Annotated in this window: 49 protein-coding genes and 2 tRNA genes (2 of these 51 only partly in view); 27 read left to right on the top strand and 24 right to left on the bottom strand. The window is 59.5% G+C overall.

Going from position 1 to position 57671, the window contains the following annotated elements:
* The 10 genes from AB5Y84_RS18785 to AB5Y84_RS18830 form a co-directional block, all read right to left on the bottom strand.
* Nucleotides 1-106, bottom strand: partial view of a methyl-accepting chemotaxis protein gene (locus AB5Y84_RS18785; protein WP_368177551.1) — the 5' end (the start) only. The gene continues 1448 nt to the left of window position 1, outside the view; only the first 106 of its 1554 coding nucleotides appear in the window; the start codon lies at nt 104-106; its stop codon lies off the left edge, out of view.
* Nucleotides 107-318: 212 nt separating this feature from the next.
* A complete protein-coding gene (locus AB5Y84_RS18790; RefSeq protein ID WP_368177552.1) occupies nt 319-2184 on the bottom strand; it encodes a beta-N-acetylhexosaminidase in 1866 nt (621 codons plus the stop codon).
* Entirely contained in the window at nt 2169-3041 is an 873-nt protein-coding gene (locus AB5Y84_RS18795; protein ID WP_368177553.1) for a BadF/BadG/BcrA/BcrD ATPase family protein, read from the bottom strand. Before AB5Y84_RS18795 ends, AB5Y84_RS18790 begins: the two co-directional genes overlap by 16 nt.
* Nucleotides 3034-4755 carry a glycoside hydrolase family 9 protein gene (locus AB5Y84_RS18800; protein WP_368177554.1) on the bottom strand — a complete coding sequence of 574 codons (1722 nt, stop codon included), beginning with the start codon at nt 4753-4755 and terminating at the stop codon, nt 3034-3036. The genes AB5Y84_RS18795 and AB5Y84_RS18800 overlap by 8 nt, the downstream gene beginning before the upstream one ends.
* Before the next feature lie 114 nt (nt 4756-4869).
* Entirely contained in the window at nt 4870-5862 is a 993-nt protein-coding gene (locus AB5Y84_RS18805; protein ID WP_005353824.1) for an ABC transporter ATP-binding protein, read from the bottom strand.
* A gap of 11 nt (nt 5863-5873) precedes the next feature.
* Nucleotides 5874-6893 (bottom strand): ABC transporter ATP-binding protein, encoded by a 1020-nt coding sequence (locus tag AB5Y84_RS18810; RefSeq protein ID WP_139429912.1) that lies wholly within the window; start codon nt 6891-6893, stop codon nt 5874-5876.
* Complete coding sequence (locus tag AB5Y84_RS18815) at nt 6890-7810, bottom strand: ABC transporter permease (protein ID WP_139429913.1); 921 nt, start codon at nt 7808-7810, stop codon at nt 6890-6892. The genes AB5Y84_RS18810 and AB5Y84_RS18815 overlap by 4 nt, the downstream gene beginning before the upstream one ends.
* Before the next feature lies 1 nt (nt 7811).
* Entirely contained in the window at nt 7812-8795 is a 984-nt protein-coding gene (locus tag AB5Y84_RS18820) for an ABC transporter permease (RefSeq protein WP_257725208.1), read from the bottom strand.
* Between the two features lie 118 nt (nt 8796-8913).
* Entirely contained in the window at nt 8914-10599 is a 1686-nt protein-coding gene (locus tag AB5Y84_RS18825) for an ABC transporter substrate-binding protein (protein WP_005353816.1), read from the bottom strand.
* A gap of 433 nt (nt 10600-11032) precedes the next feature.
* Nucleotides 11033-14470 (bottom strand): ATP-binding protein, encoded by a 3438-nt coding sequence (locus AB5Y84_RS18830; RefSeq protein ID WP_368177555.1) that lies wholly within the window; start codon nt 14468-14470, stop codon nt 11033-11035.
* A 249-nt stretch (nt 14471-14719) separates the two neighbouring features.
* On the opposite strand from AB5Y84_RS18830, the gene AB5Y84_RS18835 reads away from it, so the two are divergent.
* Nucleotides 14720-14795: transfer RNA gene (locus AB5Y84_RS18835), tRNA-Gly, on the top strand.
* Nucleotides 14796-14852: 57 nt separating this feature from the next.
* Nucleotides 14853-14926: transfer RNA gene (locus tag AB5Y84_RS18840), tRNA-Cys, on the top strand.
* Between the two features lie 48 nt (nt 14927-14974).
* On the opposite strand, the gene AB5Y84_RS18845 is transcribed toward AB5Y84_RS18840, so the two are convergent.
* Nucleotides 14975-15268, bottom strand: coding sequence for a hypothetical protein (locus tag AB5Y84_RS18845; RefSeq protein WP_005347702.1), 294 nt, complete (start codon nt 15266-15268; stop codon nt 14975-14977).
* Nucleotides 15269-15480: 212 nt separating this feature from the next.
* Here AB5Y84_RS18845 and AB5Y84_RS18850 point away from each other — a divergent pair, with 212 nt between their 5' ends.
* The 9 genes from AB5Y84_RS18850 to AB5Y84_RS18890 all read left to right on the top strand — a co-directional run bounded on the left by AB5Y84_RS18850 (nt 15481) and on the right by AB5Y84_RS18890 (nt 22653).
* A complete protein-coding gene (locus tag AB5Y84_RS18850; protein ID WP_005334863.1) occupies nt 15481-15681 on the top strand; it encodes a YbfA family protein in 201 nt (66 codons plus the stop codon).
* 436 nt (nt 15682-16117) lie between these two features.
* A complete protein-coding gene (locus AB5Y84_RS18855; RefSeq protein ID WP_005334862.1) occupies nt 16118-16381 on the top strand; it encodes a DUF2282 domain-containing protein in 264 nt (87 codons plus the stop codon).
* Nucleotides 16382-16453: 72 nt separating this feature from the next.
* Entirely contained in the window at nt 16454-17302 is an 849-nt protein-coding gene (locus tag AB5Y84_RS18860; RefSeq protein WP_257725206.1) for a DUF692 domain-containing protein, read from the top strand.
* On the top strand, nt 17295-18047 hold the full coding sequence (locus AB5Y84_RS18865; RefSeq protein WP_368177556.1) for a putative DNA-binding domain-containing protein: 753 nt from the start codon (nt 17295-17297) through the stop codon (nt 18045-18047). Before AB5Y84_RS18860 ends, AB5Y84_RS18865 begins: the two co-directional genes overlap by 8 nt.
* On the top strand, nt 18044-18487 hold the full coding sequence (locus AB5Y84_RS18870) for a DoxX family protein (RefSeq protein WP_064339660.1): 444 nt from the start codon (nt 18044-18046) through the stop codon (nt 18485-18487). Before AB5Y84_RS18865 ends, AB5Y84_RS18870 begins: the two co-directional genes overlap by 4 nt.
* Nucleotides 18488-18584: 97 nt before the next feature.
* Nucleotides 18585-19064, top strand: coding sequence for a GNAT family N-acetyltransferase (locus AB5Y84_RS18875; protein WP_236297017.1), 480 nt, complete (start codon nt 18585-18587; stop codon nt 19062-19064).
* Between the two features lie 91 nt (nt 19065-19155).
* Complete coding sequence (locus AB5Y84_RS18880) at nt 19156-20457, top strand: PAS domain-containing methyl-accepting chemotaxis protein (protein WP_270660335.1); 1302 nt, start codon at nt 19156-19158, stop codon at nt 20455-20457.
* Between the two features lie 180 nt (nt 20458-20637).
* Nucleotides 20638-21192 (top strand): DUF3332 domain-containing protein, encoded by a 555-nt coding sequence (locus AB5Y84_RS18885; protein ID WP_005334841.1) that lies wholly within the window; start codon nt 20638-20640, stop codon nt 21190-21192.
* An 87-nt stretch (nt 21193-21279) separates the two neighbouring features.
* A complete protein-coding gene (locus tag AB5Y84_RS18890; RefSeq protein WP_139463454.1) occupies nt 21280-22653 on the top strand; it encodes an HD-GYP domain-containing protein in 1374 nt (457 codons plus the stop codon).
* A 75-nt stretch (nt 22654-22728) separates the two neighbouring features.
* Here the strand turns inward: AB5Y84_RS18890 and AB5Y84_RS18895 are convergent, their stop codons facing one another.
* From AB5Y84_RS18895 to AB5Y84_RS18920, 6 genes are all read right to left on the bottom strand, one after another.
* Nucleotides 22729-23787: an FUSC family protein gene (locus tag AB5Y84_RS18895; protein ID WP_279498583.1), complete on the bottom strand. Its 1059-nt coding sequence runs from the start codon at nt 23785-23787 to the stop codon at nt 22729-22731.
* A gap of 62 nt (nt 23788-23849) precedes the next feature.
* Nucleotides 23850-25613, bottom strand: a complete 1764-nt coding sequence (locus AB5Y84_RS18900) for a bifunctional molybdopterin-guanine dinucleotide biosynthesis adaptor protein MobB/molybdopterin molybdotransferase MoeA (RefSeq protein ID WP_127006736.1) — start codon at nt 25611-25613, stop codon at nt 23850-23852.
* Nucleotides 25610-26254 carry a molybdenum cofactor guanylyltransferase MobA gene (gene mobA, locus AB5Y84_RS18905; protein WP_368177557.1) on the bottom strand — a complete coding sequence of 215 codons (645 nt, stop codon included), beginning with the start codon at nt 26252-26254 and terminating at the stop codon, nt 25610-25612. Before mobA ends, AB5Y84_RS18900 begins: the two co-directional genes overlap by 4 nt.
* A complete protein-coding gene (locus tag AB5Y84_RS18910; RefSeq protein ID WP_368177558.1) occupies nt 26226-26921 on the bottom strand; it encodes an energy-coupling factor ABC transporter ATP-binding protein in 696 nt (231 codons plus the stop codon). The genes mobA and AB5Y84_RS18910 overlap by 29 nt, the downstream gene beginning before the upstream one ends.
* A 34-nt stretch (nt 26922-26955) precedes the next feature.
* On the bottom strand, nt 26956-27657 hold the full coding sequence (locus AB5Y84_RS18915) for an ABC transporter permease (RefSeq protein ID WP_019446238.1): 702 nt from the start codon (nt 27655-27657) through the stop codon (nt 26956-26958).
* A 129-nt stretch (nt 27658-27786) separates the two neighbouring features.
* Nucleotides 27787-28629 carry a substrate-binding domain-containing protein gene (locus AB5Y84_RS18920; RefSeq protein ID WP_368177559.1) on the bottom strand — a complete coding sequence of 281 codons (843 nt, stop codon included), beginning with the start codon at nt 28627-28629 and terminating at the stop codon, nt 27787-27789.
* Between the two features lie 255 nt (nt 28630-28884).
* Here AB5Y84_RS18920 and AB5Y84_RS18925 point away from each other — a divergent pair, with 255 nt between their 5' ends.
* Both AB5Y84_RS18925 and AB5Y84_RS18930 read left to right on the top strand, forming a co-directional pair.
* A complete protein-coding gene (locus AB5Y84_RS18925) occupies nt 28885-30240 on the top strand; it encodes a sigma-54 dependent transcriptional regulator (RefSeq protein WP_019446240.1) in 1356 nt (451 codons plus the stop codon).
* Between the two features lie 25 nt (nt 30241-30265).
* A complete protein-coding gene (locus AB5Y84_RS18930; protein WP_368177560.1) occupies nt 30266-32368 on the top strand; it encodes a cache domain-containing protein in 2103 nt (700 codons plus the stop codon).
* A 79-nt stretch (nt 32369-32447) separates the two neighbouring features.
* Here AB5Y84_RS18930 and AB5Y84_RS18935 read toward each other — a convergent pair whose 3' ends face one another.
* The 4 genes from AB5Y84_RS18935 to AB5Y84_RS18950 form a co-directional block, all read right to left on the bottom strand.
* Nucleotides 32448-33314 (bottom strand): helix-turn-helix transcriptional regulator, encoded by an 867-nt coding sequence (locus AB5Y84_RS18935; protein WP_013723539.1) that lies wholly within the window; start codon nt 33312-33314, stop codon nt 32448-32450.
* Nucleotides 33315-33329: 15 nt separating this feature from the next.
* A complete protein-coding gene (locus tag AB5Y84_RS18940) occupies nt 33330-34187 on the bottom strand; it encodes a formate dehydrogenase accessory sulfurtransferase FdhD (protein ID WP_088868728.1) in 858 nt (285 codons plus the stop codon).
* Nucleotides 34188-34272: 85 nt separating this feature from the next.
* Complete coding sequence (locus AB5Y84_RS18945) at nt 34273-35694, bottom strand: hypothetical protein (protein WP_368177561.1); 1422 nt, start codon at nt 35692-35694, stop codon at nt 34273-34275.
* Nucleotides 35691-38621 carry an AAA family ATPase gene (locus AB5Y84_RS18950; protein WP_257725197.1) on the bottom strand — a complete coding sequence of 977 codons (2931 nt, stop codon included), beginning with the start codon at nt 38619-38621 and terminating at the stop codon, nt 35691-35693. The genes AB5Y84_RS18945 and AB5Y84_RS18950 overlap by 4 nt, the downstream gene beginning before the upstream one ends.
* A gap of 706 nt (nt 38622-39327) precedes the next feature.
* On the opposite strand from AB5Y84_RS18950, the gene AB5Y84_RS18955 reads away from it, so the two are divergent.
* The 9 genes from AB5Y84_RS18955 (at nt 39328) to AB5Y84_RS18995 (ending at nt 48386) form a co-directional block, all read left to right on the top strand.
* Nucleotides 39328-39906, top strand: coding sequence for a DUF3305 domain-containing protein (locus AB5Y84_RS18955; RefSeq protein ID WP_257725196.1), 579 nt, complete (start codon nt 39328-39330; stop codon nt 39904-39906).
* Nucleotides 39899-40492, top strand: coding sequence for a DUF3306 domain-containing protein (locus AB5Y84_RS18960; protein ID WP_257725195.1), 594 nt, complete (start codon nt 39899-39901; stop codon nt 40490-40492). Before AB5Y84_RS18955 ends, AB5Y84_RS18960 begins: the two co-directional genes overlap by 8 nt.
* 103 nt (nt 40493-40595) lie before the next feature.
* Nucleotides 40596-42368: a 4Fe-4S dicluster domain-containing protein gene (locus AB5Y84_RS18965; protein WP_368177562.1), complete on the top strand. Its 1773-nt coding sequence runs from the start codon at nt 40596-40598 to the stop codon at nt 42366-42368.
* A 10-nt stretch (nt 42369-42378) separates the two neighbouring features.
* Entirely contained in the window at nt 42379-42996 is a 618-nt protein-coding gene (locus tag AB5Y84_RS18970; protein ID WP_368177563.1) for a molecular chaperone, read from the top strand.
* A 117-nt stretch (nt 42997-43113) separates the two neighbouring features.
* Nucleotides 43114-43317: a transcriptional initiation protein Tat gene (locus tag AB5Y84_RS18975; protein WP_005303194.1), complete on the top strand. Its 204-nt coding sequence runs from the start codon at nt 43114-43116 to the stop codon at nt 43315-43317.
* A 23-nt stretch (nt 43318-43340) separates the two neighbouring features.
* The gene (locus AB5Y84_RS18980; protein WP_368177564.1) at nt 43341-46217 is read left to right on the top strand and encodes a formate dehydrogenase subunit alpha; all 2877 of its coding nucleotides are present in this window, start codon (nt 43341-43343) and stop codon (nt 46215-46217) included.
* A 4-nt stretch (nt 46218-46221) separates the two neighbouring features.
* Nucleotides 46222-46848: a formate dehydrogenase FDH3 subunit beta gene (fdh3B, locus tag AB5Y84_RS18985; protein WP_005334799.1), complete on the top strand. Its 627-nt coding sequence runs from the start codon at nt 46222-46224 to the stop codon at nt 46846-46848.
* Nucleotides 46845-47816, top strand: coding sequence for a formate dehydrogenase subunit gamma (locus AB5Y84_RS18990; RefSeq protein ID WP_005334792.1), 972 nt, complete (start codon nt 46845-46847; stop codon nt 47814-47816). The genes fdh3B and AB5Y84_RS18990 overlap by 4 nt, the downstream gene beginning before the upstream one ends.
* A gap of 159 nt (nt 47817-47975) precedes the next feature.
* A complete protein-coding gene (locus AB5Y84_RS18995; protein ID WP_257725191.1) occupies nt 47976-48386 on the top strand; it encodes a DNA breaking-rejoining protein in 411 nt (136 codons plus the stop codon).
* Nucleotides 48387-48473: 87 nt separating this feature from the next.
* On the opposite strand, the gene AB5Y84_RS19000 is transcribed toward AB5Y84_RS18995, so the two are convergent.
* Nucleotides 48474-49238, bottom strand: coding sequence for an ABC transporter substrate-binding protein (locus AB5Y84_RS19000; protein WP_257725190.1), 765 nt, complete (start codon nt 49236-49238; stop codon nt 48474-48476).
* Nucleotides 49239-49512: 274 nt separating this feature from the next.
* Between AB5Y84_RS19000 and AB5Y84_RS19005 the strand changes: the two genes are divergently transcribed.
* On the top strand, nt 49513-51228 hold the full coding sequence (locus AB5Y84_RS19005; protein ID WP_005334789.1) for an NAD-dependent malic enzyme: 1716 nt from the start codon (nt 49513-49515) through the stop codon (nt 51226-51228).
* Nucleotides 51229-51317: 89 nt separating this feature from the next.
* Here AB5Y84_RS19005 and AB5Y84_RS19010 read toward each other — a convergent pair whose 3' ends face one another.
* Both AB5Y84_RS19010 and AB5Y84_RS19015 read right to left on the bottom strand, forming a co-directional pair.
* The gene (locus AB5Y84_RS19010; protein ID WP_368177565.1) at nt 51318-51659 is read right to left on the bottom strand and encodes an RT0821/Lpp0805 family surface protein; all 342 of its coding nucleotides are present in this window, start codon (nt 51657-51659) and stop codon (nt 51318-51320) included.
* On the bottom strand, nt 51656-52810 hold the full coding sequence (locus tag AB5Y84_RS19015) for a hypothetical protein (protein ID WP_368177566.1): 1155 nt from the start codon (nt 52808-52810) through the stop codon (nt 51656-51658). Before AB5Y84_RS19015 ends, AB5Y84_RS19010 begins: the two co-directional genes overlap by 4 nt.
* A gap of 305 nt (nt 52811-53115) precedes the next feature.
* Here AB5Y84_RS19015 and AB5Y84_RS19020 point away from each other — a divergent pair, with 305 nt between their 5' ends.
* The 4 genes from AB5Y84_RS19020 to AB5Y84_RS19035 all read left to right on the top strand — a co-directional run.
* Nucleotides 53116-54354: a uracil-xanthine permease family protein gene (locus AB5Y84_RS19020; protein ID WP_005334784.1), complete on the top strand. Its 1239-nt coding sequence runs from the start codon at nt 53116-53118 to the stop codon at nt 54352-54354.
* 551 nt (nt 54355-54905) lie between these two features.
* A complete protein-coding gene (locus tag AB5Y84_RS19025) occupies nt 54906-55637 on the top strand; it encodes an ABC transporter substrate-binding protein (protein WP_026034978.1) in 732 nt (243 codons plus the stop codon).
* A gap of 64 nt (nt 55638-55701) precedes the next feature.
* Entirely contained in the window at nt 55702-57228 is a 1527-nt protein-coding gene (locus tag AB5Y84_RS19030) for a methyl-accepting chemotaxis protein (protein ID WP_236563517.1), read from the top strand.
* A gap of 377 nt (nt 57229-57605) precedes the next feature.
* On the top strand, nt 57606-57671 hold the 5' portion of the coding sequence (locus tag AB5Y84_RS19035; protein ID WP_368177567.1) for a transcriptional regulator. The gene runs 726 nt beyond the window's last position; only the first 66 of its 792 coding nucleotides appear in the window; the start codon lies at nt 57606-57608; the stop codon falls past the right edge of the window.

Genomic DNA, 57671 nt, shown 5'->3' on the forward strand with positions numbered 1-57671 from the left:
GGTTGGCGTAGGTGATCACCCCGCGCAGGTCAGTGGTGGAGACCAGTTGTACGTCGGCAGGAAACTCCACTTCGCTATCCAGAGTATGGACATCTCTGCGGGCCATAGGAATACGCTCCGATGTTCTTGTTGATAATGTTGTCGTTGTTATTCTGGCAGATCTGGAGGTGGCCGCAGGCTCGCGCCAGCAGGAGGCAGACCAGCTTCATTGGGGGCTGGATTTTGCCAATAATGGCGGATGAATGGTAGGGGGAAGTTGATGTTTTGTTGGCTAATCGTAAAAAAGGCGGCCGATTGGCCGCCAAAGTAGAGACAACATTACCTCTGTGGCATCCGGTAGCGCACCTGCAACTGATCGAGGATCTGCAGCTGACCCGGCAGGCGGGCGGCGAAGTGCTCCCACCCCTTGTGGGCGGGATCGCTCCAGGCCACCTCGGCCGTGGCCAGCATACGCGGGAACAACATGTAGTCGAGACGATCACGGCTGGTGATCAATTCTGACCACAAGGGGCTCAGCACCCCGAGGATGTTATCGTTGGCATGGAAATCGGCTGGGGCAGGATCGCAAGCATAAACCTGCTCCAGATTGAGGGTACCCGCCCAGTAGAGGCCGGGTTCGTGAATATCGGCGCTCCAGGCGAGATCCAGATAGAGGAACTGGGCGGGCGCCATCACCACAGGATAACCCGCTGCGGCAGCATCCAGCCCCGCCTGAAAGCTGGTCCAGGCGCAGATGGCTGCTTTGCGGCTCACCTTGTCACCATGCAGGATCTCCTCCCAGCCGATCATCTGTTTGCCTCTGGCGGCCAGATAGCGCTGACAGTGGCGCAGCAGATGGCCCTGCAGCTCGCGGCAGTCGGCGTAGCCCTGCTCGGTCATCAGCTGCTGGCAGGCGGGGCTGTCGGTCCAGACCCCGGTCGGCACCTCGTCACCCCCCATGTGGATCTGCGGGCCGGGGAAGAGTTCGCATACCTCGTCCAGCACCGCTTCCAGAAAGCGGTAGGTGCCGGGCAGGGCGGGGTTGAGCACGTTGTCATCGAAATGCTGAACCGAGCGGTAGCGGGAGTGATCCGCCGTTTCGATCAGCAGCTCGGGCAGCGCCTTGATGGCAGCGTGGCAGTGGCCCGGAATGTCGATCTCGGGAATGACGGTGATGCCGAGCTCACCGGCATAGCTCACCAGCTCCTTCACCTCGCTCTGGGTGTAGTAGCCGCCATAGGGTTCGGCGCCGCCGCTGAGCTGGGGGCCGATTGCCAGATCGTGGCCGCGCCAGGCACCCACGTCTGTCAGCTCCGGGAAGGTCTTTATCTCGAGTCGCCACCCCTCGTCATCGGTCAGATGCCAGTGGAAGCGGTTGAACTTGTAGAGGCTCATCAGCTTGAGCAGGCGCTTGATGGTGGCCGGGGCGTGGAAGTGGCGGGCGCAATCGAGAAAAATGCCGCGAAAGCCAAAGCGCGGGGCATCCTCCAGCGTGATGCAGGGCAGGCTCTCCCCATGTTGCAGATACCACTGGGCTAGCGTCACCAGCCCATGGCGCCAGCCCGCTTCGTCGGCGGCGGCAATTACCACCTCCTGCGGCGTGATGGTGAGTTGGTAGGCTTCGGGTGCCAGTTTGGTCTCGGTCAGCCGGATTTCTGCGTCGTGATCCTGCTCCAGTGCCAGCGACGTCAGCTCGTTAAAGTGGGCCAGCAATTTCGGCACATCGCGGGGGGCGCTGACATGAGCCCGCTCGGCCAGCCGGAAGTTCCCCTCCAGCAGTACCAGATAGGCCGGTTGCGGCACTATACCGGGCAGGGGCTCGACATCCGGCAGATCGGGGCGGGTTACCGGCGGGTTTTCCAGTCCGAGATCCTGAGCAGCCAGCGTCACCGGCAGCAGCTGGGCACCCGTGGTCGCCTCCGGCAGGCTGAGAAAGAAGCCCTGCGGCATGTCGGAGAGCTTCTTGATGGGGGTCTGGCGGCAGCAAAAGCGCAGCTCGCAGCTGCCAGTTTTTGGGACAATCACCTTGTAGCTGCCGCTCTGGCGCTCCAGCTCGCCCCCTTGCAAGGAGTCGGGGTCGATATGGCGAGCCAGACAGAAGTGCAGCTTCCACTTGGTATCAGGCATGCGGGAGAGGGTGAAAGTGAACCAGACATCCTCGCCGTCACGTCGGGCGACCTGGGTGTGGATCAGGGGTGTAGACATGGAAAATCCTCTGATTGGGCAAACAGGATGGCGCCATCGAGCGCATCTGCCTGGGGGGGGATCAGGTTGAGCTGGCCGAGACGGGGAGCGAGGCGGGTGCCAATCCCCCCCAGCAGGGCGATCTGTCTGGCACCGAGCTGGGTCATCCCCTCCAGCAGGATCTGCAGCTGTTCGCAGGTTTCGTCCAGCAGCTGATTGGCTAGCTCGTCGCCATCGCTGGCGGCATCGAATACCCAGGGGGCAAAGTGGCCATAGTCCGCCGGAATGGCGCGGGCGGCCCAGCGTACCACCTCGGCCTGATCCCGCTTGAAGCGGTCCATCAGGCGGATGGCGAGGGTGCTGGCGGGCAGGATGCCGTCGTGGCAGAGCAGGGATTGCTGGATGGCGCACAGCCCCAGCCAGGCGCCGCTACCTATGTCTGAAATGGGGAAGCCGCGGCCGGAGCAGGTGCGGATCTGCCCCTCCTGATAGACCAGCCCCACCGAGCCGGTACCTGCGATCAGAATGGCCCCCTCACGGCCGCCAAAGGCGCCGAGGCAGGCACCGAAGGCATCGGAGGTGAGCCTGACGCTGGCAAAGGGGAAGGGCATCTCGAGCAGGGCGTGATAGCAGTCGGCCAGCTCGGCGGAGGCGAGCGCCAGCCCGACCCCCATCTGCTGTTCACTCTCGATAGCGATCCCGGCGGCAAGGCGGGCGCTGGCGATGGCGGCCAGCACATTGGCGTGGGCATGGGGGATGCCCAGCTCCAGATTGGAGCCGGCCGCGCGCCCCTCTCCGAGCAGTTTGCCCGCCCGATCCCGAATGCGGGCGCGGGTGTGGGTGCCCCCGCCATCGACGCCGACCCAGAACTCAATCATGGTGACCTCCATTTCCCTGCGCATTCAGCCAGGTGATGGCAAGGGCAAACCAGGCAGCGTGGGGGATCCACTGCTCGCCCCAGCGCCAGTTCTGATCCAGCCGATCCCTGTACTCCTCCGGAATAAAGGCCACCTCATTTTCGTCATCGAATCCGGCGGTGATGCCGTTGCAGATACCCCCCTGCGCATTGGGATACCCGGCGGTATAGGCGGGGTTGTTGATGCCGTGGCCCGCCAGCATGCAGGCGTTGAAGGGGTTTTGCCCGAGGATCCAGTCGAGTTGGCGCTGACCGTAAGTGATGAGCGGCTGGCTCTGGCGGGGGAAGTGGCGGGCGCCAGCAAAGGCCATGGTCGCCAGCGAGGCTAGGCGGGCATTCTCCCCTTGCCACCAGTAACCGGACTCGTTGTTGTGGGGCATAAAGAAGCTGACGCGCGGCGCTTCATCCACCCCTTTCACATATTGGCGGGCGAGGGAGAAGGGGTTGCCCGCCCGTGCGCACAGTGCCAGTTCGGCGGTCAGTGCCTGCTCCACTACGGTTTGTACCCGGGCCTGGTGCCCCTGATCCGGCTCTACGCCCAGATATTCCAGCAGCGCCAGCACCGGCAGACCCGCCTCGGCGGCGTGGTAGTAGGGGCGCGAGCCATCCTCGTTGGCCGACCAGTAGTGACCCAGCTCAGGATGAGGGCGCTGGCGGGCACAGAGCTTGCTGGCACGGACTCTCGCCTCATTGAGCCACTCGTTGCCGAAGGTGCGGGTCAGCTCCACCGCTGCCAGCAGGGCGCAGTAATCGTCGATGATGTTTTCGACCCCGTCATCGAGGTAGGCGAGGTTGTGTTCGCACAGATGCAGGTAGCCGCGTTTGGCTGCCTCGGCGTAGCGGCTGGCATCGAAGTCGCCACTGACGCTCTCGCGGGCGGCGCGGGCCAGCGCGGCGATGGCCATGCCGCCCCCTTGGCGGAACCCCGCCTGCCAGTTGGCGGATTTGATCCCCTGCTGGGTGGCATAGGCGCACAGCTCGCGCTGGGCGGGATCCTTGCTCCACTTGTCGAATAGGGTCATAAAGAAGAAGCCTGACTCATCCTGCATCCGGCAGAGGAAATCGGCGCCGTGCAGCGCCTCGTCATTGAGCCGCTTGCAGAGGTTCACTCCGTCGATATCGCGGCGCAGGGCCAGCAGTTCCCGGCACTTGAGCAGGGCCCACACCACCATGGGGGTCTGCTGGGGGTTGAGGTAGTTGGCGTAGGAGAGGTGGCTCAGGTACTTGCTCATGTCGCCGCTGGCATCGAACCAGCCGCCGTGCACATCTTTGTGCTGGTCGGTGCCAAACAGGCGGGCGCTGCGGTCGGCCCGATCGAAGGTGCCGCTGGCGCGCTGCCCCTTGAAGTAGTGAATGACGTCGGAGAGGCAGCGGCTGGCCAGCAGATCCTGGCCGATGGCAAAGCGGGTCGAGCGGACAATGCCTTGGGCAGTGATCGCCTCCAGCCGATAGTGGCCGGGCTCCTTGAAGGCGGAGAAGTCGGCACGCCAGTAAGCGCGGCCTTGCCAGCCTGGGACGCTGCCAGCCGGTTGCAGCGGGGTTTCAAACAGGATCTGGCCATCGTCGAGGCGTTGCAGCCTGACATAGCCGCCGAGATCAGGGGCGGGGAAGGTTTGCAACAGGGCGACCTTGTGTCCGTCGCACTCGTAGCCCACCTGATTGATCAAGAGTTCCATCAAGGTATTACTCCTGTGGTTCACCGCCGGGCGGTGAGGCACATCACGGGGCTGTGGCCGCCCCGTATCGAGGCATGGCCGGACAGGGTTGTCCGGCCGGTCTAAGGCTCACCCTCACTCGTAGAGGTAGCAACGCACGAAGTGGTTGTCGGCAAGCTTGGTGATGGGGGGCAGCGCCTCCTTGCAGCGGGGCATTGCCTGATTGCAGCGCCCGGCAAAGGGGCAACCGCAGGACTCCGGCGTCCAGAGCGGGATCTCCCCCTTGCGGCCACCCTCCAACTCGGCGTGGATGCTCTTCTCGGGGTCGGGCACCGCCGAGATGAGCAGCTGGGTGTAGGGGTGCTGCGGGTGGTGCAGGATCTCGTCCACCTCGCCCCACTCCACCATGTGACCCACATACATGACTGCCAGATCTTCCGCCACATAGCGGGCGGTGGCGATGTCGTGGGTGATGTAGAGCATGGAGACGCCGAGCTCATTCTTCATCTGCTCCATCAGGTTGAGGATGCCGATGCGAATGGAGACGTCGAGCATGGAGGTGGGCTCGTCCGCCAGCACCACTTCCGCCTCCACCGCCAGATTGCGGGCGATGTTGACCCGCTGACGCTGGCCGCCGGAGAGCTGGTGCGGATACTTGGCCGCCGTCGCCTTGGCGGGGGTCAGGCCGACCTTCTCCAGCAGGGCGTAGACCATGTCTGGCAGCTCTTTCTTGTCGATCACCTTGCTGTGCAGCAGCAGGGGGCGGGCGATGTGGTGATAGATGGTGTGGGTCGGGTTGAGCGAACCGAACGGATCTTGCCACACCATCTGCACGCTCTGGCGATAGTCCAGCAGGGCGGTGCCCTTGTTGAACTCCTCCAGATCGTGGCCGCGATAGAGAATGCGCCCGGCACTGAGCTTGTACATCTTGGCGATGATCTTGGCGATGGTACTCTTGCCGGAGCCCGACTCCCCGACCACCGCCAGGGCGCGGCCCCGGTGCAGGTTGAAGGTGATGTCGGAGAGGGCCCGCATCTTGCCACTCTTGATGGCATTGGAGTTGATGGGGAAGTCCTTGTAGAGGTGCTGGACTTCGATGATGGGTGCATCGGTTTTGGCGATTTGCATGACAGACATCCTTAACAGCCAGCGGCCTTGTCCAGATAGATCACGGAATCTTGTTGCAGCCCCTGCTCCTCATAGAGGTGGCAGGCGGTCTGTTGCCCGGGGCGGATCTCGGCCAATTTGGTGTACTCCTGACGGCAGCGATCGTGCACCTTGCCGCAGCGGGCCTGAAAGCGGCAGCCGACCGGCACCTCCAGCAGGTTGAGCGGGGTGCCCGGGATCCCTTCCAGTACCTTCTTCGGCCCGTGCAGGGGCGGGAAGGAGTTGCCGAGCCCTCTGGTATAGGGGTGCAGCGGTGAGGTCAGGATCGCCTTGGAGGGGGCGACCTCCACCAGTTCACCGGCATACATGATGCCGATGCGATCGCAGAACTCCACCATCAGGGAGAGGTCGTGGGTGATGAACAGAATGGAGAAGTTGAACTTCTCTTTCAGGGCATAGACCTTCTGCAGGATCTCCCGCTGTACCACCACATCGAGCGCCGTGGTCGGCTCATCCATGATGAGCAGCTCGGGGTTGAGCGCCATGGCGATGGCAATCACCAGCCGCTGGCGCATGCCGCCGGAAAACTGGTGCGGGTAGTCCTTGAGCCGGCTCGGGTGGATATCGACGATGGTGAGCAGCTCCTGGGCGCGCTTGATCGCCTCGTAACGGGTCATGCCGGGGTTGTGGGCCAGCAGCACGTCGCAGAACTGCTCCTCCATCCGCAACACAGGGTTCAGGGCGTTCATGGCGGACTGGAACACCACCGACACCTGTTGCCAGCGGTAGGAGCGCAGCCGCTCGTCGTTGTAGTGGAGGATGTTCTCCCCCTTGAACAGGATCTCGCCACCGCTGATGTAGGCGGGCGGCTTGTGCAGCCGGGCCACCGAGAAGGCGACGGTGGATTTGCCGCAGCCCGACTCACCGGCGAGGCCGAAGATCTCGCCCTGTCTGATATCGAAGCTCACCGAGTTGACGGCGCGTACGTCGCCATTTTCGGTGATGTAGTCGACGCAAAGATTGCGTACTGACAGCAGGGGATGCTTGTTCATGCTGTCTTCTCCTGTGCTGTGGCAACCGGTGTGGTTACCGGTGTGGCCAGTTTCTTCCAGCGGCTCAACCCTTTGTGGGAGCGCAGCTGCGGGTTGGCAATCTCGTCGATGGCGAAGTTGAGCAGGGCCAGACCGGCACCCAGGGTGGCGATGGCAAAGCAGGGAGCCAGGATCTCCCACCAGGCGCCGACCAGAATGGCGCTGGAGGTCTGGGCGTTGTAGAGCATGATGCCCCAGCTCACCACGGTCGGGTCGCCGAGGCCGAGGAACTCCAGGGTCGCTTCGGTGACGATGGCGTAGATGATGGAGCCGATGAAGCTCACTCCGATGATGGAGATGAGGTTGGGCAGGATCTCCACCAGAATGATGCGCCAGGCCGGCTCGCCCAGCACTTCGGCGGCGATGACGAACTCCTTCTCGCGCAGGGCCAGGGTCTGGGCGCGGATCACCCGCGCGCCATAGGCCCACGAGGTCAACCCTATTATCACGGCAATCACCGCCGGTGACGCCTCCCCGATAAAGCTCGCCAGCACCAGTAGCAAGGGGAGGTTGGGGATCACCAGCACCACGTTCATCAGGAAGGTGAGGCACTCATCCACCAGACCGCCGAAGTAACCGGCGGTGATGCCGATGGCGACGGCCAGGGTGCAGACCAGCAGGCCAGCGCTGAAGCCCACCAGCAGCGAAATACGGGCGCCGTTGGTGAACTGGGCCCAGATATCGTGGCCCATGCGGGTTGAACCCATCACGAACTCGGCACTGGGCGGCTGGTGCGGGCGAGCCACCCGTTTGGTCGGCTCGTTGCTGGCCAGAATGGGGGCAAAGAGGGCCATCAGTACGAAGGCAACCACGATGGCGAGGCCACAGGCAGCCTTCTTGTTGCCCAGCAGGATTTTGAGAATGGTCGGCATACGCATCTTATTTGCCTCCTGTACGCAGACGGGGATCCAGGAAGACGTAGAGCACGTCGGCCAGGAAGTTGAAGCTGAGCATGGTGATGGTCATGATGAGCAGCTGCCCCTGAATGAGCGGGTAGTCGCGGGCCAGAATGCCCTGATAGAGGGTCAGGCCCAGGCCGGGATAGTTGAAGATAACTTCGGTGATGAGAGAGCCACCGATAACGAAGCCGAGCGCCATGGAGAGGGCGGTGACGCTGGGCAGAATGGCGTTGCGGGCGCCGTAGTTGAAGATCACCCGGTTGCTGGAGAGCCCCTTGGCCTTGGCCATGATGATGTAATCCTCGCCCAGCAGGTTGATCATGTTGTTGCGCATGGTGATGAGAAAGCCCCCCACCTGCACCACGGCCAGGGTCAGCACCGGCATGATGGCGTGGGCCATGATGCTCTTGATGTGCTCCCAGCCCCAGTCAGCCTTGATCTCCGGGCTGTAGGCGTAGCCGATGGGCAGCCACTCGAGGCTGACCCCGAACAGAAACAGGGCGAGCAGTGAGACCACTACCGGCGGAATGGCCTGCATCACCAGGGTGAGCGGGGAGAGAATGCTGTCCATCCGGCCGCCGCGATACCAGGCGGCAAAGATGCCGACGATGGAACCGAGGGAGAAGCTCAGAATGGTGGAGGTGCCGACCAGAAACAGGGTCCAGCCGATGGCACGGCCCAGCACATCAGAGACCTGCTGTGGGTAGAAGCGCACCGAGGTGCCGAGATCCCAGGTGAAGACACTCTTCACATAGGTGAGAAACTGGGTGCCGATGGGGCCGTCGACAAAGCCGAAGGTGGCTTTGAGGGCTTCCAGGGCGGCGGGTTCCATCATGGCGCCAGCGCGGGCAAACATCACGGAGACAGGATCCCCTGGCATGGCACGGGGTAACAGGAAGTTGATGGTGGCGGCTACCAGAAAGGCAACCAGATAGAAGGAAAAGCGTCTCAGTATGAATCCCATGATAGTACCTTTTACTGCAAGTCTGCCCCGCGTCGGGTATAGCTACCCCAACCCCGGCGGTGCCGGGCAAGAAGGGGATTAACGGGGAAGATGGCCCCCCGCAGGGGGCCGGGATTGTTTAGCTGTTTGGCTTGAGGGACAACACGTGCAGCAGACGCTCAGGGGTGTCCGGGTGAAGCTGAGGTTTGGCTACCGGGTTATCAGCACTGAACCAGCCGTTGAAGCGCTTGGTGCTGTACTCATACCAGGTCGGGTTGTTGAAGACCGGAATGATGGTCTGGTTGGCACCAACACGATCCTGGATGGCGAACATGATCTCCTTCTGCTTGGCCGCATCGGCGGTCTGGGTGAAGTCATCGATCAGCTTGTCGAGTTCGGGATCCTTGTAACGGGGCGCGGCGAAGCGGTTGCCACGGTCACCCATGTTGCGGGAGTGGAACGCAGTCTCGAAGTACTTGTGCGGGTTGGCACCGGCAAAGTAACCCTGCAGGGCGACATCGAAGTCACCGGTGATCAGGTTCTCGGTCCAGACGGTCGCTTCCGGGGTGGCGGTCTTGGCATTCAGGCCCAATGCCTGCAGCCCTTCTACACCGATCTGAACAGTGTTGACCCAGTCGGTCCAGCCATTCGGTACCAGTACCTTGAACTCGATCTTTTTGCAGCTCGGGGTGTCGAGGAACTTGTCGCCGTCACAATCCTTGTAGCCTGCCTCTTTCAGCAGGGCCTTGGCCCCTTCCAAGTCGAACTTGTTGTACTTGCCGTACTTCTTGTCCACTTCCGGGTTGTTCCAGGAGTCAAAGGCTTTGCCCAGACCTGACGGGTACTCGTTGACGGTGGGGTAGCCGTAGCCCGCGATATCCACCATGGACTGGCGGTCCATCGCCATGGAGAAGGCGCGGCGGAAGTTGATGTCGTTGAAGGCTTCGTTATTGCCCGGGTTCTTGGTCTGGAAGTTGACGTTGAACGCCACGGTACCGGAGGCCGGGAACCAGTATTTATTGTTCTTCGGATCGTTGCCGACGTAAAGGCGCTCGATATCCGGAACGAAGGAGCCGAACCAGTCGATGTCACCTTTCATGACAGCAGCCAGCACCTGGTCGTTGGTGGCCATCTGCGGCATGCGGATACAGTCGATGGCGAGGTTGGCGTTATCCCAGTAGTGCGGGTTGCGGCACTGGGTATAGAGCTGGGCGGAGAAGTTGTCCACTTCGGTGAAGGGGCCAGTACCAACCGGCTTGTCGTTGGTGAAGGCAACCGGATCTTTCACCGATTTCCACTGATGCTCCGGCACGATAGGTACCAGCACCAGATCGTTCACCACGTTGGTGTTGACCTCGGTCAGGTCGAATTTGACCTTGTTGGGGGCCAGCTTCTCGACGCTCTTGATCTGGGTCCAGATTGAGCGCTCATCCAGCGCCTTGTTGGCCTTGACCAGATTGAAGGAGAAGATGATGTCATCGGCATCAAAGGCTTCGCCGTCAGACCACTTCACGCCATCACGCAGATCGAAGGTGACGGATTTCAGGTCATCGCTGAACGCATAGTTGGTGGCCAGACGATAGACGGGTTTGCCCCCTTGCATATCGTTGAAGATCACCAGCGGTTCATAGATGAAGTGACGGGTGGTGTGCAGCAGGCCCGCTTGCAGGAAGGGGTTGAAGTTCTTGACCCAGGCGGTTTCCTGCTGTGCAACCATGGTCAGCACGGTTTTGTTTTCTGCGGCCATGGCGTTACCGGCGGCACCGGCAAGCATCATGGTTCCCAGCATTACAGCGGTAGAGATTTTGGATACTTTGGCAAGCATATGTTTTCCTTTCTTATTTTTTGGCATTCCCGAGCCCGAGCCCGAGCCCGAGGGTTCGCCTTGTTTTGTGTGAGCACCGGTTTCGCATGCTGATGAAATCGGCCCTCTGTGTTGGTCAGGTGTCTAACCTTTGTCGTTCTGTTTTCCAACGCCCTAAGCAAACCAGAATTAACAGGAAAACAACAACTATTGATTTCGTTGTTTTCGTAAAAATTGACGGTATTACGTCAATCTCGTCAAAATCGATTTTTATCTTTTTAAAATCATAACCTTGCGTTATTTGCTTTCGCGTAAAAAGTGGCTGTGGAAATGGCGTATATGACAAATTTGTGAATTGGATCTGCTCTCGGTTTCGGGGTTGTGCGGGGCTTTGTTTTGCATAAAAAGAAACCAGATTGCCAATTGTGATCCGGCGCCCGTTTAGGGCGCCGTGTCATGGCTTGCGGTTGGCGAGCTGACGCAGGGTCTGGGCGCTGTGCTGCAACTGCTGGCGCTGGTGGTCATTGAGCGGGCAGTGGCCCAGCACATACTCGGTGGTGGCCACTACCGTCTTCCAGCGTGGCGACTTGGGCAGGGTGTCCAGACTCAGATATTTGTCGAGGGTGCGGGTCTGCGGGCTGGATCTGTCCATATAGACCCGCCACAGCTTGCTCTTCTCTGCCAGCACGATTTTGCCCTTGCCGGTCCCCTGCTGCCAGGCATCCAGGGTGAGCTGCATGGTCTCTACCAGCGCACGGCGCAGCGGCTCGTCATCCTGCTGGCGAATAAGGTCGTCGGCCAGCGAACGGAACTCGCCACCCAGGCGGCTCAGCTCGCCCAGCAGCTGTTCATCTTCGATGATGGCTTGCCGCGAGAGGTTCTTGAGGGCGTTCTCCAGCGCCATTACCCGGTTCTCATCCTGACGCAGCTCGGTACTCAGAGTGAGGGCGAAAGCTGCCTGTCCTCCGAGCGTGATAGGCAGAGCGCGGGCGTTGAGCACATCTTTTTGCCCGGCCACCAAAAATTCCAGATTGTGTTCCCGTTCGCTGGCAAGGTCGGGCCACTGCTGTTGCAGCGGGGTGGCGAGCCACTCATTGAGGGGCTGCCCCTCCATGGCTTCCGGCTCCTGCCCCAGCAGGCGCGCCAGCACCCGGGAGGCAAATAGCACGGTGCCCTGCTCGTCGATAAAGATCATGGGGTCGGCCCCTTCGCCGAGCAGGGCCAGCAGGCGCTGCTGATCCTGATGCAGTCGATCCTGCAGGGTGAGGCGATGTTCGATCTCCTGCTTCAATAGCCGGTTCTCTACCAGCGAGGCGCGTCCGGCCTTGGCCTCCAGCAGTGCCTTGACCCGGGCAAACAGCTCTTCTTTGCAGAAGGGTTTGACCAGATAGTCGTTGGCACCGGCCCCGAAGCCCTCCTCGATATCCTTGGGCTGGTTGAGGGCGGTGAGCAGCAGCACCGGCAGCATATCTTTCGGGTGTTGCTGGCGCAGGCGACGGCAGACGTCAAAACCGGAAAGGGTCGGCATCATCACATCGAGCAGGATGAGGTCCACCTGCTCCTCGGCCAGCTTGGCCAGCGCATCGTGGCCGTCACTGCTGGGCAGGATGCGGTAGCCGCAGGGCTGCAGCAGATGGCGCAGGATGTGCAGGTTGATGGGCTCGTCATCCACCACCAGAATGAGCGGCGCACCCTCGGGGGGAGGGGGCAGATCGTCGCTCTCCCAGTCAGGCAGGATCAGCGGTTGCTGGCGCACCAGCTGATGCTCGATCTGGCGGCTGTCGAGAGTCAGATTGGCCGCTTTGCCGGTGGCAAGGGGCAGGGTAAAGGCGAAGGTAGAGCCAACGCTCGGCTCACTCTCGACGAACAGCTCGCCCCCCATCAGGTGCACCAGCTGGCGGGTGATGGAGAGGCCAAGGCCGGCCCCCTGCTTGCTTACCTCCGGGCTCATCTGCACCAGTGGCTCGAAGATATGTTCCAGATGATCGGGGGCGATGCCGATGCCGGTGTCGGTGACCTTGATGCGCAGGAAGTTGTTCTCGACGATGGCGCTGAGCACCACCTTGCCCTGCGGCGTGTACTTGATGGCGTTGCCCACCAGGTTGTAGAGCACCTGCTCGAGCCGCTGCTCGTCGGCCAGCACCGGCGGCAGTTCGGCCGGGCTGATATCCACCAGAGTGAGGGGTTTGGCCTGCACCAGATGCTGGCAGAGATCCAGCACCAGCCGGATAACCCCTTTTGATGAGACGGGTTGTGAGTGGATCTCCAGCTGGCCGTAGCGCATCTGGTGGTAGTCCAGCAGATCATCCACCAGACGGGCCAGGCCGTCGGCGCTCTTGATGATGAGGCCGAGCTGTTTTTGCTGCCCTTCGGTCAAATCCTGCTGGCTGGCGAGCATCGACTCGGCCATCCCCTTGATGCCGTGAATGGGGGTACGCAGCTCGTGGGAGGTGTTGGCCAGCAGTTCATCCTTGAGCTTGTCCGCCTGCTGCAGGCTGAGGTTCTGCTTGTGGGTCAGCTTGACCTGCTGTTGCAGCTCCTGGGTCTGCTGTTCGATCAGTTCGATCTTGTCCTTCACCGAGCGCTGCATATGGCGAAACGCCTCGGCCAGCCGGTCGATATCATCGCCGGTGCGCTCGATGGCGATGGGGTGATCCAGCGCACCGTCGGCCACCTGCTCGGCCGCTTCGGTGAGAGAGCGCAGCGGCGCCGTGATGGAGTGGGAGAGCCAGCGGGAGAAGAGGATCAGCAGCAGCACCGAGCCTGCACCCAGCACAATCACCAGAGTTTCCAGCTGGCGGATCGGGGCATAGGCTTCTCGGGTTGAGATCTCGGCGATAAAGGCCCACTCGGTATCGAACACCTTCACCTGGGTGTAGGCGGCCAGCACCTCGTCATCCTGATAGGAGTGGAACAGCCCGACCCCCTGCTCGCCGGAGAGCGTCTTGGTGATGAGGGGCGTTTGCAGCGGCCGGAAGTTGGGGCTGAAGCTGTTCTCGACGCTGAACTCCGGAGCCAGCCAGGCATCGGCGCGCATCCGCTTGTCGGGGCCGATCAGGATGGTTTCGCCGGTCTCGCCCAGCCCCTCCCGCTCCGCCATGATCTGGTTGAGCTTGTCCGGCAGCAGCTCGAAAATTACCACACCGCGCACATAGTCGTACTGCATCACGGGCGCCGCCATGTAGGCGACCACCTGCCCGGTCAGCTCGTTGCGGCCAAAATCGGTGAACTCGAAGATCTGCTGCGGCTTCTGGCCACCATCGAGGCGGCGTTTGATCTTGGCAAAGGTCTGGCCCAAGCCACTGCCCTGATAAGGTCCGGAGAGCAGATTGGTGGCAAAGTTAGGGTGCTTGGTGACCGAATAGACCACATCACCGTTGAGGTCCACCAGAAAGATGTCGCTGTAGTTGGACTTGCGCACCATGTCGGCATAGCCGCGATGAAAGCGCTGGTGCACCCGGCCATACATCTCGTCGGCGAGGATAAGCGCCGTGATGGAGGGTTCGATCTCCACCTGACTGTCCGGTTTGCGCAGTTGATCCCAGGAGCCGGGCAGATAGCGGGCCTGGGCACGGCTGCGGGCCTCCTGCGGCGTGGTGCCCAGCTTCTCGAAGGCGCCGGTAAAGCCATAGAAACGGCCGATACTGTTGCCGGCAAAATCCTGCTGGGAGAAGTTGATGATCTGCTCTTTGAGGTTGTTGAAGTAATCCTCGAGCTGACTCTTCTTGATATTACGAACGGAGACCAGATGGTTGGAGGTCTGGGTGGTGAGATCCTTGCCGTGGCTGTACAGGAAGAAGAGGGTGATGACCAAAAAGGGCACCATGCCCAACATGAAAAAAGCCAGCATTAACTGCGGCCTGAGCCCACGAAGCGTGAAGATCCATTTCATCTTGTGATTTTCAATTGAGAATCCGGTTATTAAGCCGCTCAAGTCTCGAACGAAAGCGTAATCATTTCAACGACTTTATCCCAAATTCGCTTGGTGGGTCACAGCTGGCTGGAGAAAAATGCAGCAAGGCGTTTAAACCCTGAGCAAACAGTCTGCATCAGGGTTTAAATTGCGAAAAAGGGGTTGTGCTGGCGCTCGTGGTACGTATAATGCGCCTCGTTGTCAGGCAACTGGCACGAAAGCAGTAACGCGGGAATAGCTCAGTTGGTAGAGCACGACCTTGCCAAGGTCGGGGTCGCGAGTTCGAGTCTCGTTTCCCGCTCCAATTTTCCATCGCACCAACGATGGAACTCACTTTCAAGACAATCAGTCTTGTCAGCATGGCGCGTTAGCAAAGCGGTTATGCAGCGGATTGCAAATCCGTTTAGTCCGGTTCGACTCCGGAACGTGCCTCCATATTCTCTCTGTTCATCTCAATCATCACTCTTCGAGTCTGAGCCTTGGTCAGTATCCTTGCTGTACCAGTAACTGCTCGCAGCCAGCCTGTTTCCACTCCCGCTCGAGATAGTGGCTCACATCCGCCATGTTTTGCCCCCGATATTGAAACTGCACCTCGGCACTGTGCTGGTTGAGATCCGCAATCCGTTGCTTCAGTGTGCCGCATTGCCACAGGCTGACGGTGGGCACGCCCCGTTCGGCCAGCACGATGGCATCTTCCCGATTCAGTTGCCACTCCTCCAGTTGTGCCCGTGTCAGGGCAACCATCAGCACCAGCAGTGCCACTTCCGGCAGTTTCATGCGTGTCTCCCTACTGCATGTTTTTCCCCTGATAACTGTGGCAAAGCGCACGATTTTCGCAAGTTTGTTAACTGTTGGTTAATGACGTAACCCGTTTTCAGTATTTCCCGTTTTTCACCATTTTTTTATAAAAAAATGCGCTGGTGATGTAGTAATCCTACATGGAGTGGGGTAATCTTTGCTCAGTGGTCTTACCAGTAAGGAGTTACATCATGTTTCATCCCTTTTCCCTGACTCAGATTATTCTTCGTCGCATTTATGTATTGCTGGTGGGCATTCTGGCTTTCCCCGTGATGCTGTTTCGCAGCGATCGTGCCCGCTTCTACAGCTATCTGCACCGGATCTGGAACAAAACCAGCACCAAACCGGTGTGGCTCAAAATGAGCGAGCGTGGCGAGCGGATCTTCTACTAAACCCCATTCGCACCATGTGCAAAAAGAGACAGCCAAAGCTGTCTCTTTTTTTATCTGTTTGCCGCAACTCCTGCCTCCCAACACTACTCAGATTGTTTATTTCTTGTTTCTTTAAAGTTGCATCCAGCCCTGCCTGTTGGCGGGGCTTTTTTATGTCTGACACATCTCTTTTGATGGAAGCAGTGAAGAAGATTAACGGGATGAAAGCACCATATGGCACTCTTTTTTTGTTCATAAAACGGTGGTCGGCAAGAAGTTTTTAATGAGAGAATAGTTGTTTTAAATCAATGTTTTGACTTCTGTCATTTGGATTATTTAATTCTTTTTGTGTTTTTTTTGAAAGGGAATATCCCGTTTGCCGGTTCTATTGCAGGTACCCGGTTGCGATAAATCGGGGATATCAGCAACATCCAACGACATCAAAAGGAACATGAACATGAATGTTAAAAAAAGCACTGCTATCGCCTCCGCCATGACCGGTCTGCTGGCGCTGGGCGCCCAATTTATCGCGGCACCAGCAATGGCTGCCGATGAAAAGGAGAAGTGCTACGGCGTGGTCAAGGCCAGCAAAAATGACTGTGCGACCAAGAGCAGCTCCTGCGCCGGTACTGCCAAGGAAGATGCTCAGGGTGATGCCTTTGTGGTGATGCCCAAAGGGCTGTGCGAGAAGCTGGTCGGCGGTTCGCTGCAACCCAAGTAAGAGACATCGGGCAGGGGATGGCCAATGGGTCGCCCCCTGCATCTTCTCTGATTGGTGAAAGCGAGTCTTGCGATGAACCCTTTGATTGGTATCGGATTACGCACTCCCCATTACGATGAGATCCGGCAAACCCTGCCGGCAGTCGGTTGGCTGGAGGTGCACAGTGAAAATTACTTCGAACGGCACAGTCACGGTTTTCAGGTGCTCGCCGAACTGGCGCAGCACTACCCCGTCAGTCTTCACGGCGTTGGCATGTCCCTCGGTTCTGCCGACCCGCTCGATCCGCACCATCTGCAGCAGTTGTCGACACTGGTAGCGGCGATCAAACCGGTACGGATCTCCGAACATCTCAGCTGGGGCAGCATTGGCGGGCGTTACTTCAACGATCTGCTGCCGGTGCCCTATACCCGAGCCTCCCTGCGCAACATGAGCGACAAGATCCAGCAGGTACAACAGACCCTGGGTTGCCGCATGCTGATTGAAAATCCCTCCTCCTATCTGCAACTGCCCGGGGAGATGAGCGAGTGGGAATTTCTGGCCGAGCTGCAGCAGCGCAGCGAGTGCGGCATCCTGCTCGACCTCAACAATCTCCATGTCAGTGCCTTCAATCACGGTTTCTCTTGCGATGAGTATCTGGCGGCGATCGATCTCGCCACCGTCGGGGAGATCCATCTGGCCGGTTATACCGAGAAGCAGCTGCCGGAAGGCTCCCTCTATATCGATACCCACAGCGCTCCTGTGGTGGAGCCGGTCTGGGAACTCTATCGCCAGATCTGCCGCAAGCAGGCCATTCCCACCCTGATTGAGTGGGACCTCGAGATCCCGCCGCTGCCGGTCTTGCTGGCAGAGGCGGCGCAGGCCGGCGCCATTCTGGATGAGGCGTGCGCCATGAGTGCGCCACGGGAGGTGGCCCATGGCTGAGCTGGCACAGCTGCAACAGCACTTTGCCGATGGTCTGCTGGGGGCGCATGACGCCATTGCCCCTCACATCAGCTCCCGACTCTTTTCTGCCGAATCTGTGCTGCAGGTCTATCGCAACCACTTCATCCTGAGCCTTGGCGAGGTGCTGGCGAGCAGTTATCCCGCCGTCAAGGCTATGGTCGGGGATGACTTTTTTGCAGCGGCGGCCCGTGGCTTCGTATTGGCCGAGCCGCTCAGGGAAGGGAGCGTCATGCACTATGGCGCCGGATTTGGCCAATGGTTGGCCCGCTTGCCAACTACAACCGGGCTGCCCTGGCTGGAGGCGCTGGCTCAGTTCGAATGGCAGCTTGAGCGTGCCAGTCTGCTGCCGCTGGAATCACGCTGCTGGCCAGCCGAGCGTCTGGCCGCATTATCGCCGCAACAATGGGAGCGGCTGCGACTCTTGCCAGCCACTGATCTGCTGCTGGTTGCCAGCGATTATCCGGTGCTGGCCCTGTGGCAGATGGCGCTGCACTGTGGTGAAGCGGTGGAGGTGCTTGATGCCCCCGTCTGGTTGGCATTGAAGAAACAGCCGGATTGCCGGGTTGCCCCCTTGCCCCTGACGGCTGGTGAGTGGGCGCTGCTACAGGGATGTCTCGCCGGTACGGCGCTGGTCGATCTGCTTGCGGCCGACCCTGCGGCCAGTGAACATCTCACTCGCCTGATAACCCTTGGTCTGCTGGTGGATATGGAGGTAATGCCATGATGGCAAACAAATGGCTGGCGCTGGCCAGCTCAAGTGGTGATTTGCCGCGCTGGAGCAGTGCCGGTGTGCTGTTGTTGGCGCGGCTGTGGGTCGCCTCGGTTTTTATCACTTCAGGCTGGCTCAAGCTGACGGCGTGGGATTCCACCCTCTATCTGTTTGAATCCGAGTATCAGGTGCCCCTGCTGCCCTGGTTGTGGGCTGCCTATCTGGGGACGGCGACCGAGCTGCTGTTGCCGCTCTTCCTGCTGGCGGGGCTTTTTACCCGCCCAGCCGCCTTGCTGCTGTTTGGCTTCAATATCATGGCGGTGATCTCCTATCCGACCCTCTGGGCGGGTGGCTTTTACGATCACCAGCTGTGGGGCTGGATGCTGCTGACCCTGATCATCTGGGGCGGCGGTGTGCTGAGCCTGGATTATTGGCTGACACGTCGCAACCATTGATTTATCAGTGATTTTCCCAATGACAAAGAGCGCCACAAGGCGCTCTTTGTCATAATGACGGCCGGCGAAATTTCCCATGAGAGAAAAGGAGCAGCCAATGATCATTCGTCAGGCAAGGGCCGCAGATATTCCCGCACTGGTGGCGCTGCGCATGGAGCTGTTTTGTGAGGTCGGTGAGCTGGTGACGCCGCAGGCAGACCCGGCCTTGTGGCAGGCCACCCTTGACTACTTTACCCGGGCGATGAGTGAAGAGAGCGCTTTATCATGGCTGGCTGAGGCCGATACGCAAGAGGGCGGCAAACAGATCGTGGCAGCAGGGACGCTGGCATTGTTTGTACGGCCCCCCTATCCCGGCAATTTGACGGGGGTGGAGGGGTACCTGCTCAACATGTATACGCGGTCACAATGGCGCCAGCAGGGGATCGCCACGGCGCTGCTCGATGCCATAACGGCCTTCGCCAGAGCGCGTCAGCTGGGCAAGGTGTGGCTCCATGCCAGCGAGCAGGGGCGCTCTCTCTATGAGCGGATCGGCTTTGTCGCCAATCCGGCCTATCTGGAGTGGAACCTGGCACCTTAATGGATGGGACCCCGTTATCCCTCTGCTTTCTCGTCTAAAGTTCATGCAGATGTGATGTAGTTGTAAACAGGTAACAGAGGGGCAGGGCAAGATGTTCAACTTCAAACTCAAAGCGGAATTACAAGCGTGTCAAATGCAGTTGGCCCAGGCCCAGGCATTTATTGATGCAGTAAAAGTCGGTGTCGCTACCATCAGTTTCACACCAAGTGGCGAGATCCTCGAGGCGAACCCGCTGTTTCTGAGTGTGGTGGGCTATAGCGAGCAGGAGGTGATTGGTAAACACCACCGGATCTTTTGTGATGCCCACTACGCCCAGTCATCCTCCTATGCCCAGTTTTGGGAACAGTTGCGTCAGGGGCATTCCCACAGTGGCATCTACCAGCGCATTGACAAACATGGCAGGGAGTTGTGGCTGGAGGCTACCTACTTCCCGGTCAAGGTTGAGGGCAAGGTGGTCAGGGTCGTCAAGATAGCCTCCGATATCACCGAGAGTTATCAGCAGTTGAGTCGTCAGAAAGCGATCATCTCGGCACTCGATCGGGCACTCGCCATTATCGAGTTCACCCCCAAGGGGGAGATTGTGACGGCCAATCAGAATTTCCTCTCCTGCGTCGGTTACTCCCTTTCGCAGCTCAAGGGGCAGCATCACAGGCTGTTTTGCGATGAGAGCTTCTATCGCGAGCAACCTCACTTCTGGGACGATCTGGCCCACGGCCAGCTCAAGTCGGGGCTGTTCAGTCGTCGTGACAGCCACGGCAACGAGATCTGGCTGGAGGCTACCTACAACCCCATCAAGGATGAGAGCGGCAAGGTGGTCAAGGTGATCAAGTTTGCCAGTGAGGTGACAGAGCGGATCAAGCGCGCCCAGGCAGTGAGCGAGGCGGCCAACATAGCCCAGACCATTTCGCAGGAGACCACCCGCTTTGCCGAAACCGGGTCTGAACTGCTGGCGGCATCGGTTGCCATCTCTAGCGCCATTTCCGAACAGGTGAGTCGCACTTCCGGCCTGATTGGCCAGCTCAATGAGCAGTCGAAAAGCATTGAAGCCATTGTCTCTACTATTAGTAGCATTGCCGAGCAGACCAATCTGCTGGCCCTTAACGCAGCCATCGAGGCTGCCCGGGCCGGCGATCAGGGGCGCGGCTTTGCGGTGGTGGCCGACGAAGTACGTCAGCTGGCTGCGCGCACCTCCCTCTCGACCGGCGAGATCGCCAGCGTGGTTCAGAAAAACCGCGAACTGACGGCCCAGATCACCGGCAACATCAATGAGGTGGCCACCAGTGCCCAGCGTGGCAAGGAGCAGATCGGCGAGGTGAGTGGCGTGATGTCACAGATCGAGCAGGGCGCCATCAATGTGACCGAGACAGTCTCCAATCTGGCCATCGGCTCCTGACGGTTATTGATTGTTGAATGAAGCACCGATCGGATGATAATCCCATCGGTGCTTATTTATTGCGCACTTGATATGCCAATCTGAACCCCTCCTGTATCGTCCTGCCATTGTGAATTGTCCTCTTCTGGCCCCTTGATTAGGCTTGCCGCCTCATTCATTTCAGAGCAGGAACAGAACACGATGGCATTACAACAGAAGGGGCGGGCAATGGCCCTGCTGGTTATGGTCGCGAGCATGGGGCTGGGCGGCTGTATGGGGCAGATGGGGCTTTCCGGCATGGTCACCAAGGGCAACCTGAGCGTGGTGGATAACCGCTACGCTCGTGCCGGGGTCTTTATGCTGCTCTCCCCTGTCTACGGTCTGGCCGCGACCGCTGACCTGTTTGTGTTCAATACCATCGAGTTCTGGTCTGGCAAGAACCCCATCACCGGCAAATCTCCGGCTGTGGTGGACATGAAAGCCAATCCGGTGATCAAGGTGAACCAGCATCTGGATCCGGCCCTCAAGAAGGTGCCGTTGGCCATGCTGCCACAAGGGGTGCGCGAGGTGGAGATCAGCTACCCGGACGAGCATACCGCCCAGATGGAGGTGCACTATCTGGATGGCCGCCGCAGCATGATGCGTGGCGAGAAGCGTGGCGAGTTGATGGATATCTACTTCGATGGCCGCTTTGTCTCTACCCTGAGCCGCGCAGAGCTGGAAGAGCGGGCTAATCAGGGCAAGGCTGCTGCCTAAATTCAACTGAATCCAGATCGATCTAGCTTCAGATGGGGTATACCTAATCTGCTGGCAAAATCGCCATGATGTCTAAGGGAGTAGACTATGACGGTGAATGGATTGCGATTAGCGGAGTTGATTGGTTCCCTCAGTCATGCGCTCGATATGACTGAGGGGCAACCAAGAGGACACTGCATTCGCTGCTGCTGGATAGGTTCCCGTCTGGGGGAGCGGCTGGGACTGGACGCCCGGCTGCGCCATGATCTCTACTACACGCTCCTACTTAAGGATCTTGGGTGCAGCAGCAATGCCGCCCGCATCTGCGAGCTCTATCTCACCGACGATCTTCACTTCAAACGCGATTTCAAACTGGTGGATGGCTCCCTCTCCGAGGTAGTCAACTTTGTGCTGGGCCACACCGGCTTGCAGGCGGACCTGCTGGGACGTTTTCGCAGCCTGTTTCATATCTTTCGCAACGGTGACCAGATTGCCAACGAACTGATCCAGACCCGCTGTCATCGGGGGGCGGATATCGCTCGCCAGTTGCGTTTCAGTGACGAGGTGGCCGATGGCATCCTCTCCCTCGATGAGCACTGGAATGGCAAAGGTCGGCCCCTGCAACTGGCTGGCGAGGCGATCCCGCTCTTCTCGCGCATTGCCCTGCTCTGTCAGGTGGTGGATGTGTTTCACGCGGCAGCAGGCCCGGATGCGGCGCTCAAGGAGCTGCGCGAGCGCAGCGGCAGCTGGTTTGATCCGGCACTGGTTCGGGAATTTGAAGCGCTGGCCGACGAGGAGTTCTGGCAAGGGCTGGCCGATCCCCGACTGACCGAATGGGTCCTGGTCCACCCGGCCGGACAGGGGGAGGTAGCGCTGGATGAGGATTATCTGGACGAAATCGCGGCGGCCTTCGGGCAGGTGGTGGACTCCAAAAGCCCCTACACCGCGGGTCACAGCGGCAGAGTGGCGCTCTATACCGACATTCTTGCCACCCAGATGGGGTTGTCCGAACCGCGTCGACGCTGGCTCAAGCGGGGAGCCCTGCTCCATGATGTGGGCAAGCTCGGGGTGAGCAACGCCATTCTCGACAAGCCGGGCAAACTCGATGCGCAGGAGTGGGCGGCGGTGCAGATGCATGCCGCCTACACCGAGGAGATCCTGAGCCGCATCGGCGCCTTCGAGGAGTTGGCACAAGTGGCGGGCGCCCACCATGAGCGGCTCGATGGCAAGGGCTACCCCAAGGGGCTGAAAGGGGACGAGATTACCCTTGAGACGCGCATCATCACCACAGCCGACATCTTCGATGCCATCACCGCCAAGCGCCCCTATCGCGGCGCCATCCCTGTGCCGCAGGCGCTGGAGATGATGGCGGAGAACCTGGGCACTGCGATAGACCCCGACTGTTTTGCCGCCCTGCAGGCGGGTATTCAGGATTTCTCCCTCTACCTCACCACCGAGCAGCCGCTGGCCAATGCCAGTTAGAGTTGCTGATCAACGGCCCAAACGGCCAGTCAGACAGCAAAACGCCCCGCAACAGCGGGGCGTTTTGCATTGGGTCTAGTCGGGCTGCTTGCGATGGGGCGGGGTGAGGATCAGCCCCAGCAGGCGGCGCAGGTGGGTGAGCTGCTCGGTCAGCTGGACGTTGAGCCAGAGGTAGCCATTGATGGCTGCCTCTGCGTTGGGCGGCAGCGATACCTGGGTCGCCACCTCGTGCAGGTGGGCGATGGCGGCATCGGCCCCGCGACCGTCGCCGGTTTGCATCATCAGGGCAAGCTGGTTGATCGCTTCCTCGGTGGCCAGATGGCAGGCTTGCAGCTCAGCCGTGCTCTGCATCAGGAAGTGGCTCTCCCGATCGTTCCAGTAGGTGTTGGCCAGCATCTCAAGAGTGCAGAGGGTGTTGCGCATGGTGACCTGCACCGCATCAAACAGGGCGACGCTGTGGCGTGTCTCCTTGGCCGCAGGGGCCAGCAGTGCCCGCAGTTTGCCGGTCTGTGCCAGCAGCTGGGAGAGATTGTGCTTGAGGCGCGGGCGCTCCAGCACATTGGGGGAGAGGTGAGTGTGATAGAGCCGCCCCGACTGCTGCAGGATCTGGTGCAACTGCAGCCGCCAGTGGCTGTAGGCACGCTGGGGATAGATGCTGCAAAAGAGCAGCGCCAGCAGGGAGCCCAGTATCACGTCGGCACTGCGCCACAGCGCCGTCTCGATATCCCCCGGCATGGCCCCCATGGTGACTCCCAGGGTGATGCCGATCAGCAGCCCCACATAGGGGCGCTTGCCGAGGGCCAGATAGCCGCAGAGGAACATGATGCACCCGCACCAGATCAGGGTCAGCGGTAGCGAGTAGATCTCGAGATAGAGCGCCACCACCCCGCAACTGGCGCCGAAGATGGTGCCCACCACCCGCTGCAGGGCGCGGGAGAGCACATTGCCCCAGAACGAGATGGGGCCCATCACCACCACCAAGGTTATCAGCGGCCAGGTGCTCTCCGGCAGTTTCAGCTCGCGGGTCAGCAGAAAGGTGAGCATGAAGGCGAGCGCAATGCGCAGGCCATGGACGATCCGGTAGCGGCCATAGACCAGCAGATCGAGTCGGGAGAGGGGGGCATCAAGACGCACGGTCTGCCTCCTGTCAGGTGGGTGACGGGGCGGCGTGCATCCGGCCGACGCCCCGTCGGGATTTAGGCCAGTCGTCCCTGCAGGGGGTGGATCCAGACCCGCTCGCCAACGGCGATCCCGGGTTGATCCGGTACGATTTCAATCAGACAGTTGGCATCGGCCATGGAGCTGAGAATGCCCGAGCCCTGTGGCCCTGTGGTGCGCACCCGCAGCTGGCCGTTACGGTCCTGATGGAAGATGCCGCGCAGAAACTCGGTGCGCCCCGGGCGGCTCTTCATCTTCTCGTCTGCCAGTGCCGAGAGGCGCAGCGGCTGCCACCGCTTGCCTTGCAAGCGGGCGATGGCTGGCTCGACAAACTGCAGCACGCAGATCATCGCCGCCACCGGATTGCCCGGCAGGCCGAAGAAGGGGGTCTGCCCCAGCTTGCCAAAGGCGAGCGGGCGGCCCGGCCGCATCTGGATGCGCCAGAAATCGATCTGGCCCAGCTCCGCCAGCACCAGCTTGATAAAGTCGGCATTGCCCACCGAGACTCCGCCCGAGCTCAGCACCAGATCGGCGCTGGCGGCGGCCTGCTCCAGCTGCTGGCGCAGAATGGTCTTGTCATCGGGAATGATGCCAAGGTCCATCACCTCGCAACCAGCGGCGCGGATAAGGGCCATCAGGGTGAAGCGGTTGCTGTCGAAGATATGGCCGGGGGCGAGCTGCTCGCCCGGGGCCTGCACCTCGTCGCCGGTACTGAACAGCGCCACTTTCAGCGGGGTGCGCACAGTGAGACTGGCTTGACCGAGTGATGCCGCCAGCCCCAGCTGGGGGGCACCAAGCCAGGTACCGGCCGGGATGGCGACCGCGCCCTTGGCGAGATCTTCGCCGGCGAGGCGCACATTCTGCCCCGCCCGGATCGGGGCGGTGACCGTGACCCACTCACCTTCAATCAGCGTCTCTTCCCGCATCACCACGGTATCCACACCGGGGGGCAGCGGAGCGCCGGTCATGATCTGCACCGCCTGACCGGCCAGTACAGGCTCGTGGCGCTGTTGGCCTGCCAGCACTTCCCCCACCAGTTGCCAGCGACCGGCGGCGAGATCATCGCTGCGAAGGCCAATGCCATCCATCGCCGAGTTGGCGTGGGGGGGCACATTGATGGGGCTTATCAGATCGGCGGCCAGCACGGCGCCGTGGCACTGGGCCAGCGGTTTGTCGCTGCAGGCCGTGCTCGGGGTGAGGGCCGCCAGAATGGCATTGCGGGCCGCCTCTACCGAGAGAAAGCCCTTGCCCGCCTCAGGCTCCTTGCTCTGGCAGCCGTCAAGCCAGCGGCAGACGAAGTCGGCGATAGCCGCCAGATCGTTGATATCTAGTCGGGGCAGGCTTGTCTGCTGTTGTTCGCCACTCTGTTGTGGCTGATCGCTTGCCAGCGCGATGATGTCGCTGTCTTCGGGGAAGAGCAGCGGCTTGCCAATCTCGGCGCGGTGCAGCTCGATTTTCGGGAAGTGCTCGTGCTTGAACCCCTCGACCAAGAGCAGGTCGAGCTCTGTCTGATCGAAGCTGGCCAGCAGCTGGCGAAAATCGGCTTCGGCCAGCTCGGTTTCAATGATGCGAGCATGACGGCGGCGGGAAGCCACCATCATCTGCTGGGCACCCGCCTTGCGCAGGCGGTAGCTGTCCTTGCCCGGCTGGTCGATATCAAAGTCGTGGTGGGCGTGCTTGAGCACCCCGATGCGCAGGCCGCGATCCACCAGCAGGGGGATCAACTGCTCCAGCAAGGTGGTCTTGCCGGTGCCGCTCCAGGCGGCGAAGCCGAGCAGGGGAAGAGTGGGGGCCGGGGTCATGAGGTGACTCCTTGTTGGGGGTCGATAGCCGGGGCAAGCAGACGGGCCTCGTAGGCGGCCAGCTCGTCCGGGCTATTGAGATTGATAAAGGCATCCGGCTGATCGGCAAAGCTCACCACCGCCATATTGTGGCGGGCAAACCAGATATCGATTTTGCGCTCCCCCTCTGCCAGTGCGGCGGTGAGGGAGGGGAGCAAGGATTTGTGCAGCAGGGCCACCACGGGTTGCAGCCAGTCGCCATCGTGGGCCACTACCAGCTCGGTATCCGGGGTCAGGGCGGCGCGAAAGCGGCTCATCAGATCCAGCGGCAGGGCGGGGCCATCGCAGGGAACGAACAGCACCCAGTCGTGACGGGCGGCAGCAAGACCTGCCTGCATGCCCGCCAGCGGGCCGAGATAGTCGTTGTTGTCATCGCTGATGACCGGAGCCAGCGTCTGATAGCGGGCCTGACTGCGGTTGGCGTTGATCAGCACCTCATCCACCTGGGGGCGCAGGCGCGCCAAAACATGGTCGATAAGAGGGCGTCCCGCCAGTGCTACCCATCCCTTGTCTTCGCCCCCCATCCGGGTGGCGCGGCCTCCTGCCAGGATCACTGCTGATACGGCAACGGGATCAGAGTGGCTGTCGCTTTTTGAAGTCATGTCGCTCGATGATTTTTAAAGGGGTCGTCTCTTGCAGCTGGCCACGGGCGAGGGTCCATTGCCGCTCGCACAGGGAGGTCAATGCGTTGCTCTGGTGGCTGATGACGACCAGGCCGCTGCCATGTTCCCGCAGATCTTGCGCCAATGCGGCCATCAGGGCAACCGAATGTGTGTCCAGATTGGCGGTGGGCTCATCCATCAGCAGAAAGGCCGGTTGCAGCGCCCAGGCGCGCGCCATCGCCAGTCGTTGCCGTTCGCCACCCGAGAGGATGCTGATGTGCTCCCGCGCCAGCCCTTCCAGCTCGACCCGGCGCAGCGCCTCGAATACCCGGATCTCGCTGCCGAGTTGTTTATCCAGCGCCCAGGCCACGTTGTCGTGCACCGTGCGATCGAACAGATAGGGGGTCTGGTGCAGATAGGTGACCCGGCCCGGCCCCAGATCCCGCTTGAGCAGCCGGTTGAGCCGCTGTTGCCAGCGCCCCGGCAGATTGGTGTGGCCGCGGGTAGGAGCCAGCAGCCCCGCCAGGATTTTGAGCAGAGTGGTCTTGCCCACCCCGTTGGCTCCATGCAGCCAGATGGCGTCTCCCGCCGCGATGGAGAGGCGCTCAATCTCGAACAGCTGGCGCTCGCCAAAGCGCATCGTCAGCTGGTGGGCGGTCAGGGCCATGGGGTACTCCTGTTGATACACAGTGGGGGCATGGTCAGTTCTTCAGATAGCTGTGGCCGCGACAGGCCGTCAGCAGCAGGTTGAGCAAGAGGGCGAGGGTGAGCAGCACTATGCCGAGCGCCACCCCCTGGGTGAAGGCCCCTTTCTGGGTTTCCAGCGCGATGGCGGTGGGGATGTTGCGGGTGAAGTGCAGGATATTGCCCCCCACCATCATGGAGCAGCCCACCTCGGTGACGATGCGGCTAAAGGCGCCGATGATGGCGGCCAGCAGGCCAAAGCGGCACTCGTGCATCAGGCCGATCAGCGCCTTGGGCCAGGAGACCCCCAGGGTCAGGGCGGTCTCCCAGGCACGCCGGTCGCTCTGGACAAACGCCGCGTGGGCCATAGTGGCGATCACCGGGAAGGCGATCAGCATCTGCCCCACCACCATCGCCTGCTGGGTAAAGAGCAGCTTCCAGTCGCCAAAGGGGCCGGCCCGCGACAGCAGCATGTAGAGCAAGAGGCCAATCACCACGGTCGGCACCGATTGCAGGGTATTGATGCAGGAGAGCCAGAGCCAGCGGCCGGGCAGCGGCAGATAGGCCAGGGCAAAGCCCAGCAGCAAGGCAGGCAGCAGCACCAGCAGCAGGGCGATACAGGAGACGGAGAAGGAGACCCCCACCACCTGCCACAGTTCGGTGTCACCACTGAACAGCAGGGCGAGGGCCGCCAATGTCGTGTCGATCAATGTCGGCATCAGACCTCTTTCTTATCGTGCAGGGCGAGGGCCGTCAATACGGTCATGTCAAGCAGGGTCGGCATCAGGCGCCTCCCTCAGCGAACCGGGGGAGGGCCATCAAGGTCATCGCAGGGGTCAGGGTTGCCATTATTTCCCGTTGGCATCCGCCACAAACAGCGCCTGACCCGCCACCTTGAAGTCGCCGATCAATTTCTGGCCATGCTCGGAGACCAGCCAGTTCTTCAGGGTGCGGGCCCCTTCGGTGTTGAGATCCGGGTAGCGCTTGGGGTTGACCAGGATCACCTGATAGGGGTTGAACAGGCGCTTGTCACCCTCCAGCAGTACGGCGAGATCCAGCTTGCTCTGGTAGGCGAGCCAGGTGCCGCGGTCGGTCAGGGTGTAGGCACCCAGCTCCGAGGCCATTGTCAGGGTCGGGCCCATCCCTTGGCCGATGGATTTGTAACCGGCAAACTCGGGTTTGACGTCAGCGGCTTGCCACAGGGTCTTCTCCTTGATGTGGGTACCGGACTCGTCACCGCGGGAGATAAAGGTCTGGCCCTTATCCTTGATGGCTTGTAGCCCCTTGGCCGCGTCGTGCAGTTTGCCGAGACCCGCCGGATCTTTCGCCGGGCCGACGATAACGAAGTCGTTGTACATCAGGTGTACCGGCTCGATGCCAAAGCCCGCATCGACGAACTTCTTCTCGGCAGAGGGGGCGTGGGTCATCACCAGATCCGCATCGCCATTCTCGCCCATCTTCAGGCTCTGGCCGGTACCGGCCGCCATTACCTGCACCGGATAACCGGTCTCCTTGGTGAACTGGGGCAGCAGCCAGCCCAGCAGACCGGACTGCTCGGTGCTGGTGGTGGTGGCGAGGCGGATCGGCGCTTTTGTGGCATTAGTATCCGCTTCGGCGTGGGCCGCACCGACGATCAGCAGGCTGGCGGCGAGGGAGAGGGCAAAACGTTTGAGATGGGTTTTGATCGTCATCGTGATGCAACTTTTTTCAGGGTGGATGAGGAGAGGGCAAGAGTAAGCAAGCAGGGTGCCAAACTGTTCCTTTGCCGCTGCATTCACGGTTTGCCGTTTAAAAACAGAAGCTTATTAGAATCAATTAGGTGAGCTTGTTATCGCTTTTAATAATTGGTGTTGGTGCTTTTGATACGGTAAGGACAAAATGTCCCACTAAGGTTCCGGTTATCGGGACATTCACCGACCGTACGTGCATCCGAGGTACTTTTTTCCATGACACTCCCTCCCAGCCGCTGGTCTGCCCTCTCCCTGCTTATCGTTGACGATGAGCCCGGCATGCGCAGCTTTCTGGCCAAGGCGCTGGCCAAGCGCTTCGCCCAGATTGAGACTGCCGCCAGCGTGGAGGAGGCGGAAGCCCTGCGCTGCCGCCTTCACTTTGACCTTATCATCGCCGACATCCGGCTGCCGGGGCGCTCCGGCATCGAGTGGCACGAAGCCATCGACCCGGCCACTCGCCGCAGCGACATCATCTTCATGACCGGTTTTGGCGATATGGAGACCGCCCTCAAGGCGCTGCGCCTCGGCGCCAGCGACTTTATCCTCAAGCCATTCAACCTCGATCAGATGGTGCAGGCGGTGGACAGAGTCATCGAGCGCCGCCAGATGGAGCGGGAGAACCTGCTGCTGCGCCGGGAGGTGAGCAAGCTCTTCCCGCCCACCCTGATTGGCGACAGTGCCAAGACCCGCGAGCTCAAGACGCTCATCGCCAGAGTAGCCCCCTCCAATGCCGCCGTATTGGTGGAGGGGGAGTCCGGCACAGGTAAGGAGTTGGTGGCCCGCGCCCTGCATCAACTTTCCGGCCGTATGGGGGCCTTTGTGCCCCTCAACTGCGCCTCTATCGCGCCGGAGCTTTTGGAAAGCGAGCTGTTCGGCCATGTGCAGGGGGCCTTTACCGGCGCCCGCAAGGGGCGCGACGGCCTGTTTCGGGTCGCCCATCAAGGCACCCTGTTTCTCGACGAGATCGGCGAAATGCCGCTCGCCATGCAGGCCTCCCTGCTGCGGGCACTGGAGCAGAAGGCCATCCGCCCGGTCGGTGCCGAGCGCGAATTGGCGGTGGATGTGCGCATCGTCGCCGCCACCAACCGCAACCTCAAGGCCGAGGTGGAGGCGGGCCGCTTTCGCGAAGATCTCTTCTATCGCCTCAACGTGGTGGCGCTGCCGGTCGCCCCGCTGCGGGAGCGGATCGACGATATCCCCGCGCTGGTACACCACTTTACCCGCCAGCTCACCGCCGAGATGGGGATGGGCTCCTTGAGCTGGACCCACGAGGATGTGGTAGCGATGCAGGCCTACCCCTGGCCCGGCAACGTGCGGGAGCTGCGCAACCTCATCGAGCGCTGCCTGCTGCTGGGCAAGCCCCCGGCGGATTACTGGCAGAGCAGCAAGCCCGCCGAACCGGGGGCGAGCGAGGAGGGTTATCCGCTGGCGTGGCCGCTGGCGGAGGTAGAAAAAGCCCACATCCTGCAGGTGGTGGCCAGCCATGATGGCAACAAGTCGGCCGCTTCCCGGGTGCTCGGGGTGGCGCGCAAGACGCTGGATCGCAAATTCAAGGAGTGGGCCATCGAATGAGGAAGGCTGACTGGATGGGGTGGCGATGAAACTGACCCTGCTCTCCCGCTGCATGCGCGCCCTGTTGCCCCGTTGCGTGCGCACCAAGGTGCGCTGGCGCCTGCTGCTGCTCACCTCGGTACCCATCATGCTCACCCTGGTGGGCATGATCGCGCTCACCCTCTACTGGACTCTCACCTACAGCTGGCAGAACCTGCTCACCACGGTGCGCAGCGATCTCGGGGTGGCCCACCACGCCATCACGGTGCAGCAGCAGCGCCAGACCGAGCATCTCGAGCATCTGCGCGATGCTTGGGCCTTTCAGCTGCGGCTGCGGGAATCGCCGGATCAGCTGCATGACTGGGTGATGCCGCTGGCGGCCAACTATGGTCTCGATTTTCTGCGCTTGCGCCGTGGCCCCGAGCTGGATCAGCTGACGGCGCAGGAGCGTGCCGCCCTCACGGCCGGGCGCAGCGTCAGCCACTTCGTGGTCTGGTCGCAGCAGGAGATGCTCGCCCTCTCTCCGCAACTGGCCAAACGGGCCGTGCTGTGGCAGCGGGATGGCACCAGGGTGGTGGAGGACAGGGGGCTGATCAGCCTGTCACTGACCCCTGTGATGGGCCGCGACGGCTCCCTTTGGGCGGTGCTGGAGGGGGGCGAGCTGATCAACGGCAGCACCCGGCTGGTGGATGAGCTCAAGGGGCAGGTGTTTGCCAAAAATACCCTGCCGGATGGCAGCGTTGGCACCGTCACCCTGTTTCTCGACGATCTGCGGGTGAGCACCAACGTACCGGTCAGCAGTAGCCGTCAGGTGGGCCGGGCGGTGGGCACCCGGGTCTCGCCGCCAGTGCGCGAACAGGTGCTGGGGCGAGGGGAGATGTGGGTTGACCGCGCCTTCGTTCACGACGCCTGGTATGTCTCGGGTTACGAGCCGCTGCTGGGAGCCAGGGGCGAGCGGCTCGGCATGCTCTATGTGGGCTTTCTCGAGTGGCCCATCATCCGCACCTACCTCACCAATCTGGTGGAGCTGGGCTCCGGCGTGGTGCTGCTGTTGCTGCTCTCCGGCCTGCTGGTCTATCGCGGCGCGCGGGATCTCTTCTCCCCCATCGAGCGGATGCACAAGGTGGTGCGGCAGGTGCAGGCCGGGGAGTCGGCTCGAATCGGCCCGCTGGCGCTCGATCCCGACCACGAGCTGGCCCAGCTCGGTCGCCAGTTCGACGCCATGCTGGACAGGCAGGAGGCGCACCAGCAGCAGATGGCCCGCAGCGCCGACGAGCTGGAGCATAAGGTGGCCGAGCGCACCCAAAGCCTCGAGCTCAAGACTGCCGAGCTGGAAGATCATATCCATATGCTGACCGAGGCGCGCCAGCAGCTGCTGATCAGCGAGAAGCTGGCGGCCCTTGGGGAGCTGTCGGCCGGGGTGGCCCACGAGATCAACAACCCGCTGGCGGTGATCCTCGGCAATGTGGAGCTGATGAAGCTGGAGCTGGGAGAGGCGGCCGAGCCGGTCAGCGAGGAGCTGGCGCTGGTGCTGGCCCAGATCGAGCGCATTCGCGCCATCACCCGCAGCCTGCTGCAATATTCGCGCCCCGGCGATTACGAGACCGCACCTGTGTGGCAGCACCTCAATCCCATCATCGAGGAGAGCCTGACCCTGGTGCGCTCCGCCCTGCGTCAGCAGCAGGTGGAGCTGGTGGCCGATCTCAGGGCCCAGCAGCCCATCGAGGCGGATCGCCAGCAGCTATTGCAGGTGCTGATCAACCTCCTGGTCAACGCCAGCCACGCGCTGGGGGAGCAGGGGGAGATCCGGGTCGAGAGCCGTGACTGGGTCGATGAACTGGGTCAGCTGCGCGGGGCCGAGGTGCGGGTGATCGACAACGGTAGCGGCATCGAGGCGGCCATTATCGACAAGATCTTCGATCCCTTCTTCACCACCCGCGCCACCGGCACCGGACTGGGGCTGGCCCTGAGTCACCGCATCATCAGCCGCTGGGGTGGGGAGCTCTTGGTGGACTCCACCCCGGGGCAGGGGAGCTGCTTTACCGTGCGGCTGCGCAGCCACGCCCTGCTGCCAAGCGGCAGCGAGCCCGCGAAACTGGAAGGGTGGCGCATCGCCCTCAATGCCGAGGGTCGTGAGACAAGCGATTGATGTTGTTATAAAAAGGCCGTTATAAAAACAGCCCGTCAACATGGTTGACGGGCTGTTTTGTCGGTGGGTGAGTGGTTATTTACTGCGGGCTCCACACCAGCTTGCCGCTTTGGGTCAGGTCATAGCCGCCGAGGCGGGCCGCCAGCTCGCGTCCCTCGGGGGATTGCAGCCAGCCGATCAGCTGTTGCAGCAGGGTGCGAAAGAAGACCCCCTGCGGCATCACTAGATCGAAGCACTCCTGCGACAGCGGCATAAAGCCGAGGCCAAACTCGGTGGCGGTGCTCTGGGCGCCGGGCCCGACATCCGCATCGCCGCGGCTGATGGCGGCAGCCAGCTCCCGCTCGCTGTTGACCTCGAGGGTGCGCTCCAGCCGGGTCAGCGACTCTCCCTGCGTTTGCAGCCACTCCTGCAGGGCGCGCTGGCTGCCGGCCCCCTCCTGGCGCATGGCCCAGCGCCAGTCGAGCGCCTCTTTCGCCTCTTTGGGTTGCAACCCCTGGCGCAGCACCAGCCCCTGCACCCGCCTGAATCCATGAACGATCACCCATTGCCGGTGGCCCTGATACTGCTGCACCAGCGCCGGGTGGCGCAGGTGCGCCTCCTCGGCCTGCCCCCAGTGGATGGCGCAGAGATCCACATGGCCGCGCGCCAGCATCGCCAGCCCCTGTCGGGTGCCGCACGGGGTGTAGCCCACCAGTGCCTGGGTGCCGAGCTGCTGTGCCAAGCGGCTGCTGGCGTAGTGCAGCAGCACATCGTCCGAGCCCGCCAGCAGCAGCCGGTCGTTCATCACCCCCTCGTGGCAGCTGCCGAGCAGCCAGCGGTCGAGCAGGGAGCGGGGAAACAGCCACTTGCCGGTCGCCTTGGTGGCGGGGATGCGCGCCTCGTTGGCGAGCTGGTAGACCTTCTTCTCGTTGAGATCGAGGTATTCCGCCACCTGCTTCACGTTCATAAACTCATTCATGGCTTAGTCCCGCATCCCGCGACCGGCCGGACTGGGCGCCAGCACCGGCGGCTTCTCGTCCAGCACCATATGGTCGTGACCGCTGAATACCTCGAAGTGGCGCCCCTTGGCGCGGGCAATCATGGTGATGCCGAGCTGGCGGGCGAGATCCAGCCCCATCTGGGTGACGCCGGAGCGCGACAGCAGCACCGGAATCCCCATCTGCGCCACCTTGATCACCATCTCCGAGGTGAGCCGCCCGGTGGTGTAGAAGATCTTGTCGTGGCCACTCTCGCCGCGCATCCAGAGCTCGCCCGCCAGCGTATCCACCGCATTGTGGCGCCCCACATCCTCGACAAAGGAGAGGATTTCGCTGCCGCGACAGATGGCGCAGCCATGCACTGCACCGGCCATCTTGTAGGTTTCGTTATGGGCCGACAGGGCTTTCAGCAGGGCGTAGAGGGTGCTCTGTTTAAGCTCCGGCGCCGCCAAGACCACCCCTTCGAGCTTCTTCATCACACTGCCATACATGGTGCCCTGACCGCAGCCTGAGGTGACCGTCTTCTTCTCCAGCGACTTATCGAGATCGTCGGCCTGCTGGCTGCTCACCACGGCGGCGGCCTCGCTCTCCCAGTCGACAATCACCGACTCGATGGCCGAAATATCCTCGATAAAGCCCTGATTTTTCAGATAACCCAGCACCAGCGCCTCGGGGCGGGCCCCCAGCGTCATCAGGGTTACTATCTCCTTCCAGTTGAGGTAGACCGTCAGTGGCCGCTCGCAGGCGATTTGGCGGGTGTTCATCGTGCCCTGTTCATCCATCACCTCGACGGCCATGGTGAGCTGGGCGGCAGCATTGCTTTTGATAAAGGTCGGTGTCATGGGCCCCTCGCGACCGGTTGCCGGGATCTAAGGGGAGGGACACAGCAAGTTTTGTTCCAGATTGTTTTTGGGCGAAATTCTCCTTTTATGGGGTCGACTCTTTTTGTGCTAGTTTAATGGCTTTCCAATTGTAACGATCTTTGGACTTATCCCACGCCATAACACGCAAAACCGATACCCTAGACTCGTTAGCCACATCGCCAATCAAAAATGACGGTACAAATGTGTCCTCTACAAAGCCAAACCCTTTCGCAGAAATACGCAGCTCGCCTTCAACAGTACCCACATCCTCTAGCTTAATTGACTGGCATGGAACCGATGCTACAACTTCCTTCTCATTACCATTTGCGGATAGGGACAATTCAACATAGTCACCTGTTTGAGGCTTCTGATTGCTTTTATGTACTCCCATCCTCACCGACCAGTGGGTGGTTTTATTCACAAAGACTTGAAAGCCCTTCTCTGACTTGTGAATACTCTCAATGACTCCAATCACTTTCTCGGTTGGACCATAGAGATATTCGATAGCGTCTCGGCAAAGAGAGGTTAAAAATGCTTTCAGGTCACTTTCATTAACGTTGGCGTTATACCATGGTTGAGCCATCAACTGCTCAAGCTCGGGTTTTACTTTCCATCCGTGGCTTTGGTATGCCTGCAATGCCGTTTTTAAACACATGGATGCTTCTGCGACTTGCTGATTGGCAAGCAACAACGGGATCGCGCCCTGAAGCAACTTCAAACTGAAAGTAACCTCATGCGCCGAGATGATCCCTTTGGCAAAAAATTTCAGCGCAAAATTAGGGTCTTGTTGCTGATAGCTTGCTGCCAGCGCTCCCCAAGCCCAGGCTTCTTTCTGTTTTTTCCGTAAAATGGGCAACAACAATTCACGAGCCTGGTCATATTGACCGGCAACGATTAAGCACCTTGATTGATCGTAATCGAGCCAAATCAAGTGCTTTGTATCAGATACTTGCTGACGGGCAAGCTTGATAAAACACAGAACTTGATTCAGATCCAGCTGCCAAAAATCGTGTGCGCGCAGCCAGGCATGCGCAATTTGCCGAGCAGTAGTGAGCATCAAGCTGGGCACTTCACCATTCTCAGATTGAAATGGCTGCTTGGCTTCCGCATCAAACAGCGAACCTTGGTGGCGCAGAACAAAATGAATTAATGTGGGGAACCACTCAAGATTCTTTTTGAACTGAACCAACAGCATCTTGTATTCCAACCCACCAGTTGGAATGTCAAATGTCACTATGGTTTGCAGCAAGCTTTCAATAGACTCAAACTCGAAATCACTGGGTCGAAAATTATTCGAAGACGCGGCACGTTTTGATATCTTAAGTTGATGCTGCTTTATAAACTCATAACACACCCAAAATAATGCACCTTTAAGATACGCATCTTGCGGAGACTGTTCCAGCGCCGCAAAACCAACATTCCACGCTTCTTGCAAATGACCTGCTTTACGCAAGTTTGTAACGGTACGGAAAGGCTGCTCATTCATGCTATAGCCCCAATTTTATCAATTACCTCATCCATCAATCTGGTGGAATTACTTAACTGTGACATTTTTACTGTTTTTTTAAACTGGTAAGAATTGTTATAAAAAATATCTATAACCGCCAACTCGTTTTCGCGTTGAAAGTAATACCGCTCACAAAATTCACGTGATTTAATTTTAGTAACTGCCACATCTTCTTCGATTAATTGAGAAGAAATATATTCATAAAGCTCTTTCAAACATGGATGTGAAAACGTGATACCTCCATCAGACTTTGGTTCAGGCAAATCTAACAGCGTCCCCTCCAGTGGTGCCAACAAAGTCATCAACTCTGTGTCAAATCCACCTTGCCCAAGACTGTTCACGTGAGAAATTTTCCAACTACCCTTATAAATAAAACTAATTGAAGCCTGTTCATTACCTCGCTTGAAAATGTAGCGTTCTTGATGGTCGTAATGAAGTACATCTACAATCGAAATCCCGGTACCATCAACCCCCGCTTTTACACATTGATAGAGACGCTGTAATTGCGGTTTGTCACTACGAAAAATGAATGTGTCCACTGGTTCAGGGCCCACTGGCCTTTGAACGATATCTTTGTTGTCATTTGTTGGTTTTTCCGGGGGGAGTTCAGGAGTAGCATCAGGTTTTACCCGAGGTTCTCCAGGCCACAGCGAGATATTTGGTGGATCCATTACATACAAGGTTTCAGATGCACGTGTTATTGCAGTGTACAACCAACGAAAGTACTCTTTTGTTAACTTTTTATGGTGGGTCTGGCACTGCAAAAACACATTTTTCCACTCACTCCCTTGCGCTTTGTGTCCTGTGATAGCGTAGCCGAATTTAATTTTAAAGGCATTAAAATAAGGGTCTTGCAATAATGCAACCCTCCTCTTTTGTTCATTGCCCTTACGTTTCAGCTCAGGATTTCTATTTAGAAAATGTACATAGATTGCTTTATGCTCATCTGACGACAAGGCCGGATCATCATTATAAAGTAGATTCTCTATGACTTTGGCCTCAAAATAAAATGGCTCACCGAAATCATTACGAAACCCCAGAATCACATCTCTAAAACTTAGATCAACCTTCCTTTTAACCATTTGGCCAGTATCGCCTTTCACGCTAATAATAACGCTGACTAATTCAGGGTGCGGTGATATAACCTCTTTTATCATACCAAACTCGCCATTAGTAATAGTGGCGTCAGGTCGATAATGATTCGCTACCGAAATAACTTTATCGCCTCTGGCCATCTCCTGCTGACCGTCGAAAAACTGTTCACGAATGAGTCGATTATATTCACCAACCTGTCGGTTTGAAGAGGCAATGATTACACTCTCTCCTGTTTTACCTATTTTCCCATCGCAGGTCTCTAAAAACGCATTGAGAAGATTATCGGGATATAGTTGACATACGTCTTCATTATTCACAACGAATTGCAATTTATTGAAGACCTTTTGCTCTAGCCCATCGCGTAGCATAGCTGCATTGACCAATACACCACTGTTAGCTCTTTGGCGTACAACTTCAGTTAAACACCCTGAGACAACCTTCAGTTGATAGTTCTTGCTGAGATAAAAAGCATCAAGTGCTGGTGAGGTATTCATACCTACAGGTGGCAACTGCGCATTGTCACCAATAAAAATAATCTTCTTATTATGATCGTTATGGTCAAAATTGATGAATTTGAGCAAGTCTCTTAATAAATAACCTGAACCAAACTGGAAAAACTCACCATCCGAATATTTATCAGACACCATGGAGGCTTCATCAATGATGTAAACCGCTTCTGCAGTATCGACGTTAACCTTTAACTCTGCATAACAGCGGTAAGTTTCAGACCCATCAATCCCATCGACCTTAAACTCTTTTATGTTCTCGTAATTATAAATGGCCCGATGTATTGTGCAGGCTGCTTGCATGGTTTTATCTGAAATAACCTTGGCCGCCTTACCCGTAGGCGCCATAATTTTGAACTCACGGCCTATTTTATCCAAATACTGTGTGATGCCTTTGGTAATAAATGTTTTACCTGTACCGGCATAGCCGTTCAACAAAAAAACATTTTGATTAGGATCTTTCAGAAAGTCATTGACTTGATTTACAACTTTTCTCTGGCTTGATGTCAGTGTTACATCTTCAAAGCAGTCAAAGATATCGATATTTCGGCGAGTCAGCTCCATATCCAGATCGAAGCTTGATGCCGATGACATACTTGCTTGCTTAAACTCTTCGCGCAGTTGATAGTTTGACACAGCCTGCTGTGAAGCCATTAAATCTTTTTGTTTCTGCTCAAGCGCTATCTGCAGTAGTGCTTGCTCTTTATTTACATTCGAAAGCGCATCGTTTTTAGCACTCAGCTCGGCTAACAATACCGTTGTCTTTTGTTCAAACGTTTCTTGATTGGCAGCCAACTTTGCCTTTAGCTCAGACTCACGAGTTGCAAGCTCTTGCTGCTGCAGCAATAATTCTGCTTGTAAAGATGCGGCAATATCGATCGGCTGTACTGGATTAACAAACTCGGGAGGAAAAATCGTCTCATTAAGAATGGTCTGCGCGTACCAACGGGCAATAAGAAAAGCCTCTTTGATCAGCCAAAATGTCTCATCTATGGAAATATCAACTGTTCCACTAGCAGAATGAGCGGCCTTATTACCATTGAAGCGAATTGTATCTAACTTAGTCAAAATACTGCGGTCACCAACGACATTCTTAAACTCGTCATCTCGCAGACGATTATATAAGTCATCTCGTTCTGGTGGCGTCAACGCCAAGCTACTGTAAATATCACCAACGATGACCTCAACAAAACACCGAAGTTTAACCAACGCCGCTTGTCTGTCGTTATGGCAATACAGTTCCGCACTGCAGCCAAGTTGTGCAAGTGCGGGTTGAATTTTTTCAAGAAAGGTAAAATTACTCATTATTCCCTCAACTCAAATTCATCGGTCATCAGTCTGGTCAGCAAGCTATCACCAAGTTGGTCGGTACGCGCAGGGCTCTTGCCATCATCCTGCTGGACAAACGGTGACGGCTACCCGCTTGTCACTCGTCGAGTTGCTGAGTGATTGAGCCCAGTCTGCTGCGTTAACCTGTGAGATAGCAATCCGTACTGCCATGGTGTTATCCCCAAAGAGGATGGTTATTTGGCTATGTTAGTGGTGGCCTAGGCGCGTTGAAAAGTGTGTTTTAGCCGAAATCTGCCTAGGATCACCCACAGGGCGTCCGCATGAACGTTTATTGAGCTCATCTCGTATGTTGGGCTAAAGTGTAGGTTGGTGCTGAACGAAGTGAAGCCCAACGTTTACCGTGGAATATTTCAAAAGCAATAATCGGATAATTCAGTGTTATTCGGTTATTGCCATCCCTTTTGATTAGACTCTGGCGGATTGGTTTTACTCCGCATGTTGGGCTTCGCTGCGCTCTGCACCAACCTACGCCCGCACCAACCCATGTCCTGGACGACGCCCCAACCCGCATCAAAGCACCTATTAACCACCAAACCTGCCTTGGCCCCACTCTTGCTAAGTCTTATCCCATTGATGGCCGTGGCTGCCCTTAATCCCCTGCTCTGATCTGCCTCGAACGGGGTGGATCACGGGGGGAGGGCGGCCCGGCCGAGACCTTCTGATGGGAGCCGTGACAGTGCAAGACACCACCAATACCTTGCCCCCGCAGCGCTGGCTGCAACTGGAGTTAAAGGCCATCGACAGCCAGGTTGGCCGCTGGCAGAGCCGCCGTTTCGAGATTGCGGCGCTTCATCCCGCCGAACCCGAGGCCGCTGGTGCGCTGCCTCTTACCCTGTTTCGCGATGAGCGGGGGGATTATCGCTTCAATTTGAGCTCCGGCTCGCCCCGCCTGTTTGTCACCGGAAGCCGCGTGGACAATGGCTTTGTGGCCGATGGCCTCACCCTGAGCCAGACCGTGGCCGCCGCCTATATGGATGGCGAGCGGCAGGTGCTCTCCTGCCCGCTGCCCGAGGCGCTGCAAGCCTGGGTGGAGGCCTTTATCGGTCGCCACGGCGAGCTGCTGGAGGCCCGCCGCAAGGGCAAGAAGGGCAAGGGACGGGCGCAGGATCAGCTTGGTGTCGATACGGTAGATCAAGCCAGCTGCGGCGCCGTTAAAGCCACCGGCCCCGATGGCCGCGAGCGTGGCAGCGACGCCGGAGTCAGTGCCGGAAACAAGGCCGGAAACAGCGCTCATGAGTGAGTTCCTCAAGCGCTGGTCGTCTCGCAAGAGCGAGGCGCGCAAGCATCAGGCATTGCAGCCACGGGAAGAGGCCATACCCGAGGCGGTTGCAGCCCCCATCGAAGGCAGTGGCGAAGCTGAAAATCCAGATACTGCACTGGATAGCCCCGTAGTCAGCACTGACAAGGGGAGCTGTGAATCCCTTGCCGTTGAGGGGGCCGAGAGTGGCGAACCGCCGCTAACAACAGCCCAGCCGGGCAAGCCAAAACTTCCTGACAAGGAGGCGCTGCGGGCCATGTTTCGCAGCCACAAGCCGGATGGACTCGACGACTACACCCAGGATTTTAGCCAGCCCGAATTGCTGCCTGCGGCCCTGACCGTTGGGCTGCGCAACTGGTTGGTGGATCAGGTAACCGCGCCGGAGAGCGAATCGGTCAATCCGGCCAGCGGGTCTGCTGAACCGGTGGCGGTTGTCAGCGAACCTGCCGCCGACGAGCTGGCTGATAACCATTCTCAAACCCACACCGATGATCGGGACATTTTGGTTTCCTGTGATGGACAAAATGTCCCAGCCAAAGGTGGGGGAATGGAACCCTCAGGATCCTGACTCCCTGTCAGTCACTTTTTTCCCGGGGGAGTTGGCTCGCCTCTTGCTCTCTCGGCTTACCAACAAGCGCCCATCCCATGAGGTGGCGCGCGCAGGAGCGTATGTGAGCACTGAACAAACATTGCCAAATCTGGGCCCAAATCTAGCCTCCAATCTTGCCCATGGGGCGGGGGCGGCCGCGTATAACGCGCGCGCTCGCGCTTATGCCCTGCAGCATACGGTCAAGACCGATAACCTGATCCCGGCCACTGTCTCATACCAGAGTCAGGGGCGCCTGCTGCTGGTCGGCCCGGAAGATCGGATTCGCCGCGCTGCCAGCCTGCTGCCCGCCGGGGTGAAGCCCACCCTGCTGGTGACCGAAGCGGTCCACGATGCCGAGGCGGCAGATCTCGAAGCCATTTTCGATGCCACCGCATCCCTCGCGGCCCTGACCCTGCGTGAGCCGAGCCTGACAGGGTATCTGGGGCAGTTCCGGCTCACCGGTCTCAATGGGCAGGGGGAGCGGGTTAATCTGGCTACGCTTTGCTTCCCACAACAAGGCTTTCCACAACAAGCGGCTGCTGTTAGTGAACAGCCACGCGAACCGCGCTTCGATCTGGTGGCCGATCTGGGCCGCGCCCAGCTCTTTGCGCTGGAACGCCCGCCGGTCGGTTATCTGCATCTCTCCGATGATCAAGGGCTGGCCGAACGGCTCACCGAGCTCTGTGCGCTGACCGGTATCTTCGACAAGCCGCGCTATTTTCGTCTCGACCCCGAGGCCTGCGCCTTTACCGCCCGCGGCGTGCCCGGTTGCAGCCGCTGTCTCGATGTCTGCCCGACCGATGCCCTCAAGCCCATCAATGGTCGCATCCAGATCGATCCCCATCTCTGTCAGGGCTTTGGTAGCTGCGCCTCTGCCTGCCCGACCGGGGCGATTGCCTATCACCAGCCCGACGCCAACACCAGCGGTGACTACCTGTTCCGATTGCTCAAGCATTATCGGGAGGCGGGCGGCGAAGCGCCGCAGCTGCTGATCGCCGGTGAAAGCGAGCGCGAATGGGTGGAGGCCGAACTCACCCGCCTGCCTGCTAACTGGCTGCCAGTCTGGGTGGAGGAGAGCGCGAGTTTAGGCATCGAGAGCTGGTTTGCCGCACTCGCCTACGGTGCCAGCACGGTGCGCATTGCGCTGGGTGACGATGCCCCTGCCAGTGTGCGGGCATTGGTTGAGCGGGAGCTGGCGAGTGCTGCCGTGCTGCTGGCGGGCGCCGGTCTTGCTGCCGATCGCATTGCTCTGTTTAACCCGGATGCCGAACAAGATAAGCCGATCTCCTGTGAACCAGCCGTTGCCCTGCTGGACAAGCCGCTGAAAGGGGACAAACGGGAGAACCTGTTTGCCGCCTTCGATGTCCTCTGGCAGGCCAACGAAGGGAGCCGCGAGCCGCTGGCGGTGCCTCATGGCGCCCCATACGGCAGTGTGGAATTGAAAGAAGCTGACTGCACCCTCTGCATGGGCTGCGTGGCGGTCTGCCCGATCCGCGCCCTGCATGCGGTGGGCCATGCGCCGGGCCTCAACTTTATCGAGCAGGATTGCATCCAGTGCGGCATGTGCGAAAAGGCGTGCCCCGAGCAGGCCATCGTGCTCACGCCCCGTCTGCAACCCGTGCCCGAGGTGCGCCGCGCCGTGCAGAGCCTCAAAGCCGAAGAGGCAGCCTGTTGCATTCGCTGCGGCAAGCCGTTCGCGCCCGCCTCGATGATCCGCCGCATCCAGCAAAAACTGGCCGGTCACTCCCACTTCCAGAACGAGGCCGCCCAGCGGCTGCTGATGTGCGAGGACTGTCGGGTCAAGGATGTGTTTGCGGCGCTGGCGGCGGATCCCGTCTCCCAGCTCAAGGTATGAGGGGCCAGTGATGAGTGAACAAGATAACGAAAAGGCAGGCGAACTGACCATGACCGAACTGGAACAGAGCAGCGCCGATCTCTACGCCCTGCTGGCAAGCCTCTGGCGCGCCGCCCCCCGTGGCGAACAGCTCGCCTGGCTGCAAGGGTTGCAGCCGATGCCTGGCCCCTTTGCCAGAGGGCTCGGGCTGGTGCAGCTGGCGGCCAGTAGCCACCACGAAAACGAGCTTGCCGAGGAGTATCAGAATCTCTTTATCGGGCTGGGGCGCGGGGAGATCGTGCCGTTTGCCTCCTGGTATCTCACTGGCTCCCTGATGGAGCTGCCGCTGGCGGTGCTGCGCGCAGATCTGCAGTCCCTCGGTTTCGAGCGCCAGAGCGGAGTGTGCGAGCCGGAAGATCATCTCGCCGCCCTCTGTGAGGTGATGGCGGTGTTGATTGGCGAGCAGCACCCGGAGCGCAACCGCTTCTATGAGCGCCACCTTGCCCCCTGGGTACTCGCCTGTTGCCGCGATCAGCAGCAGGCGAAAGGGGGCAGTTTCTACCGGGCAGTCGGCGCCCTTGCCGAAGATTTCTTCAAGCTGGAAAACGAATTGCGCCTGCCGTTTGGCGCCTGCGTGGTGCCGGGCTGAACGCCCTTATCTGCGCATAACAAGAGCTGCACATAACAAAACGAGCAGACGAGATATCCCATTGGACGCGAAGCTGGCGCGCAGGCGCCAGCAAGAACAACAACAGAGGTCACAAGAATGAGCGATGAACAGCTGAAAGACCCGTCCCGCCGCAATCTGATCAAGGGAGTTGGCGTGGTCGCCACCATAGGCGTATTGGCCGGTGCCACCGGTCGGGTGGTGGGCAAAGAGGTGCTGACCCACGACACCGAGCCTGACAAGGGCTATCGGGAGACCCCCCATGTTCACGACTTTTATCGCACCCTGCGCGGCACCGACTGAGCCGGATCAGTGAAGGAGAACTCATGAAACTGACAAAACGTGCCGAGCAGCCCCAAGTGGGCGAGCAGGGCAATGAGGCCATTCGCGGTCAGGGGCTGACCCGTCGCGCCTTTATGGTCAACTCCGGTCTGGTGGCCGGTGGCGCCGTGGCCGCCGGTTGGCTGGCACCAGCCATGATGCAGCGGGCCGAGGCCAAAACCGTGGCGGCCGACGTGCCGGTCGAGGTGAAGCGCACCATCTGTTCCCACTGCTCGGTGGGCTGCGGCGTTTATGCCGAGGTGCAGAACGGCGTCTGGACCGGTCAGGAGCCGGCCTTTGATCACCCCTTCAACCTTGGCGGTCACTGCGCCAAGGGGGCGGCCCTGCGCGAGCACGGCCACGGTGAGCGTCGCCTCAAGTACCCGATGAAGCTGGTGGGCGGCAAGTGGCAGCGCATCAGCTGGGATCAGGCCATCGAAGAGGTGGGCAACGAAGTGCTGCGCCTTCGCAAGGAGTCCGGCCCCGACAGCGTCTACTGGCTCGGCTCCGCCAAGCACTCCAACGAGCAGGCCTACCTGTTTCGCAAGATGGCGTCGCTTTGGGGCACCAACAACGTGGATCACCAGGCGCGGATCTGCCACTCCACCACGGTCGCTGGCGTCGCCAACACCTGGGGCTACGGCGCCATGACCAACAGCCTGAACGACATGCACAACAGCAAGTCGATCATGTTTATCGGCTCCAACCCGGCGGAGGCCCACCCGGTCGCCATGCAGCACATCCTGCTGGCAAAAGAGCGCAACGGCTGCAAGATTTTGGTGGTCGACCCGCGCCGCACCCGCACCGCCGCCAAGGCGGACATGTACCTCTCCCTGCGTCCGGGCACCGACGTCGCCTTTATCTGGGGCATGCTCTGGCACATCTTCAAGAACGGCTGGGAAGATAAAGAGTTCATCCGCACCCGTGTCTACGGCATGGATGAGGTGCAAAAAGAGGTGGCGCGCTGGACTCCGGCGGAAGTTGAGCGGGTGACCGGCCTCAATGAACAGCAGGTTCATGGCGCCGCCAAGCTGCTGGCCGACAACCGCCCCGGCTGCGTGGTCTGGTGCATGGGCGGTACCCAGCACACCACAGGCAACAACAACACCCGCGCTTACTGCATCCTCGAACTGGCTCTCGGCAACGTGGGCAAGAGCGGGGCGGGTACCAACATCTTCCGTGGCCACGACAACGTACAGGGGGCCACCGACTTTGGCGTCACCTCAGACTCCCTGCCCGGCTACTACGGGCTGGAAGAGGGCTCCTGGAAGCACTGGGCCCGGGTGTGGGACGTCGATTACGAGTGGATCAAGGCGCGCTTCGACAACAAGGCCTACAACGGCAAGCTGCCGATGAACAACAACGGCATTCCGGTCTCCCGCTGGGTGGACGGGGTGCTGGAGAACGCCGATCTCATCGAGCAGGGCTCCAACATCCGCGCCATGTTCTACTGGGGCCATGCGGTCAACTCCCAGACCCGCGGCCCGGAAATGAAGAAGGCGATGCAAAAGCTCGACATGATGGTGATTGTCGACCCGTATCCCACCGTCGCCTCGGTGATGAACGATCGCACCGACGGCGTCTACCTGCTGCCGGCCACCACCCAGTTCGAGACCTATGGCTCCGTCACCGCCACCAACCGCTCCATGCAGTGGCGCGACAAGGTGATTGAGCCCCTGTTCGAATCCAAGGTCGACCACGAGATCATGTATCTCTTGAGCAAGAAGCTCGGCTTTGCCGACCAGCTGTTCAAGCACATCAAGGTGGAGAACAACCAGCCGCTCTTGGAAGACATCACTCGCGAATTTAACCGCGGCATGTGGAGCGTGGGCTACACCGGCCAGAGCCCGGAGCGGCTCAAGGCGCACCAGCAGAACTGGCACACCTTCCACAAGACCAACCTCAAGGCCGAGGGCGGCCCGGTCAGCGGCGAAGTGTATGGTCTGCCCTGGCCCTGCTGGGGCACCCCTGAGATGAAGCATCCCGGCAGCCACATCCTCTACGACACCAGCATTCCGGTATCGGAAGGGGGCGGTGGTTTCCGCGCCCGTTTCGGCATCGAGTATCAGGGCGTCTCGCTGCTCGCCGAAGACTCTTGGCCGAAAGGGAGCGAGGTGGAAGACGGTTATCCCGAGATCACTGCCGACCTGATGAAACAGCTTGGCTGGTGGGATGAGTTGACCGAGGCCGAGAAGAAAGAGGCCGAGGGCAAGAACTGGAAGACCGATCTCTCCGGCGGCATCCAGCGGGTCGCCATCAAGCACGGCTTTGTGCCGTATGGCAACGCCAAGGCGCGCTGCGTGGTGTGGACCTTCCCGGATCAGGTGCCCAAGCACCGCGAGCCGCTCTACACCCCGCGCCGCGACTTGCTGGCTGACTACGCCACCTGGCCTGATTCGAAGAGCCTGTGGCGCCTGCCGACCCAGTACGCCTCGGTGCAGGAGAAGGACGTCAGCAAGGAGTTCCCCATCATCCTCACCTCGGGCCGTCTGGTCGAATACGAGGGGGGCGGCGATGAGACCCGCTCCAACCCCTGGCTGGCTGAATTGCAGCAGGAGATGTTCGTCGAGATGAACCCGGCGGATGCCAACGACGTCGGTGTGCGCGATGGTCAGGATGTGTGGGTCGAGGGGCCGGAAGGGGGCAGGGTCAAGGTGAAGGCGCTGGTGACCCCGCGGGTCAAACCGGGGCTCGCCTTTATGCCGTTCCACTTCGGCGGCCACTTCGAGGGCAAGGATCTGCGATCCAAATATCCGGAAGGGTCTGACCCCTATGTGCTGGGGGAGTCGGTCAACATAGTCACCACCTATGGTTATGACCCGGTCACCCAGATGCAGGAGACCAAGGTCACCCTGTGCCGTTTTCGCAAAGTAGGAGCCTGATCCCATGGCCAGAATGAAATTCATGTGTGACACCAAGCGCTGCATCGAGTGCAACGGCTGTGTGACGGCGTGCAAGAACGAGAACGACGATGCCCTGGAGTGGGGCATCCAGCGCCGCCGGGTGGTTACCCTCAACGACGGCCTGCCGGGGGAGACCTCCATCTCGGTCGCCTGCATGCACTGCACCGACGCCCCCTGCATGGCGGTCTGCCCGGCCGACTGCTTCTATCACACCGACGACGGCATAGTGCTGCACAACAAGGATCTCTGCATCGGTTGTGGCTACTGCCTGTTTGCCTGCCCGTTCGGGGCGCCCCAGTTCCCGAAGACCGCCGCCTTTGGCGATCGGGGCAAGATGGACAAGTGCACCTTCTGTGCCGGCGGCCCGGAAGAGGATCACAGCGAGGCTGAGCGTCAGAAGTACGGTGCCAACCGCATCGCCGAGGGCAAGCTGCCGATGTGTGCCGAGCTCTGCTCCACCAAGGCACTGCTGGCAGGGGATGCGCAGGTGATCTCCGATATCTTCCGCGAGCGGGTTGCCTATCGCGGTGCCAAGGATGCGGCTTGGGGTAATGGCGATGAGCTGTTTCATGATGCCAGCAAGCTGAACAAGCAGGGAGGGGCGGCATGAAAACCTGGCTAATGGCCCTGTTTGCTGCCCTGCTGCTGGTGAGTACCGCAAGTTTCGCCGATGCCGAGAAAGAGGCGGTCGGCTTTGCCGGCGCCGATTACTGGCGGGCGGTGAAGGATGGGCAGGAGGGGGTGACCACCTCCCGCTCGCCGGAGCACGGAGTGCTTATCTCGGTGCCGGGCCAGCTCTGGTTCGAGGTGAAGACCAAGTGGGTGTCGCCGCTCGGCGCCATCGCCATTTTCGGGTCGCTCGCCATGTGTGGCCTGATGTATCTGGTGGTGGGGCAGACCAAGCTCTCCAAACCGCGCACCGGGCGCAAGCTCAAGCGCTGGAGTCGGCTGGATCGGGCGCTGCACTGGACCACGGCGGCCATGTTCCTGACCCTCTCCGGGTCGGGGCTGGCCATCATCTACGGCAAGTACTTCATCAAGCCGGTGGTGAGCCTCGGGGTGTGGGAGAACTGGATCTGGTTCGCCAAGGTGTTCCACAACTACGTGGGGCCGCTCTTCTTCCTCTGCCTGATGGGGGTACTCATCAAGTGGTTCCGCCACAACATCGTCAACATGGTGGATGTGCAGTGGTTCATGAAGTTTGGTGGCATGCTCGGCAAGCACAAGGGGAGTCACCCTTCGGCAGGCTTCTCCAACGGCGGCGAGAAGGCGATCTTCTGGTTGCTGATCTGGTTTGGCGGCATTGTGGTGGCGACCGGGCTGTTCCTCGACTTCCCCATCTTCGGCCAGCTGCGCCGCCAGATGGAGTGGGCCAGCTTTATCCATATCGTAGGCGCCTTGATCCTTATCTGCGGCTTTATCTTCCATATCTACATGGGTCTGTTCCAGCTGGAAGGGGCGCTGGAGGGGATGGTGACCGGCGAGGTGGACGAGACCTGGGCCAAGGAGCACCACGACCTCTGGTATGAAGAGGTGAAACACACCCTCGATGAGCCCAAGGCGGGCAAATCAAGCTGATGGTCGACAAAGAGTAAAGAGAAGGGGCGCTGCGGCGCCCCTTTTGATGGCGGGTCGATCGTGATGGCAAATTGATTGAGCGATGCCGCAAACGGCGATGGTTTTTTGGGCCACCTTGAGCAACAGTAACAGGGGTTCCATTCACACAAGGGATGACAAATGATGAGAAAAGCATGGCTGGCAGCGGTATGTGCATCTGCGCTCTTCGGTGGTATTGCGGGCGTGGCGCAGGCGGCTGACGGGATCAAGACCCAGCAGGTGCAGTTCAAGAAGGGGGAGTCAGGGGCGACTATCAACGGCACCATTCAGGGTAGCCAGACCCTCGATTACAAGCTGACGGCCAACAAGGGCCAGAGCATGGTGGTGATCCTGACCGGCAAGCCCTACTTCAATATTCTGCCGCCGGGCAGCAAGGGGGAGGCGATGTTTATCGGTTCTACCGAAGGGAACAACTTTGAGGCGACCCTGCCCGCCAAGGGCACTTATACCATTCGGGTCTACCAGATGGGGGCGGCCGAGAACAGCAAGGCCAAGACGCCGTTCAAGCTGGAGGTGGGCATCAGCGGCTAATGCCAGCCGCTGACAAGCATCACAGAGGTGGCGGCCACAAAGGGCCGCCACCGTTGTTTTATCCCCTCTGTTTTTGCCTCGCCAAGGTCAATATTCCCCTCGGGCCAGCCGCTCGAAGTAGCGCTTATAACGTCCGCTGGCGATGGCCTGCTGCAACTGCTGATTGAACTGATCCCGCAGTTTGGCTGAATCCGGCATCTTGCGCGGGAACATCACGAAGCTGTCGTTGCGCAGAAAAGGGGTCTGACTGTGGGTGATGAGTGCCGCGCTGGCGGGGTCGAGCTGGCTCTGCAACTCGGCCAGACCGACTCGCAGCTCTTGTGGATAGAGGTCGATCCGTCCGCGCAGCAGCTTGCCGAAATTCTGTTTCACGTCGGTTACTTTCTGTTGGGTTACCTTGCCATCGGCCACCATCTTGTCCAGCTCAGGCCCGTAGCTGTAGGCGATATCGCCCCCCAACCGCATGCCGATGATCTGTTCAAGGCGCTCGGCCCGCAGCTGCCGTGATTTGAGGGAGAAGAAGACAAACTGCTCCTGCAGCACCGCTTCGCTAAACAGAAAATCCTGCTCCCGCTCCGGTTTGTGCATCCAGACGGCGGTGGCGTCGTAGAGCTGGCTGTTGGCCGCCAGCGAATAGACCCGACCCCAGGGGGCGAAGTGGAACTTCACCTCATAGCCTGCCTCTTTGAACAGATCGCTGATGAGGTGGGCCACTGGACCGTGCTGTTTTGACTGCTCGGAGACGAAAGGGGGCCATTCACCCACGATGATGTTGAGCACCCGGCCCGGAGCGGCGAGAGCCGACTGGCAGGTCAGAAACAACCACAGAGCAAGCAGCGGGATCAGGCGCATGGCAGAAAGAAGGGGACGCAGGCTGGCAGAGGCGAGGGCATCAGGTCACTCCCGGCTGTGATGCGGTGAAAGGGGCTGGGTTGCCCGCAATGCTAACATGAGTCTCATTCCTTGCCGTGGATATTTGTCTCGTCGGGGCCGCCGGGCGCCTATTTTGGCCGCAGGGTATGCCCAAGCTCACAAAACCGATCGAGTAAACGTCATATGATTGATTTCATTATGAGTCTTGCTCTCCTGCCGAACGGCAATTTCACGTAAATCAAAGAGAATGACTATGGCTACCGGACAATATCTGCTGTGGAAAGATGCACAGGGACAGGATTTTCGCCCCGTTGCACTGACCGGCACTGATCTGCTTAACAATCGATACCTCAACAAGGGCACAGCCTTCACCGAACAGGAGCGGGCCGATTTTGATCTCGATGGTTTGCTGCCGCCTCAGGTGCAAACTTTTGAAGCCCAGCTCGAGCGAGTGTATGAGGGGTTCAAGAGCGCTTGCAGCGATATCGAGAAGTACCAGAACCTGCGTGCCCTGCAGGATCGCAACGAAACCCTGTTTTATGCCCTGTTGTCACGCCATGTGGAGGAGATGACTCCCTACATCTATACCCCGACCGTGGGCAAGGCGTGTCAGGAGTTCAGCCACCGCTTCCAGAAGCCGCGCGGCCTCTACATCACCCCGGACAACGTGGATGACATGGGCAGTCAGGCCCGTCACTTCGATGCCAAATCGATCCGCATCATAGTCGTCACCGACAGCCAGGGCATTCTGGGGATCGGCGACCAGGGGGTCGGCGGCATGGGTATCCCCATCGGCAAGCTGGCGCTCTATACCCTGGGTGCCGGTATTCACCCCGCCTGCTGCATGCCCATCGCGCTGGATGTGGGCACCGACAACCAGAAACTGCTCGATGATCCCATGTATCTGGGCCGCCCCCACAAGCGTATTCGCGGCAAGGAGTACGAAGAGTTCATCGACAAGTTCGTGCAGGGGGTCAAGCGCCACTTCCCCAACGCCGTGCTGCAGTGGGAAGACTTCAGCAAATCCAATGCCTTCAACAATCTGGCCCGCTACCAGCAGTCACTGCCGTCATTCAACGATGATATTCAGGGCACCGGTGCCGTGGTGCTGGCCGGTATCATCGGCGCGGTCAAGGTCAAGGGGGAGACCCTGGGCCAGCAGAACTATCTGGTCTACGGCGCTGGCGCCGGCGGGGTTGGTGTCGCGGATCAGATCTGCGCGGGGATGATCCGCGAGGGGATGGATCCGCAGGCGGCCCGCGATCGCATCTACATTCTGGATACCCAGGGGCTGGTGTGCGACAACCGGGACGGGCTCGACGAGTACAAGCGTCGCTACGCCAAACCGGGGCTGCTGCTGGCAGGCTGGGATACCGAGGTACCCGGCAAGGCCAATCTGGCCGATGTGCTGCGTCATGTGCCCATTACCGTGTTGCTGGGTACCAGTGGCTCGGGCGGTGCCTTCCAGGAAGAACACATCCAGCTGATGCTGCAGCATTGCGAGCGCCCCATGGTGTTCCCGCTCTCCAACCCGACCGCCAACTGTGAAGCGCTGCCGGAAGATATCTACCGCTGGAGCAAGGGCAAAGCCATTGTCGCGACTGGTAGTCCGTTCAAGGATGTGAGCTACGAGGGGCAGGAGTTCCGAGTCGGGCAGGGCAATAACGTCTTTATCTTCCCCGGTGTAGGTCTGGCGGCCATCGTCAGCCAGCTCCGCGAGATCACACCCGATGTCTTCACTACAGCCGCCTTTGCGCTGGCCGAGTGCGTGAGTGAGGTGGACCTGGCGAAAGGAGCCGTGTATCCCCGCATTCGCGAGCTGCGCAGCATCTCGGTGCATGTGGCGACCGCCGTGCTCAAGGATATCGTGCGCCGGGATCCCTCCCACCCGCTGATCGGTCAGGATTTGCAGCAGCATATCCTCAACCACATGTGGGAGCCGGTTTACCTGCCCTATCGTCGGGTATAACCGCATATTCACCGCCGAGATAACGGGTCGGTAAAGATGACAAGGGGGTAGCGCTGCTACCCCCTTTCGTTTATCCCCCGTGGCATTCACTAAGTTCGCAATGGCCGCCAGCGCCCTTGTTGATTGCGACAGGCGGTATCCTGCCACTGCTGGCTCGCCTTGCCGATATAGAGTTGCTCGCGATAGTCGCGACACCACTCCCCGCTGGTATGGCGGAAGGTGCGTAGCGGGGTGACGCTACCCGAGTGACGATTAGCCGGATTGAACCAGGTGAGGCTCTGCCCTTTGGTGCGGGTTTCCAGCGCCTTGGCGAGTGCCTGATTGGCCAGTTGAACATCTGTCTTATCCATCTGATGGTAAAGCGGCGGGGTGTCGACCGTGGCGCAGCCAGTGAGGCCGAGCAGGAGGAGTGGTAACAGATATCGCATCATGCTTGCCCCTGTTGGCGAAAACCGTTGTTGAGCAGCGCCCGCTCCTGCTCATCGGTAAGCACTTGCTGACGATCGTCGACCGTGCCATCACCTCTTAGTTTGTTGCCGTTGGCATCGACAGCATCCACACCGTTGTCATCGACCGAGCCATCACCTCTTAGTTTGTTGCCGTTGGCATCTACAGCATCCACGCCGTTGTCATCGACCGTGCCGTCACCTCTGAGCTTGTTGCCATTGGCATCGACCGCATCCACGCCGTTGTCATCAACGCCATTGCCAAACCCGTGGCCACCACCATGGCGTTCTCCCCCTGCATGTTTTTCTCCACCAGCATGCCGTTCACCTCCACCATGCAGCTCTCCGCCGGCATGCTCTCCCTGACCCTGATTGCCGTGGCTGCTGCTCTCGTTATCACTGCCGCCGTCGCTATCACTGCCTCCGCTGCTGTTGCTGCCACTGCCGCTGTTGTTGCCACCGCCGCTGTTGCTGCCTCCACCGCTGTCGCCACCACCACTGCTGCCCCCACTGCCACCATCGCCATCTTTGTTGTGAACGATCAGCTCATTGGCGATGTAGCTGTGGCTGCCATCGAGCAGCAGATTGAAGAGTGCGGTAGTGGGAGGAGCCTTGATCCAGCAGAGTGACTCAACCAGCAGTAATTCCAGCTGGGGTTGCAGGGCCAGATTGCCCGTCACCATGGCTGGTGCCGGGCGACATATTATCTGCATGCCGTTAAATAGCGGCAGCACCGCCAGTTGCGGGTTTTCGGTTCGGGTCATGGCCGGTGAGATGGCTGCCCAGCCCCGAGTGGTCAGCAGAGGGTGCTCTGCGGTAAAGAATGGGGGCAGATCATTGATCCCGTAGAGTCTGCGCTTGCCCAGTATGACCCGTTCGATCGCCAGGATCCGGTTACTGCCGCCGTGTTGATCCAGCACTCGTTCACCGACCCGCAGCGTCTCTATGGGGCGGGTGGAGCCATCGGCCATCGTGATGCGAGTGCCGGCGATAAAACAGGACTTGGCATAGGCCTGATTCATTTGCCACTCATTGTGGGCGAAATCATAACTGAACGGGTTCGCAAACAGGGCGAGAGCGATGGCCGAGCCGATCAGCAATCTGCGCTGGCTGGCCTTGAATGGGGGCTGTGACATGGGGACTCCTTGTCCATCTTGATTCACAGGATCCATTATAGAGCGCCCCTTGGCGGCGGCATTTTTGACCATGAACACAATAAACATGATGGAAAAACGATTGGCGTTCGTCACAATAATGCGTAAAATCGCATACTCGATGCTTGTAGCAACGAATCCCGCCTAAAAAGCCAGTTTCATGCCCTTCCCAAGCAGTAAAAGGTAACAAGTGACGCATTTGTGTTCATTTTGCGCCTTGCAAAAGTCTTGTGATGACTGAAAAGTGATAAATATCCCCATCAGTTATCAAAAAATTAAGGACATCCATGTTTTCCTTAGTCAAGCAAAGTGTCGCCGGGCTGCAAATCCTGTTTGTCGCCTTCGGCGCCATGGTTTTGGTGCCCCTGCTCACCGGACTGAACCCCTCCATGGCCCTGCTTGGCGCCGGTGTGGGCACCCTGTTGTTCCAGCTCTGCACCCGCCGCCAGGTCCCGATTTTCCTCGGTTCCAGTTTTGCCTTCATCGCTCCCATCATCTACGCCACCCAGACCTGGGGATTGCCATCCACCATGTTTGGCCTGTTTGCCGCCGGTTTCATGTATTTCATTCTGGCTGCGCTGATCCGGGCAAAAGGGATGGGCTTTGTGCACAAATTGCTGCCGCCCGTGGTGATTGGCCCGGTGATCATGGTGATCGGTCTTTCTGTGGCGCAGGTTGCCTGCAACATGGCGATGGGCCGCGCCGGCAGTGAGCAGGTGGTTCCTGCGGGGACTGCGCTGACGCTGGCCGGTATCTCGCTGGCGGTCACCCTGATTGCAGCTGTGTTCTGCAAGGGGTGGATCAAGCTGATCCCCATCCTGTGCGGCGTGATTGCCGGTTATGTCTCGGCTGTGTTCATGGGCCAGGTGAGTTTCGATGGCATGGTGAACGCCCCCTGGTTGGCGCTACCCCACTTCGAAACCCCGGAGATCAACTGGGCTGCTGCGTTGTTCATGTTGCCGGTAGCCATCGCCCCCTGTATCGAGCATATCGGTGGCGTGTTGGCGATTGGTGGCGTGACTGGCAAGGATTATACCAAGGATCCGGGTTTGCACCGTACGCTGGCCGGTGACGGCATCGGCGTCTGCTTCGCCGGTTTCATCGGTGGCCCACCCGTGACCACCTACGCCGAAGTGACCGGTGCCGTGATGATCACTCGCAACTTCAATCCGGTCACCATGACCTGGGCAGCCGTGTTTGCCATCATTCTGGCCTTCTTCGGCAAGTTCAATGCGCTGCTCACCTCCATCCCGATGCCGGTGATGGGCGGTATCATGCTGCTGCTGTTCGGATCCATCGCTGCCATCGGTCTCAAGACGCTGGTGGAATCCAAGGTGGATCTAGGACTGTCACGCAATATCGCCATCGTCGCAGTGACTCTGACCGTCGGTGTCGGTGCGCTGGAGATGAAGATTGGCGACTTCGCGCTGGCCGGCGTTGGCCTGGCCTCTGTTGCCGCCATCCTGCTCAACCTGATCCTGCCTGCGCACTCCGAAGAGGGTGTGATGGACGCGGCCAAGGATTGAGTTCCACCAGACGTTCATTGTTAATTTGGAGAAGGCCACCTCGCGGTGGCCTTCTCATTTTCGGGTATCTAGCGCCACTTTTTGGCTCGGCGGAGCTCATCTGGAATCTAATTTGGAAGCAGATGAGGGGGTTAGCATTCTCATTTGACGTATCTCTTTTCGTGACCTTAGCTAAAGGACAGGTTTGGCTCTGAGGTCTCCTCGAGCAGTATGGGAAAATGGATGTTGGCGTTTTCTATCATTTCTCTCCCAGACCCCTGTCATAAAACGATGCGCTTTTTCTTTGCCACGGCGCTGTTGTATGGCAGAGGCTTATCCGCCTCACTCCGCACTCCCCTTATGCTGCCCTGGCATGTTTCCACCTCGATTTGTTGTGAGCCTCCCTCGCCGGTTGCGTTTCGTTGCGCACAGGCAAAATCCGGATCTGTTTGCTGCTGCACATGGGTGGGCGGCGAGCCGTGAAAGCCGGCATGACCCCAGCGGGTCAGACGTGCACCGCCATTGGTAACGGCGGATGTTCAGGGATGAATGGCAAGCAAAGCGAGGTTGCAATGAACTATCAACTGCTGTGGAAAAGTGCAATTTTTTCAGTCTCTTCCATGATGGCGATAAGCGCTGTTCAGGCTGCGCCACTGAACGTGATGACCGAGGATTACCCGCCATTCAACATGCAGGGGGAGGGGGGCAAGATTATCGGGCTGTCGACCGAGGTGGTCGAAGAGCTGTTCAAGCGTGCTGGAGTCGAATACAAGCTGACCCTGATGCCCTGGAAACGGGCGTACGAAGATACCCTCGGCACCCCCAATACCGCCCTCTACTCCACGACCCGCACTCCGGAGCGGGAAGCGCTGTTCAAGTGGGTCGGGCCGCTGGTCAATAACAACTGGGTGTTTTTCTCCAGTTCGACCGCCAATATCACGGTCAAGTCGCTGGAAGATGCCAAGCAGTATTCGGTGGGTGGCTATAACGGTGATGCGGCCGCCGAATATCTCAAGGCCCAGGGATTTGCCAAGTTGCAACTGGCGGCCAACGATACCGCCAACGTGAAGAAACTGGAGGCAGGTCGCATCGATCTATGGGCAACCGGCCAGTATCTGGCGCCCTATCTGGCCAGCAAGGAGAAGGTGGCCTCACCCAAGCCGGTCTTCGTGTTCAAGGAAACCCAGATGAGCTTGGCGTTTAACAAGGATACGCCCGATGAGCTCATCACCAAGCTCAATGAGATCCTCGCTGCCATGAAGGCGGATGGCACCATCGACAAGATCAATGCCAAGTACCAGTAACAGTACCAATAGCAAGTGCCGCTCAATGGCACTACGCCGGCTGCCGTAAAACCGGGAGGAAACCATGGATTGGAAAAGTCTGACGTTCAGGATTGCCGTGTTGACCTCCCTGTCGGTGAGTCTGCTACTGGTGTTGTTTGGCGCTTACAACTACCACGCGGTCAGGGCGGAGAGCTACAGCAAACAGAGTGTGCTGGTCGAACAGGCCATCGGCCGGTTGCAGCTCTCCCTGCCCGGCCCGCTGTGGAATTATGAATCGGCCTTCATCGAGGCATCACTAAAGTCCGAGCTGGCGGCCGATATCCTGAGTGCTTTGCTAGTGCTCAACAAGGACAAGCTGGTAGCCGGGTTTGCCCGTGACTCGGCGGGGAGCATTGCCCCTGTGACAACCATGCCTGCCGATACTGCTGCCTATGGGGGATATGATCTGGTCTATGACGACAGCGGCCAGAAAAACACCGTGGCCCGATTGCTGGTGCAAACCAGTGATGCCGCCATTCAGGCCCAACTGCGCCAGCAGTTGATCACCACCGTCTGGCAGATCCTGGTGCTCGATCTCTGCATCATCGCGTTGCTGATGGTGCTGATTCATCGCAATGTGCTCAGGCCGCTCCATCAGATGAATCAGGCGGTGTTTGATCTGGCCAAAGGAGAGGGGGATCTGACCCGGCGTCTGAAGATCAGCCGTCAGGATGAGATGGGCGCGCTGGCCACCAACATCAACCACTTTATTGCCAAGTTGCAGGAGATGGTGGCGGAGATCAACGAGCTCTCTGCCGGTGTGTTGCAAACCGCCGAACTCTGTGACTCCCTCTCGGCAGATACCCGGGTAGGCAGTGACGCCCAGCAATCCGAGCTGGATCAGGTCGCCACCGCCATTACCGAAATGAGTCAGGCTGTGCAGGAAGTGGCTGGTAACGCGGTGAAAACCTCTGGCGCTACCGATGAGGCCAACCTCTATGTGGAGCAGGGTTACAATCTGGCGGGCCATGCCAATGAGGCCATCCATCAACTGGTGGGGGAGGTGGAGCGAGTCGCCACCCTGATGCGCACCCTTTCGACCGAAAGCAGCAGCATTGGCACCATCATCGAAGTGATCAACGGTATTGCCGAGCAGACCAATTTGCTTGCCCTCAACGCGGCCATCGAGGCGGCGCGGGCGGGTGATCAGGGGCGCGGTTTTGCGGTGGTGGCGGATGAGGTGCGCACCTTGTCGGGCCGTACTCGCCAGTCGACGGAGGAGATCAGTGCCAGTATCAAACGGTTGCAGCAAGCGACCCAGAATGTCGGGGCCGGAATGCAACAGAGTCAGGAGAAGGCATCCCGCGCCGGAATCGAGGCGGCAGATGTGCAGATATCGGTGGAGAAAATTAAAAATCAGGTCAGCCTGATCCGCGAGATGAACATGTATATCGCCCAGGCATCGGAAGAACAACACTCGGTGGCAGAGGCGGTCAGCCATAGCGTCAACCGGATTGCGACGCTCAACAGCGAGAGTGCGGCCAGAGTGGCAAAGGTTGCCGAGGCCAGCAGCGATCTGCGGCAGCTGTCGGCCCAACTCGACACCCTCCTCAAGCAGTTTCGGGTCTAGTCAGTTCACTTCGCCCCGTTGGAGCATCCTGCGGGGCAGGTAAGGTTCCCTTTATTGTGAGGCGCTGCGAGATGTCGTGAGGGGCAAGGGGCCTTGTCCTGCAGCGCTTTTCGTCATGCCCATGTCACTGTTCAGCTGAGATTGGCGTGACCGCGATAGGCGAAACTCGCAGCATCATGCTCTGCCCGATACGCAGTCCGACAGCGCTGGACGCATATTTTCATTTTCCCCGCTCATGCCTGCCTGCATCTATTGTGCCGCTGATCTCGACCCTTTAGAATTTCGTTTAATTACAGCGAGTCCTGAGCCGCCATCTGGCTTTATCAGGTGTGGAATCCCATCTTCTTCATGATGAATGCAAATAACAGGTGGTTGGTATGACGGGGGTTGCGCCAGGCAATAACATATCAGCCTATCACTTCGGTGATTATGTCTTTGATGTC

Source organism: Aeromonas sp. s11, assembly GCF_040907945.1.
Taxonomy (GTDB): Bacteria; Pseudomonadota; Gammaproteobacteria; order Enterobacterales; family Aeromonadaceae; genus Aeromonas; species Aeromonas veronii.

Coding starts and splice junctions, on each gene's coding strand:
- AB5Y84_RS18880 (WP_270660335.1), top strand. CDS start 19,156: ATGTTCAACTTCAAACTCAAAGCGGAATTACAAGCGTGTCAAATGCAG.
- AB5Y84_RS18945 (WP_368177561.1), bottom strand. CDS start 35,694: ATGAATGAGCAGCCTTTCCGTACCGTTACAAACTTGCGTAAAGCAGGT.
- AB5Y84_RS19020 (WP_005334784.1), top strand. CDS start 53,116: ATGTTTTCCTTAGTCAAGCAAAGTGTCGCCGGGCTGCAAATCCTGTTT.
- AB5Y84_RS18920 (WP_368177559.1), bottom strand. CDS start 28,629: ATGACGATCAAAACCCATCTCAAACGTTTTGCCCTCTCCCTCGCCGCC.
- AB5Y84_RS18950 (WP_257725197.1), bottom strand. CDS start 38,621: ATGAGTAATTTTACCTTTCTTGAAAAAATTCAACCCGCACTTGCACAA.
- AB5Y84_RS18870 (WP_064339660.1), top strand. CDS start 18,044: ATGATGGCAAACAAATGGCTGGCGCTGGCCAGCTCAAGTGGTGATTTG.
- AB5Y84_RS19000 (WP_257725190.1), bottom strand. CDS start 49,238: ATGCGCCTGATCCCGCTGCTTGCTCTGTGGTTGTTTCTGACCTGCCAG.
- AB5Y84_RS18890 (WP_139463454.1), top strand. CDS start 21,280: ATGACGGTGAATGGATTGCGATTAGCGGAGTTGATTGGTTCCCTCAGT.
- AB5Y84_RS18910 (WP_368177558.1), bottom strand. CDS start 26,921: ATGGCCCTGACCGCCCACCAGCTGACGATGCGCTTTGGCGAGCGCCAG.
- AB5Y84_RS18975 (WP_005303194.1), top strand. CDS start 43,114: ATGAGCGATGAACAGCTGAAAGACCCGTCCCGCCGCAATCTGATCAAG.
- AB5Y84_RS19010 (WP_368177565.1), bottom strand. CDS start 51,659: ATGATGCGATATCTGTTACCACTCCTCCTGCTCGGCCTCACTGGCTGC.
- AB5Y84_RS18800 (WP_368177554.1), bottom strand. CDS start 4,755: ATGGAACTCTTGATCAATCAGGTGGGCTACGAGTGCGACGGACACAAG.
- AB5Y84_RS18790 (WP_368177552.1), bottom strand. CDS start 2,184: ATGTCTACACCCCTGATCCACACCCAGGTCGCCCGACGTGACGGCGAG.
- AB5Y84_RS18970 (WP_368177563.1), top strand. CDS start 42,379: ATGAGTGAACAAGATAACGAAAAGGCAGGCGAACTGACCATGACCGAA.
- AB5Y84_RS18820 (WP_257725208.1), bottom strand. CDS start 8,795: ATGGGATTCATACTGAGACGCTTTTCCTTCTATCTGGTTGCCTTTCTG.
- AB5Y84_RS18980 (WP_368177564.1), top strand. CDS start 43,341: ATGAAACTGACAAAACGTGCCGAGCAGCCCCAAGTGGGCGAGCAGGGC.
- AB5Y84_RS19015 (WP_368177566.1), bottom strand. CDS start 52,810: ATGTCACAGCCCCCATTCAAGGCCAGCCAGCGCAGATTGCTGATCGGC.
- AB5Y84_RS19025 (WP_026034978.1), top strand. CDS start 54,906: ATGAACTATCAACTGCTGTGGAAAAGTGCAATTTTTTCAGTCTCTTCC.
- mobA (WP_368177557.1), bottom strand. CDS start 26,254: ATGACTTCAAAAAGCGACAGCCACTCTGATCCCGTTGCCGTATCAGCA.
- AB5Y84_RS18940 (WP_088868728.1), bottom strand. CDS start 34,187: ATGACACCGACCTTTATCAAAAGCAATGCTGCCGCCCAGCTCACCATG.
- AB5Y84_RS18875 (WP_236297017.1), top strand. CDS start 18,585: ATGATCATTCGTCAGGCAAGGGCCGCAGATATTCCCGCACTGGTGGCG.
- AB5Y84_RS18815 (WP_139429913.1), bottom strand. CDS start 7,810: ATGCGTATGCCGACCATTCTCAAAATCCTGCTGGGCAACAAGAAGGCT.
- AB5Y84_RS18805 (WP_005353824.1), bottom strand. CDS start 5,862: ATGCAAATCGCCAAAACCGATGCACCCATCATCGAAGTCCAGCACCTC.
- AB5Y84_RS19030 (WP_236563517.1), top strand. CDS start 55,702: ATGGATTGGAAAAGTCTGACGTTCAGGATTGCCGTGTTGACCTCCCTG.
- AB5Y84_RS18795 (WP_368177553.1), bottom strand. CDS start 3,041: ATGATTGAGTTCTGGGTCGGCGTCGATGGCGGGGGCACCCACACCCGC.
- AB5Y84_RS18900 (WP_127006736.1), bottom strand. CDS start 25,613: ATGACCCCGGCCCCCACTCTTCCCCTGCTCGGCTTCGCCGCCTGGAGC.
- AB5Y84_RS18930 (WP_368177560.1), top strand. CDS start 30,266: ATGAAACTGACCCTGCTCTCCCGCTGCATGCGCGCCCTGTTGCCCCGT.
- AB5Y84_RS18925 (WP_019446240.1), top strand. CDS start 28,885: ATGACACTCCCTCCCAGCCGCTGGTCTGCCCTCTCCCTGCTTATCGTT.
- AB5Y84_RS18810 (WP_139429912.1), bottom strand. CDS start 6,893: ATGAACAAGCATCCCCTGCTGTCAGTACGCAATCTTTGCGTCGACTAC.
- AB5Y84_RS18960 (WP_257725195.1), top strand. CDS start 39,899: ATGAGTGAGTTCCTCAAGCGCTGGTCGTCTCGCAAGAGCGAGGCGCGC.
- AB5Y84_RS18850 (WP_005334863.1), top strand. CDS start 15,481: ATGTTTCATCCCTTTTCCCTGACTCAGATTATTCTTCGTCGCATTTAT.
- AB5Y84_RS18865 (WP_368177556.1), top strand. CDS start 17,295: ATGGCTGAGCTGGCACAGCTGCAACAGCACTTTGCCGATGGTCTGCTG.
- AB5Y84_RS18825 (WP_005353816.1), bottom strand. CDS start 10,599: ATGCTTGCCAAAGTATCCAAAATCTCTACCGCTGTAATGCTGGGAACC.
- AB5Y84_RS18860 (WP_257725206.1), top strand. CDS start 16,454: ATGAACCCTTTGATTGGTATCGGATTACGCACTCCCCATTACGATGAG.
- AB5Y84_RS18845 (WP_005347702.1), bottom strand. CDS start 15,268: ATGAAACTGCCGGAAGTGGCACTGCTGGTGCTGATGGTTGCCCTGACA.
- fdh3B (WP_005334799.1), top strand. CDS start 46,222: ATGGCCAGAATGAAATTCATGTGTGACACCAAGCGCTGCATCGAGTGC.
- AB5Y84_RS18830 (WP_368177555.1), bottom strand. CDS start 14,470: ATGAAATGGATCTTCACGCTTCGTGGGCTCAGGCCGCAGTTAATGCTG.
- AB5Y84_RS18855 (WP_005334862.1), top strand. CDS start 16,118: ATGAATGTTAAAAAAAGCACTGCTATCGCCTCCGCCATGACCGGTCTG.
- AB5Y84_RS19005 (WP_005334789.1), top strand. CDS start 49,513: ATGGCTACCGGACAATATCTGCTGTGGAAAGATGCACAGGGACAGGAT.
- AB5Y84_RS18885 (WP_005334841.1), top strand. CDS start 20,638: ATGGCATTACAACAGAAGGGGCGGGCAATGGCCCTGCTGGTTATGGTC.
- AB5Y84_RS18995 (WP_257725191.1), top strand. CDS start 47,976: ATGATGAGAAAAGCATGGCTGGCAGCGGTATGTGCATCTGCGCTCTTC.
- AB5Y84_RS18955 (WP_257725196.1), top strand. CDS start 39,328: ATGGGAGCCGTGACAGTGCAAGACACCACCAATACCTTGCCCCCGCAG.
- AB5Y84_RS18935 (WP_013723539.1), bottom strand. CDS start 33,314: ATGAACGTGAAGCAGGTGGCGGAATACCTCGATCTCAACGAGAAGAAG.
- AB5Y84_RS18915 (WP_019446238.1), bottom strand. CDS start 27,657: ATGCCGACATTGATCGACACGACATTGGCGGCCCTCGCCCTGCTGTTC.
- AB5Y84_RS18990 (WP_005334792.1), top strand. CDS start 46,845: ATGAAAACCTGGCTAATGGCCCTGTTTGCTGCCCTGCTGCTGGTGAGT.